Source organism: Actinoallomurus vinaceus (genome assembly GCF_039542055.1).
Lineage (GTDB): Bacteria > Actinomycetota > Actinomycetes > Streptosporangiales > Streptosporangiaceae > Actinoallomurus > Actinoallomurus vinaceus.
In genome coordinates this window covers 520,428-576,039 of sequence record NZ_BAABHK010000006.1, presented here as the reverse complement: position 1 = coordinate 576,039, position 55,612 = coordinate 520,428, and the positions used below count along the sequence as shown (strand labels likewise).

At 71.5% G+C, this 55,612-nt stretch carries 54 protein-coding genes (2 of these 54 only partly in view); 23 read left to right on the top strand and 31 right to left on the bottom strand.

Annotation, left to right across the window (positions count from 1 at the left end):
• The 7 genes from ehuD to ectA form a co-directional block, all read right to left on the bottom strand.
• A protein-coding gene (gene ehuD, locus ABEA24_RS24285) for an ectoine/hydroxyectoine ABC transporter permease subunit EhuD (protein ID WP_345433305.1) crosses the window boundary here: on the bottom strand, positions 1–565 show its 5' portion. The gene continues 89 nt to the left of window position 1, outside the view; 565 of the gene's 654 nt are visible here — the first part of the coding sequence; the start codon lies at positions 563–565; the stop codon falls past the left edge of the window.
• A complete protein-coding gene (ehuC, locus tag ABEA24_RS24280) occupies positions 562–1,275 on the bottom strand; it encodes an ectoine/hydroxyectoine ABC transporter permease subunit EhuC (RefSeq protein ID WP_345433304.1) in 714 nt (237 codons plus the stop codon). The genes ehuD and ehuC overlap by 4 nt, the downstream gene beginning before the upstream one ends.
• 4 nt (positions 1,276–1,279) lie before the next feature.
• Positions 1,280–2,167: an ectoine/hydroxyectoine ABC transporter substrate-binding protein EhuB gene (ehuB, locus tag ABEA24_RS24275; protein ID WP_345433303.1), complete on the bottom strand. Its 888-nt coding sequence runs from the start codon at positions 2,165–2,167 to the stop codon at positions 1,280–1,282.
• Between the two features lie 75 nt (positions 2,168–2,242).
• Complete coding sequence (thpD, locus tag ABEA24_RS24270) at positions 2,243–3,151, bottom strand: ectoine hydroxylase (protein WP_345433302.1); 909 nt, start codon at positions 3,149–3,151, stop codon at positions 2,243–2,245.
• Positions 3,152–3,229: 78 nt separating this feature from the next.
• Positions 3,230–3,622, bottom strand: coding sequence for an ectoine synthase (locus tag ABEA24_RS24265; protein WP_345433301.1), 393 nt, complete (start codon positions 3,620–3,622; stop codon positions 3,230–3,232).
• Between the two features lie 87 nt (positions 3,623–3,709).
• Entirely contained in the window at positions 3,710–4,957 is a 1,248-nt protein-coding gene (ectB, locus tag ABEA24_RS24260) for a diaminobutyrate--2-oxoglutarate transaminase (RefSeq protein WP_345433345.1), read from the bottom strand.
• Between the two features lie 29 nt (positions 4,958–4,986).
• Positions 4,987–5,502, bottom strand: a complete 516-nt coding sequence (ectA, locus tag ABEA24_RS24255; RefSeq protein WP_345433300.1) for a diaminobutyrate acetyltransferase — start codon at positions 5,500–5,502, stop codon at positions 4,987–4,989.
• A 366-nt stretch (positions 5,503–5,868) separates the two neighbouring features.
• Between ectA and ABEA24_RS24250 the strand changes: the two genes are divergently transcribed.
• The gene (locus tag ABEA24_RS24250; protein WP_345433299.1) at positions 5,869–7,443 is read left to right on the top strand and encodes a nitroreductase family deazaflavin-dependent oxidoreductase; all 1,575 of its coding nucleotides are present in this window, start codon (positions 5,869–5,871) and stop codon (positions 7,441–7,443) included.
• A gap of 64 nt (positions 7,444–7,507) precedes the next feature.
• Here the strand turns inward: ABEA24_RS24250 and lon are convergent, their stop codons facing one another.
• Together lon and ABEA24_RS24240 are read right to left on the bottom strand one after the other, a co-directional pair.
• Entirely contained in the window at positions 7,508–9,907 is a 2,400-nt protein-coding gene (gene lon, locus ABEA24_RS24245) for an endopeptidase La (RefSeq protein ID WP_345433298.1), read from the bottom strand.
• Positions 9,908–10,087: 180 nt separating this feature from the next.
• Positions 10,088–10,447 carry a hypothetical protein gene (locus tag ABEA24_RS24240; RefSeq protein WP_345433297.1) on the bottom strand — a complete coding sequence of 120 codons (360 nt, stop codon included), beginning with the start codon at positions 10,445–10,447 and terminating at the stop codon, positions 10,088–10,090.
• 68 nt (positions 10,448–10,515) lie between these two features.
• Here ABEA24_RS24240 and ABEA24_RS24235 point away from each other — a divergent pair, with 68 nt between their 5' ends.
• Positions 10,516–11,496, top strand: a complete 981-nt coding sequence (locus ABEA24_RS24235) for a Clp protease N-terminal domain-containing protein (protein ID WP_345433296.1) — start codon at positions 10,516–10,518, stop codon at positions 11,494–11,496.
• Positions 11,497–11,585: 89 nt separating this feature from the next.
• Here the strand turns inward: ABEA24_RS24235 and ABEA24_RS24230 are convergent, their stop codons facing one another.
• Together ABEA24_RS24230 and ABEA24_RS24225 are read right to left on the bottom strand one after the other, a co-directional pair.
• Positions 11,586–12,575, bottom strand: coding sequence for a HEAT repeat domain-containing protein (locus tag ABEA24_RS24230; protein ID WP_345433343.1), 990 nt, complete (start codon positions 12,573–12,575; stop codon positions 11,586–11,588).
• 21 nt (positions 12,576–12,596) lie between these two features.
• Entirely contained in the window at positions 12,597–13,271 is a 675-nt protein-coding gene (locus ABEA24_RS24225) for a HEAT repeat domain-containing protein (protein WP_345433342.1), read from the bottom strand.
• 149 nt (positions 13,272–13,420) lie between these two features.
• On the opposite strand from ABEA24_RS24225, the gene ABEA24_RS24220 reads away from it, so the two are divergent.
• Positions 13,421–13,876, top strand: a complete 456-nt coding sequence (locus ABEA24_RS24220) for a nuclear transport factor 2 family protein (RefSeq protein WP_345433295.1) — start codon at positions 13,421–13,423, stop codon at positions 13,874–13,876.
• A complete protein-coding gene (locus tag ABEA24_RS24215; RefSeq protein ID WP_345433293.1) occupies positions 13,836–14,072 on the top strand; it encodes a hypothetical protein in 237 nt (78 codons plus the stop codon). The genes ABEA24_RS24220 and ABEA24_RS24215 overlap by 41 nt, the downstream gene beginning before the upstream one ends.
• Before the next feature lie 41 nt (positions 14,073–14,113).
• On the opposite strand, the gene ABEA24_RS24210 is transcribed toward ABEA24_RS24215, so the two are convergent.
• The gene (locus ABEA24_RS24210) at positions 14,114–14,749 is read right to left on the bottom strand and encodes a DUF4097 family beta strand repeat-containing protein (RefSeq protein ID WP_345433341.1); all 636 of its coding nucleotides are present in this window, start codon (positions 14,747–14,749) and stop codon (positions 14,114–14,116) included.
• 525 nt (positions 14,750–15,274) lie between these two features.
• On the opposite strand from ABEA24_RS24210, the gene ABEA24_RS24205 reads away from it, so the two are divergent.
• The 3 genes from ABEA24_RS24205 to ABEA24_RS24195 all read left to right on the top strand — a co-directional run bounded on the left by ABEA24_RS24205 (position 15,275) and on the right by ABEA24_RS24195 (position 18,150).
• Complete coding sequence (locus tag ABEA24_RS24205; RefSeq protein WP_345433292.1) at positions 15,275–15,559, top strand: hypothetical protein; 285 nt, start codon at positions 15,275–15,277, stop codon at positions 15,557–15,559.
• 164 nt (positions 15,560–15,723) lie between these two features.
• Positions 15,724–17,310 (top strand): murein biosynthesis integral membrane protein MurJ, encoded by a 1,587-nt coding sequence (gene murJ / locus ABEA24_RS24200; protein WP_345433291.1) that lies wholly within the window; start codon positions 15,724–15,726, stop codon positions 17,308–17,310.
• Between the two features lie 42 nt (positions 17,311–17,352).
• Positions 17,353–18,150 carry a class I SAM-dependent methyltransferase gene (locus ABEA24_RS24195; protein ID WP_345433289.1) on the top strand — a complete coding sequence of 266 codons (798 nt, stop codon included), beginning with the start codon at positions 17,353–17,355 and terminating at the stop codon, positions 18,148–18,150.
• Here the strand turns inward: ABEA24_RS24195 and ABEA24_RS24190 are convergent.
• Positions 18,145–19,734, bottom strand: a complete 1,590-nt coding sequence (locus ABEA24_RS24190) for a nitrilase-related carbon-nitrogen hydrolase (RefSeq protein WP_345433288.1) — start codon at positions 19,732–19,734, stop codon at positions 18,145–18,147. The genes ABEA24_RS24195 and ABEA24_RS24190 overlap by 6 nt on opposite strands.
• A gap of 203 nt (positions 19,735–19,937) precedes the next feature.
• Here ABEA24_RS24190 and ABEA24_RS24185 point away from each other — a divergent pair, with 203 nt between their 5' ends.
• Genes ABEA24_RS24185 through ABEA24_RS24175 form a run of 3 tightly spaced genes read left to right on the top strand, consistent with a single transcriptional unit; the run spans position 19,938 to position 22,383 of the window.
• A complete protein-coding gene (locus ABEA24_RS24185; protein ID WP_345433287.1) occupies positions 19,938–21,134 on the top strand; it encodes a sensor histidine kinase in 1,197 nt (398 codons plus the stop codon).
• Positions 21,131–21,832 carry a response regulator gene (locus ABEA24_RS24180; RefSeq protein WP_345433286.1) on the top strand — a complete coding sequence of 234 codons (702 nt, stop codon included), beginning with the start codon at positions 21,131–21,133 and terminating at the stop codon, positions 21,830–21,832. Before ABEA24_RS24185 ends, ABEA24_RS24180 begins: the two co-directional genes overlap by 4 nt.
• A 44-nt stretch (positions 21,833–21,876) precedes the next feature.
• On the top strand, positions 21,877–22,383 hold the full coding sequence (locus tag ABEA24_RS24175; protein WP_345433285.1) for a GNAT family N-acetyltransferase: 507 nt from the start codon (positions 21,877–21,879) through the stop codon (positions 22,381–22,383).
• 3 nt (positions 22,384–22,386) lie between these two features.
• Here ABEA24_RS24175 and ABEA24_RS24170 read toward each other — a convergent pair whose 3' ends face one another.
• From ABEA24_RS24170 to ABEA24_RS24160, 3 genes are all read right to left on the bottom strand, one after another.
• Positions 22,387–22,914, bottom strand: a complete 528-nt coding sequence (locus ABEA24_RS24170; RefSeq protein ID WP_345433284.1) for an oxidoreductase — start codon at positions 22,912–22,914, stop codon at positions 22,387–22,389.
• On the bottom strand, positions 22,911–23,927 hold the full coding sequence (locus tag ABEA24_RS24165; RefSeq protein WP_345433283.1) for a class I SAM-dependent methyltransferase: 1,017 nt from the start codon (positions 23,925–23,927) through the stop codon (positions 22,911–22,913). Before ABEA24_RS24165 ends, ABEA24_RS24170 begins: the two co-directional genes overlap by 4 nt.
• A 128-nt stretch (positions 23,928–24,055) precedes the next feature.
• The gene (locus tag ABEA24_RS24160) at positions 24,056–25,030 is read right to left on the bottom strand and encodes a helix-turn-helix domain-containing protein (RefSeq protein WP_345433282.1); all 975 of its coding nucleotides are present in this window, start codon (positions 25,028–25,030) and stop codon (positions 24,056–24,058) included.
• 148 nt (positions 25,031–25,178) lie between these two features.
• On the opposite strand from ABEA24_RS24160, the gene ABEA24_RS24155 reads away from it, so the two are divergent.
• A complete protein-coding gene (locus ABEA24_RS24155) occupies positions 25,179–28,967 on the top strand; it encodes a S8 family serine peptidase (protein WP_345433281.1) in 3,789 nt (1,262 codons plus the stop codon).
• A 72-nt stretch (positions 28,968–29,039) separates the two neighbouring features.
• Here the strand turns inward: ABEA24_RS24155 and ABEA24_RS24150 are convergent, their stop codons facing one another.
• Positions 29,040–29,795, bottom strand: a complete 756-nt coding sequence (locus ABEA24_RS24150; RefSeq protein ID WP_345433280.1) for an SDR family NAD(P)-dependent oxidoreductase — start codon at positions 29,793–29,795, stop codon at positions 29,040–29,042.
• Between the two features lie 17 nt (positions 29,796–29,812).
• Entirely contained in the window at positions 29,813–31,090 is a 1,278-nt protein-coding gene (locus ABEA24_RS24145; protein WP_345433279.1) for an MFS transporter, read from the bottom strand.
• Positions 31,091–31,268: 178 nt separating this feature from the next.
• On the opposite strand from ABEA24_RS24145, the gene ABEA24_RS24140 reads away from it, so the two are divergent.
• Complete coding sequence (locus tag ABEA24_RS24140) at positions 31,269–32,369, top strand: threonine aldolase family protein (protein ID WP_345433278.1); 1,101 nt, start codon at positions 31,269–31,271, stop codon at positions 32,367–32,369.
• A 498-nt stretch (positions 32,370–32,867) separates the two neighbouring features.
• On the opposite strand, the gene ABEA24_RS24135 is transcribed toward ABEA24_RS24140, so the two are convergent.
• The 4 genes from ABEA24_RS24135 to ABEA24_RS24120 all read right to left on the bottom strand — a co-directional run bounded on the left by ABEA24_RS24135 (position 32,868) and on the right by ABEA24_RS24120 (position 35,878).
• Positions 32,868–33,791, bottom strand: a complete 924-nt coding sequence (locus ABEA24_RS24135; RefSeq protein WP_345433277.1) for a bifunctional helix-turn-helix transcriptional regulator/GNAT family N-acetyltransferase — start codon at positions 33,789–33,791, stop codon at positions 32,868–32,870.
• Positions 33,792–33,867: 76 nt separating this feature from the next.
• Positions 33,868–34,191, bottom strand: coding sequence for a DUF3817 domain-containing protein (locus ABEA24_RS24130; protein ID WP_345433276.1), 324 nt, complete (start codon positions 34,189–34,191; stop codon positions 33,868–33,870).
• Between the two features lie 40 nt (positions 34,192–34,231).
• Entirely contained in the window at positions 34,232–34,585 is a 354-nt protein-coding gene (locus ABEA24_RS24125) for a hypothetical protein (protein WP_345433275.1), read from the bottom strand.
• Positions 34,586–34,651: 66 nt separating this feature from the next.
• Positions 34,652–35,878, bottom strand: coding sequence for a citrate/2-methylcitrate synthase (locus ABEA24_RS24120; protein ID WP_345433274.1), 1,227 nt, complete (start codon positions 35,876–35,878; stop codon positions 34,652–34,654).
• A 122-nt stretch (positions 35,879–36,000) separates the two neighbouring features.
• Here ABEA24_RS24120 and ABEA24_RS24115 point away from each other — a divergent pair, with 122 nt between their 5' ends.
• Positions 36,001–36,537 (top strand): methylated-DNA--[protein]-cysteine S-methyltransferase, encoded by a 537-nt coding sequence (locus tag ABEA24_RS24115; RefSeq protein ID WP_345433273.1) that lies wholly within the window; start codon positions 36,001–36,003, stop codon positions 36,535–36,537.
• Between the two features lie 72 nt (positions 36,538–36,609).
• Here ABEA24_RS24115 and ABEA24_RS24110 read toward each other — a convergent pair whose 3' ends face one another.
• Positions 36,610–37,548, bottom strand: coding sequence for an oxidoreductase (locus ABEA24_RS24110; RefSeq protein WP_345433272.1), 939 nt, complete (start codon positions 37,546–37,548; stop codon positions 36,610–36,612).
• Positions 37,549–37,635: 87 nt separating this feature from the next.
• Between ABEA24_RS24110 and ABEA24_RS24105 the strand changes: the two genes are divergently transcribed.
• Complete coding sequence (locus ABEA24_RS24105) at positions 37,636–38,223, top strand: hypothetical protein (RefSeq protein ID WP_345433271.1); 588 nt, start codon at positions 37,636–37,638, stop codon at positions 38,221–38,223.
• 94 nt (positions 38,224–38,317) lie between these two features.
• Here ABEA24_RS24105 and ABEA24_RS24100 read toward each other — a convergent pair whose 3' ends face one another.
• Positions 38,318–38,767 carry a TIGR00725 family protein gene (locus ABEA24_RS24100; protein WP_345433270.1) on the bottom strand — a complete coding sequence of 150 codons (450 nt, stop codon included), beginning with the start codon at positions 38,765–38,767 and terminating at the stop codon, positions 38,318–38,320.
• Between the two features lie 11 nt (positions 38,768–38,778).
• Entirely contained in the window at positions 38,779–39,264 is a 486-nt protein-coding gene (locus tag ABEA24_RS24095) for a glutathione peroxidase (RefSeq protein ID WP_345433269.1), read from the bottom strand.
• Between the two features lie 23 nt (positions 39,265–39,287).
• Here ABEA24_RS24095 and ABEA24_RS24090 point away from each other — a divergent pair, with 23 nt between their 5' ends.
• Positions 39,288–40,166, top strand: a complete 879-nt coding sequence (locus ABEA24_RS24090) for a DUF72 domain-containing protein (RefSeq protein WP_345433268.1) — start codon at positions 39,288–39,290, stop codon at positions 40,164–40,166.
• Between the two features lie 7 nt (positions 40,167–40,173).
• Here ABEA24_RS24090 and ABEA24_RS24085 read toward each other — a convergent pair whose 3' ends face one another.
• Complete coding sequence (locus tag ABEA24_RS24085; protein ID WP_345433267.1) at positions 40,174–40,332, bottom strand: hypothetical protein; 159 nt, start codon at positions 40,330–40,332, stop codon at positions 40,174–40,176.
• A 177-nt stretch (positions 40,333–40,509) separates the two neighbouring features.
• A complete protein-coding gene (locus tag ABEA24_RS24080; protein ID WP_345433266.1) occupies positions 40,510–41,550 on the bottom strand; it encodes an LCP family protein in 1,041 nt (346 codons plus the stop codon).
• 126 nt (positions 41,551–41,676) lie between these two features.
• Between ABEA24_RS24080 and ABEA24_RS24075 the strand changes: the two genes are divergently transcribed.
• From ABEA24_RS24075 to ABEA24_RS24060, 4 genes are all read left to right on the top strand, one after another.
• A complete protein-coding gene (locus ABEA24_RS24075) occupies positions 41,677–42,189 on the top strand; it encodes a SigE family RNA polymerase sigma factor (RefSeq protein ID WP_345433265.1) in 513 nt (170 codons plus the stop codon).
• A complete protein-coding gene (locus ABEA24_RS24070) occupies positions 42,186–43,559 on the top strand; it encodes a hypothetical protein (protein WP_345433264.1) in 1,374 nt (457 codons plus the stop codon). Before ABEA24_RS24075 ends, ABEA24_RS24070 begins: the two co-directional genes overlap by 4 nt.
• Positions 43,560–43,757: 198 nt before the next feature.
• A complete protein-coding gene (locus ABEA24_RS24065) occupies positions 43,758–44,114 on the top strand; it encodes an MCP four helix bundle domain-containing protein (RefSeq protein WP_345433263.1) in 357 nt (118 codons plus the stop codon).
• Between the two features lie 292 nt (positions 44,115–44,406).
• The gene (locus ABEA24_RS24060) at positions 44,407–47,541 is read left to right on the top strand and encodes an amidohydrolase family protein (protein ID WP_345433262.1); all 3,135 of its coding nucleotides are present in this window, start codon (positions 44,407–44,409) and stop codon (positions 47,539–47,541) included.
• A gap of 340 nt (positions 47,542–47,881) precedes the next feature.
• Here ABEA24_RS24060 and ABEA24_RS24055 read toward each other — a convergent pair whose 3' ends face one another.
• Positions 47,882–51,409, bottom strand: coding sequence for an AAA family ATPase (locus tag ABEA24_RS24055; protein WP_345433261.1), 3,528 nt, complete (start codon positions 51,407–51,409; stop codon positions 47,882–47,884).
• 239 nt (positions 51,410–51,648) lie between these two features.
• Positions 51,649–51,939 carry a type II toxin-antitoxin system Phd/YefM family antitoxin gene (locus ABEA24_RS24050; protein ID WP_345433260.1) on the bottom strand — a complete coding sequence of 97 codons (291 nt, stop codon included), beginning with the start codon at positions 51,937–51,939 and terminating at the stop codon, positions 51,649–51,651.
• A 127-nt stretch (positions 51,940–52,066) separates the two neighbouring features.
• On the opposite strand from ABEA24_RS24050, the gene ABEA24_RS24045 reads away from it, so the two are divergent.
• The 3 genes from ABEA24_RS24045 (at position 52,067) to ABEA24_RS24035 (ending at position 54,627) form a co-directional block, all read left to right on the top strand.
• On the top strand, positions 52,067–52,684 hold the full coding sequence (locus ABEA24_RS24045) for a ClpP family protease (protein WP_345433259.1): 618 nt from the start codon (positions 52,067–52,069) through the stop codon (positions 52,682–52,684).
• Positions 52,685–52,728: 44 nt separating this feature from the next.
• Positions 52,729–53,331: an ATP-dependent Clp protease proteolytic subunit gene (locus ABEA24_RS24040; protein WP_345433340.1), complete on the top strand. Its 603-nt coding sequence runs from the start codon at positions 52,729–52,731 to the stop codon at positions 53,329–53,331.
• Between the two features lie 240 nt (positions 53,332–53,571).
• Positions 53,572–54,627, top strand: a complete 1,056-nt coding sequence (locus ABEA24_RS24035) for an alpha/beta hydrolase (RefSeq protein ID WP_345433258.1) — start codon at positions 53,572–53,574, stop codon at positions 54,625–54,627.
• A 31-nt stretch (positions 54,628–54,658) separates the two neighbouring features.
• On the opposite strand, the gene ABEA24_RS24030 is transcribed toward ABEA24_RS24035, so the two are convergent.
• The gene (locus tag ABEA24_RS24030) at positions 54,659–54,886 is read right to left on the bottom strand and encodes a hypothetical protein (RefSeq protein ID WP_345433257.1); all 228 of its coding nucleotides are present in this window, start codon (positions 54,884–54,886) and stop codon (positions 54,659–54,661) included.
• Position 54,887: 1 nt separating this feature from the next.
• On the opposite strand from ABEA24_RS24030, the gene ABEA24_RS24025 reads away from it, so the two are divergent.
• The gene (locus ABEA24_RS24025; RefSeq protein ID WP_345433256.1) at positions 54,888–55,298 is read left to right on the top strand and encodes a hypothetical protein; all 411 of its coding nucleotides are present in this window, start codon (positions 54,888–54,890) and stop codon (positions 55,296–55,298) included.
• A 206-nt stretch (positions 55,299–55,504) separates the two neighbouring features.
• On the opposite strand, the gene ABEA24_RS24020 is transcribed toward ABEA24_RS24025, so the two are convergent.
• Positions 55,505–55,612: the 3' portion of a PucR family transcriptional regulator gene (locus ABEA24_RS24020; RefSeq protein ID WP_345433255.1), read on the bottom strand. The gene runs 1,353 nt beyond the window's last position; only the last 108 of its 1,461 coding nucleotides appear in the window; the start codon falls outside the window, past its right edge; it ends in the stop codon at positions 55,505–55,507.

Here is a 55,612-nt window from a genome sequence, read left to right as displayed (position 1 = left end):
TCGGCTCCAGGTAGCGGAAGTAGTGGGTCCCGACGGCGTACGCCGCGCCGAGCATCTCCGGCACCGTGATCGCCAGCAGCAGAGGCGAGTCCTTGAACATGGCGATCAGGTAGTTGCCCAGGGTCGGGATGACCCTGGGGATCGCCTGGGGCAGCACGACGCCGAACCACACGCGGTGACGGGGCAGGTTCAGCGCGGTGCTCGCCTCCCACTGGCCTCGGGGCACGTCGTCGATCCCCGCGCGGTACACCTCGGAGGTGTAGGTGGAGTAGTGCAGGCCCAGCCCGATGACGCCGGTGACGAACGCGCTGAACCGCACTCCGGCGCTCGGCAGGACGTAGAAGAGGAAGAACAGCTGCACGAGCAGCGGCGTGCTGCGCACGAACTCCACGATCCACCGGACGACCTGACCCACGACCAGGCCGCCCGAACGCCGCAGCACGGCCCAGACCAGGCCGAGGACCAGCGCGACCACGTAGGCCAGAAGCGTGGCCTCGACGGTGACGCGCAGCCCTTTCAGCAGGTCGGGCAGGATCTTGCCGGCGAAGTTCCAGTCCCAGATCATTGGAGGCCCGCCCCCGTTCCGGTCGCGATCGGGGCCGTTGCCATGGCCTTCCGCTGCGGCCGGCGGCCGAGCATCCGGGCGGTACGCCGCTCCAGATAGCGGACGAACAACTGGAGGACCTGCGCGATCACGAAGTACATCACCAGGACGGCCACGAACGCCGCGGCCGTCTGACCGGTCGCGGCGCGCAGCTGCTGGGCCCGGAAGGTGAGGTCCGCGATCGAGATCAGCGACACCACGGCCGTCGCCTTGAGCAGCTCGATCAGCAGGTTCCCGAAGGGCGGCAGCATCAGCGCGACCGCCTGCGGCAGGATGACCCGGCGAACCCGCTGGTACGTCGGCATGTTCAGCGCGACCGTCGCCTCGTACTGCGCGGTGGGCACCGCCCTGATGGCGCCGCGCACGACCTCCGCACCGTACGCGCCGTAGTTGAGCGAGAGGGCGAGCACGCCCGCCACCATGGGCTGGAACCGGAACCCGACCAGCGGCAGCGCGTAGAACAGCCAGTACATCAGGACGAGCGTGGCCGAGCCGCGGAAGAACTCCACGTACACCCGGGCGATCGCCCGGGCCACTCGGCCGCCCACGGCGCCGATGACCCCGAAGGCCATGGCGAGCACGAGCGCGACCACGGCGCTGTACAGGGTGAGCTGCACGGTGATCCAGGCGCCCCTGAGCAGGAGCGGGTAGGCGTGCAGGATCTGCGACACCGGATCAGCCCTTGCAGAGTTCGGCGGCCGTGTGCGCCCCCGGCAGCTCGGCCTTGCCGAACCCGAACGGCTGGATGATGCCCAGCAGGCGGCCGCTCTGCTTCAGCTCGGCGAGCTTGCCGTTGAACGCGGAGAGCAGGTCGCTGTCCGCCTTGCGGAACGCGAACGCGCCGGCGCCGTACTGCGGCTTGCCGCCGATCTGCGGGATGAATGACGGGGTGACCTCGTACGGCGCGCCCGCGTGCTTCTTCAGCGTGTCGACGAGGGAGATCCGGGTGAGCGCGATCGCGTCGATCCGGCCGGCCTTGAGCCCTTCGTAGGCGCTCGGCTGGTCGGCGAACGTCTTGATGTTGTCCTTCTTCACCCCGAGCTTCGTGGCGTAGTCGCCTTCGACGGCACCGGTGAGCACGCCCAGTTTGACGTTCTTCTTGGCCGCGTCCTCGAAGCGCTGGATCCCCTTGGGGTTGCCCTTGGGCACCATGAACCCGGTCGTGGCGATGTAGTCCGGGTCGGCGAAGGCGACCTGCGCGCACCGCTCCGGCGTGACGAACATCCCCGCGGCGATGACGTCGAAGCGGCGGGCCTGCAGCCCGCCGATGAGGCCGCCGAAGTCGAGCTGGACGCCCTTGACGTCGGGGATGCCGAGCTCCTTGAAAACCACCCGGGCCAGTTCGGGGGCCTCGCCGGTCAGTTTCCCGCTCGTGTCGGTGTAGCCGTAGGGCGACTCGTTCGCGAAGCCGACCTGGATGTAGCCCTGCTGCTTGGCACGGGCCAGGGTGCCGCCGCCCGAGCGTTCCTTGGCCGGGTCGGTGGTGGAGCAGGCGGCCGCGAGGGGGGCGGCGCCGGCGAGCAGGGCGGCGCTGCGGAGGAAGTCGCGTCGTGTTGAGGTCATGGGGGCTCTCCAGTGTCCAGTGCCCACCACGGCCGCCGGGGTGCTCCCCGGCGGCCGCGATGGGCGGGGGTCCTGCTACGCGCCGACCGGCGTGAAGTCGCGGGCGGCGATGAACTCGGGACGTCGCGAGGGAGCGGCGAACGGCTCCTCGCAGGTGTTCTCCACGCTGTTGAACACGATGAAGATGTTCGAGCGGGGGAAGGGGGTGATGTTGCCGTTCGATCCGTGCATGCAGTTGCAGTCGAACATCGTCGCCGACCCGGCCGGGCCGGTGAACAGCTCGATGCCGTGCTTGTCGGCGAGGATCGACAGGCTGTCGGGGTCGGGGGTGCCGACCTCCTGGCCGCGCAGCGACTCCTTGTAGTGGTCCGCGGGCGTCTCTCCCACACAGGACACGAAGGTCTTGTGCGAGCCCGGCATGATCATCAAGCCGCCGTTGTGGACGAAGTTCTCCGTCAGCGCGATCGAGATGCTGACGGCGCGCATCCGGGGCATGCCGTCCTCGGCGTGCCACGTCTCGAAGTCGGAGTGCCAGTAGAAGTCCTTGCCCTTGAAACCGGGCTTGTAGTTCACCCGGCTCTGGTGGACGTACACGTCCGACCCGAGGAGCTGGCGGGCGCGGCCGACGACGCGCGGGTCCGTGACGAGCTCCGCGAACACGTCACTGACCTTGTGCACCTCGAAGATCGACCGGATCTCGTCGGACCCGCGCTCGGTGATCGTCCGGTCGTCGCGCAGGACGGCCTCGTCGGCGGCGAGCCGCCGCAGCTCCGCGCGGTAGCGCTCGACCTCCTCCGGGGCGAGCAGCTCGTCGACGGTCAGGAAGCCGTCGGCGTCGTACGCGACCAGGGTCTCCTGGTCGATCGGGCCGTCGACGTTCCCGTGGACGACCGGGTCGGTTCGGTAGAGCAGGGCCGGCTCGCCAGCGCGGCGAGTGGGGTACAGGTCGTTCGGGCCGGGGGTGGGGCAGGCGTGCTCGGTCATCGCTCGCATTCCAATCGTGCCGTGGTCCGGGGGTCGGGGTGGAAGAGGGCGTCTCCGCCGTTCCGGATCACCGGTGGCTCACGTCTCTTCGGTTATCAGCGGGTAGACGCCGTTCTCGTCGTGCACCTCTCGGCCGGTGACCGGAGGGTTGAAGACACAGACGGTGCGCAGATCCGTGTGGGCGCGGACGACGTGGTGCTCGTGCCCGTCGAGGAGGTACATGGTCCCGGGCTCGAGCCGGTGCTTCTCACCGGTCTCCTCGTTGACGAGCTCGCCCTGGCCGCCGATGCAGTAGACCGCCTCGATGTGGTTCGCGTACCACATCCGGGTCTCGGTGCCGGCGTACAGGACGGTGTCGTGCAGCGAGAAACCGACCTTCTCCTTCGCCAGGACGAGCCGGCGGCTGCGCCAGGTCGGCGCCTCGACGTCGCGTTCGGTCCCGGTGATCTCATCGAGCGTGCGCACGATCATTGGACCGCTCCTTCCGGTGGCTTGCGGGTGAATCGGGGGGTGGCTGAGCCGATCGGGGTGGTGGCCCAGACGGTCGGGGGTGGTGGCTCAGACGAGGACCGCGTCGACCGAGTCGGTCAGGATCTGCAGGCCTTCGGCGAGTTCGGCGGCGGTCGTGGTGAGGGGCGGCAGCAGCTTCGCGACCTCGTCCTCCGGGCCGGAGGTCTCCATCAGCAGGCCGCGGTCGAACGCCGCGCGGCACACGGCCGGGGCGTGCGCCGGTTCGGCGAAGGCGATCCCCTGGGCCATGCCACGCCCGCGAAGCCCGGTGACCTGCTCCGGGTGGGCCGCCGCGATGCCCCGGAGCTCCCCTTCGATCTGGTCGCGCTTGGCGAGCGTCTGCTTCTCCATGCCCTCGTCGGTCCAGAAGTCCATCGCCGCGGCGGCGGTGACGAAGGCCGGTCCCGGCCCGCGGAAGGTGCCGTTGTGCTCGCCCGGCTCCCACACGTCGAGTTCCGGCCGAAGCAGGGTGACGGCGAACGGCAGACCGTACCCGCTGAGCGACTTCGACAGACACACGATGTCCGGGACGATGCCGGCGTCCTCGAAGCTGAAGAACGGTCCGGTTCGGCCGCAGCCCATCTGCACGTCGTCGACGATGAGCAGGATGTCCTGCCGCTTGCACAGGTCGGCGAGTCCACGGAGCCATTCCGGACTGGCCACGTTGAGCCCGCCCTCGCCCTGCACGGTCTCGACAATGACGGCCGCGGGCGTGTCCAGGCCGCTTCCGCTGTCGCCCAGCAGGCGCTCGAAGAAGAGGAAGTCGGGGGTCCGCCCGTCGAGGTAGTTGTCGAACGGCATGCGGACGGCGTGGTTCAGCGGGATGCCGGCCCCGCTGCGCTTCATCGAGTTTCCGGTGACCGCCAGCGCCCCGAGCGACATGCCGTGGAAGGCGTTGGTGAAGCTGACGATCGTCTCGCGGCCGGTGTACTTGCGGGCCAGCTTCAGCGCCGCCTCGACGGCGTTGGTGCCCGCCGGCCCGGGAAACTGGATCTTGTAGTCGAGGCCGCGCGGGGCGAGGATCACCTCCTGGAACGTTTCAAGGAAGTCGCGCTTGGCGACCGTGTGCATGTCCAGGCCGTGCACGATGTTGTCGTCGGTCAGATAGGCGATGAGCCGTTCTTTGAGCACCGGATTGTTGTGGCCGTAATTGAGGGTCCCCGCACCGGCGAAGAAATCGAGGAAGGCACGGCCGTTCTCGTCGTACAAGTGGCTGCCGGACGCCTTCTGGAAGACCGTCGGCCATCCCCGGCAGTAGCTCCGGACCTCTGACTCGAGGGACTCGAACACGTTCATGCGGTTTCTCACCCGTCTCCTGGTGGGATTCAGCTGTCGAGCGGCCCGATTCGGTACAGCACTTCGGGGTCGTGGTCGCCGGGGAACAGGTCCGCGCTCAAGAGAGGCGTCCGCCGCAGCGAGGCGCCGCGTGCACGGGCGAACGACGCGAACAGCCGGTCCGACGCCGTGTTACCCGGCGTCACCGTCGCCTCGACGAACCGTGCCCCGCTGTCCGCCAGGTGGTCGAGCATCCGGCGCGCCAGCCCGCGTCCCCGCCAGTCGGCGTCCACCGCGACCTGCCAGACGAACAGCGTCCCGGGGTCCTCGGGCCGGGAGAACCCGGTGATGAAGCCGCAGACCTCGTCCTCGGCGCGGGCCACGACCGAGGTCGCCGCGAAGTCCCGGCACCACAACACATAGCTGTAGGGGGAATTGAGATCGAGGGTTCCGGAGTCGCGGGCGACGCGCCACAGGTGCCGACCGTCTTCCAGACGCGGCGGTCCGAATCCGATGTCGACGACGGAGGCGCGAGGGGGCGGCCTGCGGACTTGTTCTGGCGACATGGATTACGAACCTAGCGAAACGGTGACCGTGGGTTGTTCCGAGATCACGAGGCGCATGTTTGGCGAACTCGAGGCCGGGTACTAATGCGCAGTTTCTGACATCCGATATCGGGGCGACGGGCCGATCAACCCAGATCAGGGCCTGATATCAGCGGCCTGACCAGTGAGAACACGCCGAACCAGGGCGGGCCCGCAATCGAACCCGAGCCGGACAGGCCATCACTCCGAGCGATCGCTTCGTCGCGACGAAGGGCGTGCCGATCGGCGTCCACTATGTGATGTACTTCACACATTTATCGGCCATCCGAGGTGCCTCAACGAACGTCGACGAGACCGAAGTCTCCCACCAAGCGCTAGTTTGACATCATGCGCGTTCTCGTTACCGGTGGGTCGGGATTCGTCGGCTCGTACGCCATCCGTGCCCTGCTCGCGGCCGGTCATCAGGTACGGGCGCTGGTGCGCGATCCCGGCCGGGCGGCCAAGGTCCTGGGCGCGATCGGAGTGGAGGCCGAGGCCGTGGAGATGTACCCCGGCGACATGCTCGACGAAGAGGCCGTCGACCAGGCCCTCGACGGGTGCGACGCCGTCGTGCACGCCGCCGCCGCGCTCGGCGTCACCGACGCCCGTACGGACGTCCTGGAGGTCAACGTCGCCGGCACACGGACCGTGGTCGGCGGCGCGGTCGCCCGAGGCCTCGACCCGGTGATCCACGTGTCCACCATCGCGGTGTTCGTTCCGCCGGCGGGACCGGTGATCCGGGCGGACGACCCGCTGGCGCGCCCACGGACCGACTACGGCCGGTCCAAGGTCGCGGCCGAACGCTACGTGCGCGGCCTGCAGGACGACGGCGCGCCCGTCACGATCTTCTACCCCGGCGGGGTGATCGGACCCCGGCAGCCGCGCCTGGACGCGATGATGGAGGGCCTGGCCGGCGCCCTCGGCCTGGCCTGGCCGATGCCGCGCGGCGGCGTGTCGCTCATCGACGTCCGCGACCTCGCGGAGGCGCTGACCGGCGCGGTCGCCCCCGGACGCGGGCCGCGGCGGTACACCCTCGGCGGGCACTACCTGACCTGGCCGGAGCTGGCCGACCGATGCGACGCGCTCACCGGCGTACGCTGCCGGCGGATCGTCGTCCCCGGAGGGCTCATGCTCGCGCTCGGCTCGCTGCTCGACGCCGCCAAGCGCGTTCGCCCCTTCGCCTACCCGTTGACTCGGGACGCCGCGGAGTTCATGGTCACGCTTGTGCCCTCCGACGACGGCCCGGCCGTCGACGCGCTCGGGCTCACCCTCCGGCCGGTGGAGGAGAGCCTGACGGACGCCCTGCGCTGGCTCGCCGCGGCCGGGCACCTCTCCCCCGCCCGGGCCGGCCGCCTGGCCACCGGCCCGGACCCGGATCATGAAGCCCCGGCCGGCACTCCGAGTGCCGCAGGCAGAAAGGCAGGACCCGTCATGCCACGAAGCAGGCTGCAGGCCATGGTCACCGCGCCGGTCGCACGGATGGCCGGATCCGCATGGTTCGCAAGGGTCGGGCCGAAGGTGGTGCCGCCACTGGACCGCGCGGTGCACCGGCTTTCCGGCGGCCGCTTCCTCATGGGGCAGTACGTCGTACCGACCCTCCTTCTGACCGCCGTCGGGCACCGCAGCGGCCAGCCCCGCCAGACGCCGCTGGCCTGCCTGCCCGAAGCGGACGGCTCCTTCCTGGTGGTCGGCAGCAACTTCGGGCGTGAGAACCACCCCGCGTGGACGACCAACCTCCTGAACCGGCCGGAGGCGGAGGTCAGCTACCGGGGCCGTACGATCCCGGTCACCGCGCGGCTGCTGGAGGGCACCGAGCGCGCCGAGGTCTGGCCACGATTGCTCAAGACATGGCCGACGTACGACAGATACGTCGAGCGGTCAGGACGAGAGCTGCGGGTCTTCCGCCTCAGTCCGCGGGGCTGAGACCCGCAAGACGAACGGCGTTCCTAGAGAGGGGCGCCGTTCGCGTTCTTTCGGTCCAGACCGGTCAGGCGGCCACGGTGTCGCGGGTCGTGGCCGGCTCCAGCGCCAGTTCGAGGACGTCCCGGACGTCGCTGACCGGGTGGACGGTCAGCTGCTCCAGGACCTCGGCCGGCACGTCGTCCAGATCCGGCTCGTTGCGCTTCGGGATGATCACCGTGGTGATCCCCGCCCGGTGCGCCGCGAGCAGCTTCTGCTTGACCCCGCCGATGGGCAGGACCCGTCCGGTCAGCGACACCTCGCCGGTCATCGCCACGTCCGCGCGGACCAGCCGCCCGGACAGCAGCGAGGCGAGCGCCGTCGTCATCGTGACGCCCGCGCTGGGCCCGTCCTTGGGCACGGCCCCGGCCGGGACGTGGACGTGCACGCCGCGGTCCTTCAGGTCGCCGACGGGCAGCTCCAGCTCCGCGCCGCGCGACCGCAGGTACGACAGCGCGATCCGCGCCGACTCCTTCATCACGTCGCCGAGCTGGCCGGTCAGGGTGACCCCCGTGTCGCCGGTCTCCTTGTCGGCCAGCGACGCCTCGATGTAGAGCACGTCGCCGCCGGTCCCGGTGACCGCGAGGCCGGTCGCCACGCCCGGCACCGCGGTGCGCCGATCGGACTCGTTCAGCGAGGTCTCCGGCGTGAAGCGCGGACGGCCGAGGTAGTCGCGCAGGTCGTCGGCGCCGACCGCCACCGGCAGCGTCTTCTCCTCCAGCGCGACCTTCGCCGCGACCTTGCGCAGGACCCGGGCGATCGCCCGCTCCAGGCTCCGTACGCCCGCCTCCCGCGTGTACTCGGCGGCGAGCAGCCGCAGCGCGTCGTCGTCCACGGCCACCTCGTCGACGGTCAGACCCGCCTTGTCGAGCTGGCGGCGCAGCAGGTGGTCGCGCGCGATCGTGACCTTCTCGTCCTCGGTGTAGCCGTCGAGGGAGACGAGCTCCATGCGGTCCAGCAGCGGGCCGGGGATGGTCTCCAGCGCGTTCGCCGTGGCGAGGAACACCACGTCGGACAGGTCGAGCTCGACCTCCAGGTAGTGGTCCCGGAACGTGTGGTTCTGCGCCGGGTCCAGCACCTCCAGCAGCGCCGCCGTCGGGTCGCCGCGGTAGTCCGCGCCGACCTTGTCGATCTCGTCGAGCAGCACGACCGGGTTCATCGTGCCGGCCTCGCGGATCGCCCGGACGATACGGCCGGGCAGCGCGCCGACGTACGTCCGCCGGTGCCCGCGGATCTCCGCCTCGTCGCGGACGCCGCCGAGCGCGACGCGGACGAACTTCCGGTCCATCGCGCGCGCCACCGATTCGCCCAGGGACGTCTTGCCGACACCGGGCGGGCCGACGAGCGCCAGGACCGCACCGGACCGCCGGCCGCCGATCACGCCGAGACCGCGGTCCTCACGCCGCTTGCGCACGGCGAGGTACTCCACGATCCGCTCCTTGACGTCGTCGAGCCCCGTGTGGTCCTCGTCGAGGATCCGCCGGGCGCCCGTGATGTCGTAGGAGTCCTCGGTCCGCTCGTTCCAGGGAATGTCCAGGACCGTGTCCAGCCAGGTGCGGATCCAGCCGCCCTCCGGCGACTGGTCGGAGGTCCGCTCGAGCTTGTCGACCTCCTTCAGGGCCGCCTCCCGGACCTTCTCCGGCAGGTCGGCCGCCTCCACGCGGGCCCGGTAGTCCTCCTCTTCGGAGGACGGGTCACCGTTGAGCTCGTTCAGCTCCTTGCGGATCGCGGCGAGCTGCTGGCGGAGCAGGAACTCCTTCTGCTGCTTCTCCACGCCCTCCTCGACGTCCTTGCGGATCGTCTCGGCGACGTCCAGCTCCGCGAGGTGCTCCCGGGTCCAGCCGATCGCGAGCTCGAGGCGCTCGGTCACGTCGGCGGTCTCCAGGATGCGCACCTTCTGCTCGGCGCTGAGGTACGAGGCGTAGCCTGCCCGGTCGGCCATCACCGACGGATCCTCGATCTGCTGGATCATGTCGACGACCTGCCAGGCGCCGCGCTTCTCCAGCACCCCGACGACGAGGGCCTTGTACTCCTTGGCCAGTTCCTCCGCGCGGGAGCCGAGACCGGTGTCCTCGACCTCGGTCCCCTCGACCCACAGGGCCGCGCCGGGACCGGTCGTCCCGGAACCGATGCGGACACGGGCGACACCGCGGACGACGGCGCCGGGCCCGCCGCCGGGCAGCGTGCCCACCTGCTCTACGACGGCAAGGGTGCCGACGGCCGCGTACTTGCCGTTCAGCCGGGGCACCAGCAGCACCCGCGGCTTGTCCTCCGACCGGATGCCAGGCCCCCGGGAGACGGCGGTCGCGCGCGCGGCGTCGATCGCCGCCCGCACGTCGTTCTCCGACAGGTCGAGCGGCACGACCATCGCGGGCAGTACGACCTCGTCGTCGAGCGGCAGCACCGGCAGGGTGACGATCTTGCTCATCAGGCCTCCAAAGCTTGAGTCACCCACACTCAAGAAAGAAGAGCCCTGATTAATTTCCGAACGCCCGTTCGCCGACAGCGATCAGCGGGGTCTGTCCTGTCCGGGCGAACCTTGCGAGTTCCGGACTCAGGTTGCGAGGGGCACCGTTCCGGGCCGATGGCACGGCGCTGCTCTCGCCGGTCACTTCCGCTCCAGCGCGGCCAGCCGCAGCTCAAGCTGGTCAACCCGGTGCCGTAGCAGGGTGACCTGGGCTTCCAGGCTGACTTCCCGTTCCGCCCTCCGCTGAATGCGCGGTGACGCGGCGGCGCGCTCGATCACCGCATCCAACGGGACCAGGCGCTGCGGCCCGTTCGGGCCGTCCACCAGCCGGGACTGGATCTCGCCATTGCGGTACCAGGACCGCAGGGCCGAGCGGGAAACGCCGGTCTCGGCTTCCGCCTTGGCCAGCGTGACCCAGGGTGTCTCGTCCAGCTGCTCGAACAGCTCCAGCTCGTTCTGCCAGCGCGCGAGCCGGTCCTCCCAGTCCGACGGTGTCTCCATCACACCCTCCCTTCAGCATGGTGACCATATCAATAGCAGTGTATTGACATGGTTGAGAGCATGGAAGCATGCCATTCGAAAGATTCACGGTGGAAGCCCGCAAGGTGGTCGTCACGGCTCAGGAGGAGGCGAGGCTGCTCAAGCACAACTACATCGGCACGGAGCACATCCTGTTGGGGCTGTTCGACGTGCCGGACAGCACGGCGGCGAAAGTTCTGCACCAGCTCGGATACGACAAGGAGACGGCGCAGGTCGATATCGCCGCGGTGGTCAAGCCCGGCACGGACGAGCTGAGCGGCCATATCCCGTTCACGCCGAACGCGAAGAAGACGCTGGACCTCGCCCTGCGCGAGGCGCTGCGGCTGCACCACACGTACGTCGGTACGGAACACATCCTGCTCGCCCTGGTCAGGGAACGTGAGGGCGTCGGCGCGAAGGTGCTCGCCGAGCGGATCAATCCGATCAGCAAGATCCGTGCTGCGGTGCTGGCGTCATTGGAGGGATCGCAGGACGTCGCGGCCGGCCCATGGCCGGCCGGCACACCTGCCACCGAGGACACCGTGTCCACCGCCACCGCGCTGGCCGGTGGCGCACCGGTCGGCAGCCATCACCTGCTTGAGGCGATGCTGCGGGCGGAGAACAGCATGGCGGCCAGGGTGCTGCGCGAACTCGGGGTCGCCCCGGACGCGGTCGCCGCCAAAATCGACGAACTGGATCCGGAGACGACCACCGACGCGAACCCGGAGGAGGCCGCCGCGCGCAAGATGGAAATCCGGCTGGTCGACGATGAGGTGCACCTGATCCTGCGGGACCCGGCAACGGTCACGATCGCCAAGAAGGTCACCGAGCTGTCCAACGGCCCGATCCAGGGCGTCGGGCCGGTCGCCGGCATGTTCGTCCCGCTCTGGCGGTCGACCAACCAGCTGCTGCTGCAGATCCAGCGCGTGCTGGAACCGGAACCCGAAGAAGAGGGCGGATCCGCCGCGAGCAACGTGGCCAAGGTCGTACGCACGATGCTCGCGCCTCGGCTCCGCCGGCGAACCGGCTGATCAGCGGGCCGGAAACGCAGAGTCTGGTTGCGGGCGGCGGCCAGGCGGCCTTCGAAAGTGTTGGCGCCCTCGCCGCCGTCCCCGGCCCACTATCGTGCGTTCCGTAGCTTGAGGATGTATGTCGCGGTAAGCGCAACGGCACGGTCCTCGTCATGTGACAGATCTGCGAGGGCACGTGACGTCGTGATCCCGGGGATATCCGCGAGCACCTCTGTCAGCCGTCGACGTGCAGACGATTCAATGGTGCCCTGGGCGAGGCAGTCGACGAGCCTGGTGGCGATCTGATCCGCCAACGCGGGATCACCCGCCAGCGCGCTCAGTGCATCGGCCGCATCGGCGTCGTTCGTCTCCTCGACGATCATGTCGATGAGCGTCGGGACCGCGTCGGCCACTCCACGCGCCCCGAGCGCCAGAGCCGCACACCTGCGGACCACGATGTCGGAGTTCGTGAGGGCGTCCTGCAGCAGTGCGGTCGCCTCACCGTTCGGAATCTCGGCGATGGACTGGACGGCGCGTTTCCGCACCTCGGCTACTGGTGAGCCGAGGCCCTCCGCCAGCAGCGCCAATCCGTCATCGCCCGACTGCGCGAGGGCCCATCGAAGGGCTCCGGCGACGTTCGGGTCCGTCTCGCTCAACACCGCCTCGACCAGAGCTTCCACTGGCAGCGAAACCTCTTCGACTGAGGACAAGGCCGCGCGCTGGCGCTTCCCAGCACTCTCCGACCCCAAGGCCTGGAGGAGTGCGACGATCTGGAGGACGTCCTCCCAGTCGGCGGGTGCCGCGGCACCGATCCGACGGAGTCGCGTGAGCAGCTCCGTCTCACCCGCAATGCGTTCTCGCGTCTGGCGGATGAGGTCGTCGACGAGCTCCGAGGGCTTGAAGCCGGGATCATCCAGCGCGCACCCGACTTCACGCAGCGACAGCCCCAATGACCGCAGGCTCTCGATATGGAAGATTCGCCGGATGTCCTCGCTGGAGTACTCCCGATAGCCGGCCCCGGTACGACCCGTTGGCCGCACCAGGCCGAGCGACTCGTAATGCCTCAGCATGCGGGCGCTGACCCCGGACCGTCGTGCCACATCACCGATCAACACTGCCTGTCACCCCTCCTGGCTGGTCGTGCCGAGGGCCACGAGGCGCTTCGCCTCCTCGATCGCGAACTCGAATCCGGCATCCGGGTTGCGCAACAGCCGTTCCGTGGCGATCGCGTGCTGACGCACGCGCGGGTCGAGATCCGTCATCGCGGCGCGCAGGGTCGGCATGATCACCTCACCGAGCGCGATCAGCGCCCGGCTAAGGCTCAACTGCGTCTCACGCTCGCCGCGGCCGAGCTGTGTCGCCAACGCTCCGGCCAACTCGGGTTCTTCACCTTCGGGCACGAGTACGACCGCTGCTCGCCACGCGCTCCGCGCCACCTCGTCGTCGGCGTCGGTCAGAAGCGCCCGTGTGATCGCCGGCCACGCCTGCCGATCCCCGATCTTGGACAGCGTGTGCAACGCCTGGCTTCGTGCCTGCGCACGCTCCGAGCGGAGTTCATCGATGAGCTTCGGGACCGTCATCGATGATGAGTGGCGGGTGAGTGCCCACGTAAGCATCTCACGCACGAAGAATTCAGGCTCGATCGCGCATCGTTCGATCAACTTGTCGACGAACCTCGGGTCCGAGGTCGTGCCGACCGCCATCGCTGCCTGCAGCCGCACCGACGAGCTGCTGTTCTCCAGCCCTTGGAGAACGGCAGCTCGCATCGTGTTCGTGTCCTCTTGCGGCATGGTCATCGGGACCACCTCCTCGGCTGCAGTGAAGACCTTGTCACTGTGTCAAGGTCAAGCGCACGCCGTGAGATGGCCCAGTACCCTCTGCCCACCGAGTCAAGGTTCGACCGGAACGGACGACTCGATCATTCTGCTCGCCTTGGAGGCCGACCATGCCCGCCGATCCCCCGTCGAGTCACCGGGCCATCGAGAACCTGATCGCACGCTACGCCGAACTCGTGGACGACGGGGACTTCGCCGGGCTGGACAGCCTGCTCGCCGACGCGACCTTCGTGGGAAGCTCGGCGCGGGTAAGCGGCCGCGGCGAGATCGAGAAACTGTTCCGGGACACGCTGATCGTCTACGACGACGGCACCCCGCGGACCCAGCACGTCACCACCAACCTCGCCATCGAGGTCGACGAAGAGACCGGCACCGCGACCGCGCGATCGTACGTCACCGTGTTGCAAGCGCTGCCTGATCTGCCGCTGCGGCCCATCGCCGCCGGCCGATATCAGGACCGCTTCGAGCGCCGCGACGGCCGGTGGCGATTCGTAGAGCGCCGTGTCCGGATCAACCTCGTCGGCGATGTCAGTCGCCATCTCCGCCAGGCAGCCCCACCGGCGTAGCGCTTCCGACAACTTCGTCCCCGACGGGATCGTCGACCGGTTGCGCCTGCTCGGCGCGGCGTCCGCGCATGTGGACCGGCCGGCCGAGCTCGCTGAGCTCGGCCGGCCGGTCCGATTCGCGCTCTGCCTGACGCACGACCGGGAGGAGTCCGCTTTCAAGGTGTACGGGTCCACGGCGCTCGGCCTTCTCTACTGAGCCGGCTCGGCCGTGTATCGCCGCGCCATAGAGGCTGCGGGTCACAGGCTGCGGGCGGTGATGTCGCCGTTGGAGGTGGTGGCGCGGATGTCCAGGTCGGCGGTGCCGTCGTTCTTCAGGGCGTTGTGGACGCGGCCGTGGCTGGTGCCGGCGTCCAGGGCGGCCGAGACGCCGGCGGCGGCGGTGACCGAGATGTCGCCGGACTGGGTGACCAGCGTGAGGGTGCCGCCCGTGGCCTCGGCGATCCGGATGTCACCCCGTGCGGTGCTGATCTGGCTGGGGCCGCCGAGGCGGCCGACCTCGACGTCGCCGTCGGTCGCGGTGAGGCGGAGGTTCGCGGCCTCGTCGATCTTGATCTGGCGGTACGCGCCGTCGAAGGCGACATCGCCGAGCCGTCCCACCGCCCGCAGCTCGGTACTGGCCGCCTTGGCCTCGACCCGGGACCCGGTCGGCAGCTGGATGGTCACCTCGACGGCCCCCGACGGGCCGAAGTACTCGTTCTTCGCCGAGGCCTGGATCCGCAGGACACCGTCGCCGTAGGTGACCGTGGTCTGCTCCGCCGCCTTCACATCACGGCCCTTGGAGGCGTTGGCGGGCAGGACCTCGACCGTGGTGTCGGCCCGGTCGCCGGCGAGGAAGGTGACGCGCCCCGCGGGGATGTCCAGGACGGCGGCGATCGGGGCGGGGGTGTCGAACTTCCACGGGTCAGCCCACCCGACAGGCGTCGGAACAAGATCGCGAAGCGCTGAAAGAAAAGTCGCTCATCCGGCCACTACATACCGAGGGTGATCGTCACGGGAACGCGGGCGACTCCATCGGCCATGCGAGGTGCCATGACCGTCCGGGAACCCGATCGCCCCTATCGGGAGATAAGTGCTGACACACCACCGGCGTCACGGGAGGGTCTCATGACCGGAGCGGGGTCGACCATGCGAGGCCAGAGCGGCCACCCCACGGCGGGGAGCCGCTGGCACGCCGGACGAGCAGGGCGAGCGATCCTCACGGCCGTCTCGGCGACCGTGGCGGCCCTCTGGGCCAGGACGTCGGGCTTCCCCGCATGGGTGGCTGACCCACACGGCGATGTCTGGATCGTCCGCCGATGTTGGACGGCCTGGCGGCCGCGGTACCGGGCCCGCGCACTGCCGGCGGTCCGAGCCTCCCGGGCGGCCGGCGCTCCCAGCCGACGGCGGGCCGCCTCCGCCATGGCGTTCTCCGCCGTCCGGTTCGGCCGGTCCCTCCTGCTGAGCGCGGTGTTCCTCGGCGAATGGACGCTGTGCCTCCTGCTGTCCCCGCTGTCGCTCGGAGTGCGCGTGCTCGCACATCGCGGGTGGCCGGTGTACGTGGAGCGGCTCGGCAGGTCGCCTCGTGTCTGGAAGGCGTACCTGCCGGATGCGCGCTCGGCCGCGCAGGCCGTCGCCGACGCGTTGGAGGACGTGCGCAACGTCGGCGAGCCCGATCGCCTGTGGCGGCACGTGCGGCACCCGTAACAGGAGATCCGCCGGCGATCCGGCGCTGACGGACGGGAGATCCGCCGGCGGCCCGGCGCTGACGGTTGGGGATGCGCCGGTGATCCGGCGCGCAGTGGCATGCCGCCGCAGGTCGATGGCACCGGCGTCGGTCCTTGCCGCTTCAAGGAATCAGGAGGATTTCGGTGACGACAGAGCAGCCGCGGCTCATGCGGGCCGGCCAGGCGATGGCGATCGCCACGATGGTCTCTCGGGCGACGGGATTCGTCCGGACACTCGCACTGGTCATGGCGCTCGGGCTGGGCACCCGGCTCCTCGACGTCTACACGATCGCGAACGTCACGCCGAACGTCATCTACGAGCTGGTCCTCGGCGGGGCGCTGGCCAGCGTCGTCGTGCCGCTGCTGGTCCGTGCCGCCGCCGACGACGGCGACGGTGACCTGTTCGCCCAGCGATTGCTGTCATTGGTCGTCTACGGTCTCGCGGCGGTCGTGATGGCGACCATCGTGGCCGCGCCGTACATCGTCGACTTCTACGCTCCGGGCTTCAACGCGGCCCAGCGGCATGTGGCGATCGTCTTCACCCGCTACTTCATGCCGCAGATCCTGTTCTACGGGGTGAGCGCCACACTGGCCGCGGTGCTGAACGCCCGGAACCGGTTCGCCTCGCCGATGTGGGCACCGGTGGCCAACAATCTGATCGTCATCGCCACCGCGCTGGCCTTTCTGCTGCTCGGGGGCGACGGACGGCTGGACTCGCTGACGCAGGAACAAACGTTGCTGCTGTCGATCGGCACCAGCGCCGGAGTCGCGGCCCAGATGGTCATCCTCGCGGTGGCGAGCCGGGGGGCCGGATTCCCGCTGCGACTGCGTGCCGATCTCCGCGGCATCGGCGTCCGCCGGATCGCCGCGATGGCCGGCTGGACCCTGCTGTCCGTGGTCGCCGCCCAGGCATCCTTCACACTGGTCACCCGCCTGACCTCCAAGGCCGGCCCGGGCGCGGTCAGCGTCTACACCAACGCCTACACGCTGTTCCAGCTTCCGTACGCCGTCATCGCGGTGACCGTGATCACGGGGATTCTGCCCAGGATGAGCAGGGCGGCGGCGGAGAACCGGCTTACCGACGTGATCTCCGATCTGTCGCGAAGCCTGCGACTGACCGCCGCGATGCTCGCGCCGGTCGCCGCGGGGCTCATCGTCCTGGGGCCGCGCCTGACCACGCTGCTCTTCGACCATGGGAACGCCTCGCCGGCCGCGGCCCGCCTGACGGGCTCGGTCCTGGCCGCCTACGGGCTCGCGCTGGTGCCGTTCGCCGGCTACCAGATCGCGCTGCGCGTCTTCTACGCCCTCGGCGACACCCGTACTCCGGCGTTGGCGAGCGTCGGGGTGTCCATGGGCTTCGCCGCCACCTCCACGGTCGCGGCGCGGTTCTTCCACGGCCCGGACCTGGTCATCGCGCTGGCCGCCTGCAACACCCTGACCTACGCCGCCGGCTTCGCGCTGACCGTTCACGTGCTCCGCCGCAAGATCGGCCGGATCGACGGGCACCGCATCCTGAACACCCTCACCCGGATCCTGGCCGCCGCCTCGGTCGCCGGAGTCGCCGCCGCCGTCACCGTCCACGCCCTCGCCCCCGCCGGAACCGCCGGTTCGCTCCTCGCCATCGTCACGGTCTCCGCGATGCTGGCCGGTCTGTTCACGCTCGGCGCACGGGTGCTCCGCATCAGCGAGCTCAACGCACTGACCGCGGCGCTACGGCGCACGAGCCACTGACCGGCACGAATCCTGGGCGTACGGTGCTGTCAGGTTGTGGACATGCCTTCGGACCGCCGGCTGCGGACCACCTTCGACAGCGCGGCCTCGCACTATCAGCAGGCACGACCGGACTACCCGGCCGAGCTGTACTCCGACCTGCTCTCGCTCACGGGGATCGAACCGCCCGCGCGGCTCCTCGAAGTCGGGTGCGGACCGGGGAAGGCCACGCTGCCGCTGGCGGACAGGGGTTTTCGGATCACGGCGGTCGAGCTCGGCGGCGCGCTGGCGGCGGAGGCACGGCACCGGCTCGCCGAGTTTCCCGGCGTCTCCGTGATCACCTCGTCGTTCGAGGACTGGAGTCCGCCGGCGGGCGCCCTTTTCGACCTCGTCTACGCGGCCACCGCCTGGAAGTGGGTGGACCCGGAGGTCAGGTGCGCGAAGGCGGCCGCACTCCTCCCCCAGGGCGGCCATCTGGCCGTGTGGAACGCCGAGCACGCCTTCCCCGCGGACTTCGACCCGTTCTTCACCGAGATCCAGCAGGTCTACGACGAGCTCGGCGAAGGCGACGGCTCCCCGTGGCCGCCGCCCCGGCCCGAGGATCAGCCCGACCCCATCGCCGCCGAGTTCGAGGCGTCCGGGCACTTCACCGTCGCCGGGACACGGCGGTACGTGTGGGCCCGGCGCTACACCGCGGAGCAGTACATCGCGCTGCTGGACACCTTCTCCGGCCACATCGCCATGGAGCCGGCCAGACGCGACCACCTCTACCGCGAGGTACGCCGCCGGATCGCCGCCCGCGCGGACGGACGGCTCACCCGCCACTGGTCGTCCGTCCTCACCGTCGGCCGGCGCCTATGACGCGCGGGAGCGTGACGCCGCATCTTCGGTCACGACGCCCCGATCCGCGGTGACCGGGAGCGGGCCGCCCGCGGTCGGGGCGGGCCGGTCGTCTCGTACGGGACGGACGACGCCGATGATCACCAGGGCGCCGACGGTGATGAGACAGAGCCAGGCGAAGCTGTCGCCGATCAGGTCGTAGACCGTGGTGCCACCGTGCGTCGGCACGTACGCCACGGTCGTCTGCTGAGCGGTCGCGAAGTAGTCCGTGGTGGCCAGGACGCGTCCCTGCCGGTCGAAGGTGGCGGACACGCCCTCCGAGTCCTGGCGCACGAGCGCGTACCCGCCTTCGACGGCGCGCAGCGCGGCCTTCTCGGTGTGCGCGCTTCCGTACTGCCGCCAGTCGTGGGAGGGCACGAGCATGATGTCCGCGCGCACCCGCATCAGGTCGGGAAAGTCGGCGTCGTAGCAGATGACGTTCGCGATCCGGCCGTACGGGGTGTCGACGACCGGCACGCGCCCGTCGCCGGGGGTGAACGGCTCCGAGCCGGGGATCGGATGGGCCTTCTGGTAGGTCCACAGAACCTTTCCGTCGGGACCGATGAGGACCGTCTCGTCGCGCCCGTAGGCCGGCGCGGTCGTGCTGTACACGCCCAGGCCGATCTCCAGATAGATCCTCGACCTTCGGGCCTCGTCCTGCGCCGCCGCGATGGCGGAGTGCTCATCGGCCTCGAGCGTCTTGACCGCCTCTTCGGGCCAGATCACGATCTTGGCTCCGGCCTGGGCCTCCCGGCGTGTGGCGGTGAGCAGGTCGTCCTGCACGGCCCTCATGGCGGGCTCGACCGCGGAGGGAGGCGCGGCGGCGATCTCGCGCCGTCCACCGGGAATCCGCCCGATCGCCGCCTGCTGGGCCTCGGTCACGTCCCGGCCGGGGCTGACGCCGGCGATCCGGACCGTCGCGCTCCCCGCGGGGGAGAAGGCGAGCCGGGCTCCGCCGCCGAGGATGACGATGGACAGCACGGTCCCGTACACGATGCCGCTGCGGGCCGACCGCCACGACGGGCTCTCCCAGAAGCGGTTGACGGCACTGGCGGACCAGGCGATCAGGAATCCGATCCCGTACGACCCGGTGATCGATGTGACCTGAAGCAGTGGCAGGTCGCCGTACTGGGTGACCGTCAGGGAGCCGTAGGCCGTGCCGAACGGTGACACCAGCGTGATGAGGAATTCCGATCCGGCGACCGCCGCCGGAAATGTCAGTATCGACATCCAGGGGCGCAATCGGCCCACGAGCAGCCGGTCGAGAAGGAACGGCAGCATCTGCAGTGTGCCGAGCCCGATCGCTCCCGCGATGATGACGGGGTTGAACCCCATATCGGATTCGAATATCCAGAAGACCGCCGCGGCGACGTTCACCAGCAGGATCCATACCGCGCCCGACCAGGCACGGCCGGTGCGGACGAAACGCAGCAGCAGGACCGGGAAGATCCAGGCGGCGAGGGGGATGTCCCAACGGCCACCGACCGCGAACAGCATCGCCGCGGCGCCGAGGGCCAGCAGCGAATATCGCACCCATGCCGGCGCCGGACGCCGTTCGTCGTCCATTTTCTCATCGGTCCTTTCGGGGCGGGAATCATCCGCGGGATGACGTCGGTTCGGAGAATTCGTGGAACGCATTCGAACCTAGAAGAGCCGGTACGCGCCCCGCGTCGTCCGTATCGCCGATCTCTCGGCGGTCCGCGCAACTTTCGATGCGGCCCCGGGAACGAGGACGTCATCGCGCCGATCGCCTACCGTTGCCGTCGGACATGACGACTCACGTGACGGCCGGTCTGCGCGGTGCGCGCGCCTGGATCACCGGCAGACCATGGCTGACCGACATCGCGCTCGGCGGCGGGCTCACCGTGTTCGACGTGGTGACGCTGCTGGGCAGGACACCGACGCCGAGCGCGGCCGGACTGGCGCTCTGGGGGCTGCAGACCGTTCCGCTGTTCTGGCGGCGACGCCGCCCCCGCCTGGTGCTGGCGGCGATGACCGTGGGCTTCGTCCTCTTCGCGGTGATCGACCCGGTGCCGGGAAAGACGCCGGGGCCCTACTTCCTGATCTTCGCCGTGTTCGCACTGGCCCGGTGCGCCCCGGCGACGGTGAGCGTGCCGGGGACGCTGCTGTCCCTCGCCGCCGCGGTGACGGCGGACCTGCTCAGCGGCCGATCCGGGCCGCTCCGGCTCGACTCACTCGAACCGACCACCGCGACGGCCTTCGTCGCGTTCCTGTCCGTCGCCTGGCTCCTCGGATACGGGGCACGACGGATCGACCTCGGCACCCGCCGGCTCCGGGACCTCAACGACCGGCTCCGCGCGCAGCAGGAGATCAACGCGCGTCAGGCCGTCGTCACCGAACGGGCCCGCATCGCCCGCGACCTCCACGACGTCGTCGCGCACCACGTCAGCGCGATCGCCGTGCAGGCGCGCTCCGCCGAGGACGTGCTGCAGGACGATCCGCGGCTCGCGCTGCAGGGCGTGACGCGCATCGCCGAGACCGCCGACGTCGCCCTCGTCGAGATGCGCCGCATCCTCGGCCTGCTCGCCGCCCAGCGTGAGGATCCCGGCCCCGAGCCCTCCCTTCGGCACGTCGACCGGCTCTTCGATGCGACGGAGGCGACGGGCTGCCGCGTTGCCGCGACGCTCGGGCCGTCGATCGACGCGGTTCCGTCCGCCGTCCAGGTCTCGGCCTACCGGATCCTGCAGGAGGCGCTGACGAACGTGATCAAGCACGCCGGGCCCACCGACGTCCAGGTCGCCCTGCGCGCCGCCGACGCCGCGCTGACCGTCGAGGTGGAGAACGGGCCGGCCGCCGCGGTCCACCGGCCCGTACCCGGCTCCGGCCGAGGGCTGATGGGCGTCCGCGAACGCGTCCTGGCCTTCGGCGGCGCCCTGGAGGCCGGTCCGCGACCGGACGGCGGATGGCGGGTCCACGCCACGCTCCCATTCCAGGGGGCCCGATGACGATCCGGGTGCTCCTCGCCGACGACCAGGAGATGGTCCGGGCGGCGCTCCGTGCCGTCATCGACCGCCGCGAGGACCTGTGCGTCGTCGGTGAGGCCGCCGACGGCGGGCAGGCCGTCGACGCGGCGTTCCGCCTGCGGCCCGACGTCGTGGTGATGGACGTCCGCATGCCCGGCATGACCGGCGTCGAGGCCACCCGCCGGATCCTCACCGGATGGCCGCCCCCCGACCCGCCGCCCCGCGTCCTCGTGCTCACCACCTTCGACCTGGACGAGTACGTGCACTCGGCGCTGCGCGCCGGCGCGTACGGCTTCCTGCTGAAGAACAGCCCGCCCGACCAGCTCGCGCACGCGATCCGCGTCGTCGCCGGCGGCGAGGCCATGCTCGCCCCGAGCGTCACCCAGCGGCTCATCACGACGTTCGCCGGGTTGCCCCTCGGCCTCCTCCCCGGCGCGCCGGCGTCCGCACCGGGGAATCGCGGGCTCATCGACTCGCTCACCGAACGCGAGCTGGAGGTCCTCATCCTCGTCGCGCGGGGGCTGTCCAACCTGCAGATCGCCGACGCGCTCGGGCTGACACAGGCCAACGTGAAGAGCCGCGTCAACCGCATCCTCACCCGCCTCGGCCTGGACAACCGCGTCCAGGCCGCGATCCTCGCGTACGAGGCGGGTCTGCTCCCGCCGCGCGAGGAGACGTAAGTGCCCAGTATTACAAAAAGGCCCGGTGCGGCGAGGATGGCGTCATGGCCGATCTCGCGAAGCAGCACCGGCCGGCCGTACGGCCGGTGGCATCGGATGACCTCGCCTGGCTGCGGGAGGTGTTCACCGAGCGCTGGGGAGGCGTGATCTCGGTGAGCCGCGGCGTCGCCCATGACACGACCGCGCTTCCCGCCTTCGTGGCCCTCCTCGACGGGGACCGTGCGGGGGTGGCCACGTACCGGGTGGACGGGCGGGAGTGTGAGCTCGTCACGCTCGACTCCGTACGGGAGGGCGTCGGCGTCGGCACCGCGCTCGTCGACGCGGTGGCCGGGGTCGCCCGCGCGGCGGGGGCGGTCCGGCTGTGGCTCGTGACGACCAACGACAACCTGCGGGCGCTGCGCTTCTACCAGCGGTACGGGTTCGACCTCGTCGCCGTGCACCGGGACGCCGTCGCCCGGTCTCGCGCGGTGAAGCCGTCGATCCCCGAGGTCGGCCTGGACGGCATCCCGATCCGTCATGAGCTGGAGCTCGAACTCCCGCTCCACCGCTGAGCGTCAGAGCGGCTCGCGGTACCAGCGGCGGTGCACCCACGGCTCCACCAGGAGGACACCGACGGCCGCCGTGACGGCCGCCGCCCAGATGAGCCAGTCCCGGGAGCCGAGGCCGGCGGCCGCCACGGCCGCCGCCACCACGGCGGGGCGGGCGAGGGTGAGCGGCCCGAGCCCGACCAGGATCATGAACGTGCTCTCGCGGAGAGGCAGCAGCCAGTAGGCGACGAGCGAGAGGATCACGACCGCGGCAAAGGGCGCCAGCACGGCGAGCATCCTCGTCCCGGCCTCGACCAGGTCCCGATACCGGTGTCCCTCCCCCGCCGCTCCGGTCAACGACACGACGGCGGTGACGGCGAGGCCTGGCACCGACACGGCGGCGCCCCGCCGGGCCGCCGCCAGGGCGTAGTCCCGTTTGCGGATCCGCGCGTTACGGCCCGTCGCCGCGCGGAATCCGGCGAAGGCCCCGTCGACGACGGCCAGGCCGGCCAGCAGTACGGGGACCGTGACGGCCGGGGCCGGTAGCCACGTCACCGGCCGGCCCCTTCCGGACCACCGTCGGCGCCATCCCGTACGCGACCGGCCGCCTCCCGTACGCGACCGGCCGCCTCCCGTACGCCACCGGCCCCCTCCCGTACGCCGTCGGCCCCGACGAGGCCGCGGGCCCGCCGGCCGAGCGCCCGCCGCACGTCTTCGACCAGCTCGGGCCGTATCCCGACGACGGGCCGCATCGAGGCGCAGAAGGGGTTCGTATGCCGGATCGGCTCGAACAGGAAGACGCGCATCCCGGTCGTCTGCGACGCGGCGTCCAGGAGCACCGGGTCCCCGTGCGCCCGTTTCGCCGAGGCGACCCCGTCGTGCCGGCCCAGCGGCTCGCGCATCCGGGCGCGATGGAACACCCGTGCTCCGAGCGGAGCCAGGCGGGTCGCCGCGATGTCGTAGTGCACGAACCCGGCGGTGCCCGGCCGGTCCTGGGCCTGGAAGAACCCGGCCAGCGACTCGGCGGGGAAGTGATGCAGGATTCCGCTGGAGATGTAGAGCGTCGCCGGCTCGGTGAGGTCGAAGGCGTCACCGCGGACGAACCGGCAGGTCAGCCCCTCGTCCTTGGCGAGCCTCGCGGCCTCGGCGACGAGGACGGGGTTGAAGTCGACCCCGACGAGCTCGACGTCGCCGCCGAGTTCGCCCGACGCGGCCAGGGCCCGCGTGACGTACCCGATGCCGCACCCGACGTCGACGATCCGCAGCGGCGAGGCTCCGGCCCGGCGCGCGGCGGCGACCAGCGGCGCCAGCAGTTCGGCGAACCGCCGCGCCATGTGCAGCTCCTCTCCGAGCCGCTGCAGCTCGGTGTGGACCCGCACGAACAACCGGTCCACCGCAGCGGGCTCCAGGAGCTCCCCCGAGGCGGGCATCCGCTCGACGATCCGTACGGCGCGCCGATGGCCCGCCTCGCGCAGCCGCGCGATGACCTCGCGCTTGACGATCGGCGCACGTTCCCCGGTCACCGGGTCCCATGCGCCGATCAGGTCGGAGATCTCCAGGACGGGCATGCCCAGACCATAGCCCGCGGGAGGTCCGTCGGGTCCGGCGCCGGCGCCCCCGTCGAGGACGAGGTCGTGGCCGACCCTCAAGCCCGGCTTCACGTGCTCCCGCCGCGCGAGGAGACGTAGCGCCCCCGTCAAGCGGGGCCGAGCCAGCCGTACCGGTGGGCGTGCCAGCCCAGCTGGATGCGGGTGCTGACCTCGGCCAGGTCCATGAGGCGCCGGACCGTGCGCTGGACCGAGCGGTGGCCGACGCCGAGATGCATGGCGATCGCCTGGTCGGTCATCCCGGTCAGCAGCAGGGAAAGGACCAGGCGTTCCTCATCGGACAGCGGGGAGTCGGCGGGCATGACGGCCAGGCCGAGCGACAACGGCACCGACTGCGACCAGATCAACTCGTAGAAGCCGAGCAGCGCCTCCAGCAGGGTGCTGCGGTGCACCAGCATGGTGCCGGGCGGTCCGGTCTCGGCGTACACCGTGGACAGCACGGCCAGTTCACGGTCGACGATGATGAGCTTCATCGGAACCCGGTCGTGCACCCGCCACTCGTCCTCGGCGTGCGCGTGGGTGCGCGCGGACTCCAACGCACCCGGTGTCTCGAAGATCCTGCGGTCATAGACGGTGCGGTTCGCACCGGACACCCGCACCTGGATCTGCGCGTCCTCGTCGTCCACGGTGATGGCCACGAACGGTGGTGCGACCAGCGCGAGCATCTCCCGTCGGGCACCCCGCAGCATGCCGGTCACCCGCTGCCGCACCGCGTCCGGTTCCTTGATCACCTCCACCACCTCGGTCACGGCACGCAGCGCGGAACCCTGCCGGTACGCCGTGACGAGTTCGGCCAGCCCGGCCTCGGCCCGGACCAGGGCCTCGCGCTGCTGGTTCAGTAGCGCCTGCCCGGCGATGGTGGGCGGAGCCGCGACGTAGCGGACGGGATCGGCGCCGGCAGAGGTCACCAGGCCCCGGCGTGCCAACGCGGCCAGCGCGGCGGTCACCTCGGGGACGGGGCGATCAAGCTCCGCCGCGATCGTGGCCGCGGTCGCCGACGGAACGGTGATCAGGTAGCGGTAGGCGGCGTCCTCGTCGGCGGTACCGCCAAGATCGGTCAACACGCGGCAACCCACCCGTCACCAGGATGAAAGGTGCTGCCGTGGCGCGTTTGCGCCTCGGCGCAAACATCCGCACGACACGCCGATCATGCTACCGACCCCGGTGTAACGCTTGCGCTTGCTTGAACCCCCCTCATCGGAGGTCCCCCCAGTGCGACGGAGACTCCTGAGCGCCGCAACCGCCACCGCGGTCGCCGCGGCGCTGCTCGGCATCCCATCCATCGGCCCGGCGGCCGCGGGGCCGGCCAAGTCGAGTGCCGTGGACAAAGCCGCCCATGGCCCCACGATCACGTTGCTGACCGGCGACACAGTACGGCTGGACAAGGCCCCGGACGGTACCCAGACCGCCACCGTGGTCAAGGATGTCGGCCCGCAGGGCGACATCGTCTTCCAGCAGATGAACGGCGGCCTGTACGCGCTGAACGGCCAGGTCGTCCGGCTCATCGGCCAGGGCAGGCTCGACCGTGAGCTGTTCGACCTGACCCGCCTGGCCAAGGACGGGTACGACGACGCGCACACCGATCAGCTGCCCGTCATCACGACCTATCGGCCAGGCCACGTCGCGGCCAAGGCGGCGCCGCGCTGGATGGCGAAACAGCGTGCGCTGCCGAGCGTACGAGCCCAGGCCCAGGCGGTGCGCAAGGCCGACGCCGCCACGGCGCTGGCCGACCTGACCCGGTCGGGCAGCGATGTGCAGAAGGTCTGGCTGGACGGCAAGGCCCACGCCTCGCTGGACGTCAGCGTCCCCGCCGTCGGCGCCCCCGCCGCCTGGGCCGCCGGCTACACCGGCAAGGGTGTGAAGGTCGCCGTCCTGGACACGGGCATCGACGCCGCGCATCCGGACTTCGCCGGCCGGATCGTGGCCCGGCGCAGCTTCGTCCCGGGTGACGCCGACGACGTACACGACAAGTACGGTCACGGCACGCACGTGACGTCGATTCTGGCCGGCACGGGCGCGGCGTCGGGCGGCAAGTACCGCGGCGTGGCGCCGGACGCGGACCTGGTGATCGGCAAGGTCCTCGACGACCAGGGATCCGGCACCGACTCGGAGATCATCGCGGGTATGGAATGGGCGGCCGGCCAGGGCGCCAAGGTCGTCAGCATGAGCATCGGCAGCATCCCCACCGACGGCACCGACCCGCTGGCTCAGGCGGTGAACCGGATCTCCGACGCCAGCGGGACGCTGTTCGTGATCGCCGCCGGCAACAACGGCCAGTCCGAGGCGACGCTGGTCGACTCGCCGGGAAGCGCGGACCGGGCGCTGACCGTCGGGTCGGTGGACAAGCGCGGCACGCATGACCTGTCCTACTTCAGCAGCGCCGGACCGCGGATCGGCGACAGAGCCGTCAAACCGGAGATCACCGCGCCGGGCTCCGACATCGTCGCCGCCCGGGCCACCGGCGGCATCATCGGCGATCCGGTCGACGCGCACTACACGCAGATGTCCGGCACCTCGATGGCGACCCCGCACGTGGCCGGCGGCGCCGTGCTGCTGGCCCAGGAGCACCCGGACTGGACCCGTGACCAGTTGAAGGACGCGCTGGTCAGCGCGGCGGACCCGGGCAACCTCCCGAACACCCCGGTGACCTGGCAGGGCGGTGGCATGCTCGACCTCAAGCAGTCCACCGCGGGCGGTCTGGTCGCCACCGGCACGCTCAACATCGGCATGATCGCGCCGCCGTATCCGGCGACGGCCACCGGCACGGTCACCTTCCGCAACCCGGGCGGCACGGCGGTGCACGCCGGCCTCGGGCTCGACCTGTTCGGCATGGACAAGAAGCTGATGAAGGCCACGGCCTTCGATCCGGGCGACAAGGTGACCGTTTCGCCGTCCGCCGTGGACGTGCCGGCGGGCGGCACCGCGACCGCCACCGTCACCGTACGTCTGGCCGACCTCGCCGTCGGCTCGTACTACGGCTACCTGCGGGCCGGCGTCGAGGGCGGGGACGCGGTGCGGACCACGATCGGTTTCACCAAGGACCCGCAGCGGGCCAGGCTGACCGTGCGCGGCATCGACCGTAACGGCGTGCCCGAGACCACCACCAGCTACTCCTGGGTCAACCTGATGGACCTGGAGACCGGGCAGGTCTGGCCCGGCTGGTTCGAGAACGGCGTGGCCAACTTCGACCTGCTCGGCCCCGACCCCCGGATCCCGGTCGGCAGGTACGCGGTGCTGGGCAACATCGCCGGGTTCCCCGTCGATCCGCCGTACTGGCACACGTCGGAGACCGTCGGCGGTGACCCGGAGCTGAACCTCACCAAGGACACCACGATCAACATCGACGCGCGCCTGGGCAAGCCGGTCCGGTTCAAGACGCACCTGCCGGCCGAGCAGCCGGGTGACCAGGCGTTGACGATGGAGTGGAGACGGGTGGTCGGACCCGACGGCTACCAACTGGGCATGTTGCGCCAGTCCATCGGCGCCAGGGCGGAGCTGTACGTGATCCCCGGTGGCGGCGACACCACGACGGGGACGTTCACCATGGACATCGGGGCCACACTCGTGGCGCCGACGCTGACCATGGCCGCGCACGGTCACGGCGCACCCCGCGTCCTCCATGCCCGGTACGCCCACGAAGGCGACCGCTGCACCGACTACCTGCCGTGCGTGGCGCCGTTCCGCTCGCCCGGCGCCTATGCGGTGGTCGACGCCGGCAACGGAACACCCGACGAACTGGCCACCGCGAAGGTGAACGGCCGGGTCGCGCTCGTGCACGAGGTTGCACCGGACCTCAACAATCTGCCGAGCGTCGACAAGGTCACCGCGAACGCCGCCGCCGCCGGCGCGGCCGGAGTACTGATCGCGATCGGCGACGCCGGCCCGGCCTGGCGTACCGCGGTCGACCACACGGCGACCCCGGTGGCGGTGCTCACCCGCGTCGAGGGCGAGCAGCTCACCAAGGCCGTCAAGACCGGTCCGGTCACCATCACCACGGGCGGTCAGGCGATCAGCCCGTACATGTACAACCTGAGCGAGCACCTGACCAAGCGGTTGCCGGACGACCCGACGTTCGCGGCCAACCCCAAGACCCTGGCCACCGTCACGGCCCGGTACCACGGCGACACCCCCGGCCGGATCTACAGCGTCATCGGACGCGCCGGGGGCGTCACCACACGGGTCAAGGCACCGTACGTCCGTACCGAGTACGTCTCGCCGGGCGATCAAGGCCGGTATCCCTGGCTCAGTTACCTCCACAATTTCTGGACCGACGAGAGCAGCCTCTTCCCTGTGACCCTCGTGGCCGGGCGGCACGTGACCGCCGACTACGGGACGGGCCCGATCGCCCCCGGCCGGGGCAGCAGCATGAACGCGTCGTGGAGCGGCCCGGAGTACGGCGGCTTCATCGGTTTCAGCAACCTGAGCCTCTTCCCGATCGGAACGGGTCAGCGGTATCTGCACCAGTACGGGAACGAGCCGCTCCACCTCCGCATCCTGCACAACGGCCAGGTGGTGTGCGACCAGACGAATTCCCGGTCGTGCCCCATCTCCACCGCCGACCCCGGCCGCTACCGGCTGGAGCTGGACGCCACCAACGTCCAGCGCGACACCTCCACGTCCACCCATACCGTCTGGGAGGTCAATGCCGCGTTCGGCAACGGGAGCGCACCCCTGCCCATGTTGTCCTTCGGGTACGACGTCCCGCTGGATCTGCTGAACTCGGTGGCCGGCGGCTCCAGGTACACCGCGAGGATCAACACCGCCTATCAGGCCGCATACACCGCCGGTCGCGGGCCGTTCACCGTGCAGGCCTGGGTCAGCCATGACGGCGGCAGGACCTGGACCGGCCTGGGCAGCCGCACCACCGACAAGGCCGGCGATGCCAGGTTCGGCATCAGGACCCCGAAGGGGGCCAAGGCGGTGACGCTGCGGGTCAAGGCCACCGACGCCGACGGCAACTCGGTGGACCAGACGATCAACGACGCCTGGCACGTCCGCTGAACCGACGGAACGACCTGAGGGGGGCCGGCAGGCCCCCCTCAGCCCTGTGCCGAAAGGCTCGAACCCTTCGGGTCAGGCGCTGGCGCCCCCGTCGATGACCAGGTCGTGGCCGACCGTGAAGCCCGCTTCCGGCGAGGCGAGCCAGAGCACCGCGGCGGCGGCCTCGGCGAGGGTCCCGGCCCGGCCGATCGGCAGCGCGTCCTTGAGCCGTTCGGCGCGGTCGGCCTCGGCCTCGCCGGGCCGCAGGGACATGGACGTCTCGACGGGCCCGGGGCTGATGGCGTTGATGCGGATGCCCTCCCCGATGTACTCCCTGGCCGCGGCGCGGGTCAGCGCGCTCACCGCCGCCTTCGTGGCCGCGTACGCGCCGAGGTACGGGATTCGCAGGTGCGCGCCGATGTTGGACGCGGTGTTGACGATGACGCCGCCGCCGTTGGCGCGCATGTGGGCGATCTCGTGTCGCATGCAGAGGAAGACGCCGGTCAGGTTGACGGCGAGCTGGTGGTCCCAGGCGGCCTCGTCCAGGTCGGCGAGCGGGCCGGGCGCGAGGACGCCCGCGTTGTTGAAGGCGATGTGCAGGCCGCCGTGGCGTTCGACGGTGGTCGCGACGAGCCGGGCGACGTCCTCGGAGGAGGAGACGTCGGCCGGCACCGCGCTCGCCCGGCCGCCTTCGGCCTCGATCAGCGTCACGGCCTGGTCGAGCGGCTCGGCCTGACGCCCGGCGACCACCACGGTCGCGCCCTCCCGGGCGAACGCGAGCGCGGTCGCCCGGCCGATTCCGGAGCCTCCGCCGGTGACGAGGGCCACCTTGCCGGTGAAACGAGACATTCCGTGTTCTCCTTTGCTTACTCGGTACGGCGCGGGAGCGCCGCGTAGACCGCGGTGGTCAGAAGGGCGACGGCGGCGACGCGCAGCGCGTACGCGTAGCCGCTCGCCGGGTCGGGCGAGTGGGCGGTGGCCAGGGAGACGAGCACCGCCAGGCCGATGGGCGGGCCGATCTCCATCGCCGTGTTCACCAGGCCGCCCGCCAGGCCGGTCTGGTCCTCGCGCACGCCGTGCATCGCGGCGAGCAGGGCGGCGGAGAACGTCGTCCCGGCGCCGAAGGGGAAGACGAGCAGCCCGGCGTACGGCACGTCGAGGAGGCTGAGCAGGACGAGACCGGCGGCGGACGTGGCCAGTCCCAGCGCCAGGACGCGGCGGGCCCCGAGGGAGGAGACGAGCCGCCCGGCGATGGGGCCGGAGGCGAGGAGGGCCGGCGCGGGCAGCAGGAAGACGGCCGACGTCCGCAGCGGCGACAGGCCGCGTACCTGCTGCAGATGGAGGGAGAGCATGAAGAACGCCGTGGCCATGGACGCCGCGCAGAGCGTGACGGCGAGCACCGGCAGCAGGCGTCCGCGCAGGAACGGCAACGGCAGCAGCGGGGCCGGTGCCCGCCGCTCGACCAGGGCGAACAGCGCGAGGAGCAGGACGCCGGCCAGGGCGGCGCGGCCGGAGCGCTCCAGCCCGTAGATCAGCGCGGCCAGGCCGGTGGTCGCCAGCACGGCACCGGGCCAGTCGACGCGCCTCTCGGCCGGGGGACGATCGGCGGGGAACAGTCTCCACGCCGCGCTCGCCGCGATGGCCGAGACCGCCACCGGTGCGACGAACACCCACCGCCAGGAGACCCAGCCGATCACCACGCCGGACAGCACCGTTCCCGCGGTGGCGCCGGCGCTACTCAGCACGCCCCAGACCGCCATGGCCCGCGCTCGCCGCCGGGGCTCGGGGATGACCGCGCCCACCAGGGCCAATGCCGCAGGCGCCGTCAGTGCCGCGCCGACGCCCTGGGCGAACCGGGCGAGCAGCAGCAGGCCGGCCCAGGGCGCCAGACCGGCGGCGGCCGAGGCGACACCGAACACCGCCGTGCCGGCGACGAAGATCCTCCTGCGCCCCCAGGCGTCGGCCAGCCGTCCGCCCAGGAGCAACAGGCCGCCGAAGGCCAGGCCGTAGGCGGACATGACCAGCACCATCCCGGCGTCGTCCATCCGCAGGTCCCGCCGGATGGCGGGCAGCGCCACGGTGATCACGGTGATCGTCGCGATCAGCGTGACCTGCACGGCTCCGAGCAGCGCGAAGGCGATCACAGGTCTATTAAGACCAATCGTTCTTGTTTCAGGCCGCGCGGTGCCCGACGTTGTCCTCGTGGTCACGGCCGAACCCTAGTCATTTCTAGATCAATCGGTCAAATATCTGGGGGCGGTGCCTGATCGGCGCCGGGAAATCGGATGGCGCGCCGTGCGGGCACCGTGGAACGATCCTCCGATGCCCGAGAACACGCGAGATCGCCGCCTGGCCGCGCTGCGAGCCTGCGACCGGATCCTCTCCGGGGTACGGCCCGCGACCATGCGGGAGCGACTCGCCGACCTGGAGGCGGCCGGGGATCTGGACGCGCTGCCCGACTTCTACGGCGACGGCCCGGTGACCACATTGGAGGAGCGCGTCGCCGAGATCCTGGGCACCGAGGCCGCCGTCTTCTTCCCCACCGGAACGATGGCCCAGCAGGTGGCGCTGCGGTACGGCGCCGACCGTACCGGGAACCCGACGGTCGCCCTCCATCCGCTCGGCCACCAGGAGCTGCACGAACGCCACGCGTACTCGTGGTTGAGCGGGCTGCGCGCCGTCTGGCCGACGGCCGAGCCCCGCAACCCCACGGCAGAGGAGATCACCGCGCTCGCCGAGCCGGCGAGCACCGTCGTGATCGAGCTCCCGCTCCGCGACGCCGGGTTCGTCCTGCCCACCTGGGACGAGCTGGCCGCCCTGGCGGCGGCCGCGCGCGGCGCCGGCGCGCGCGTGCACTTCGACGGCGCTCGGATCTGGGAGTCCGCGCCGTACCTCGGGCACTCCTTCGAAGAGATCGCCGGGCTGGCCGACAGCACGTACGTCTCGTTCTACAAGACGCTGGGCGGCCTCAGCGGAGCGGCGCTCGCGGGCACCGGGGAGCTCGCCTCGTACGCTCGCGCCTGGCGGCATCGCTTCGGCGGCCAGGTGTTCCAGCAGTGGCCCGCCGCCCTCACCGCGATCTCCGGCCTCGACCGCGAGCTGCCGCGCATCCCGGAGTACGTACGGCATGCGCGGACGGTCGCCGCCGCCCTGGCCGCACTGCCCGGCGCGCGAGTGTTCCCGGAGCCGCCGCACGTCCACCGGTTCCGCCTGTGGCTGCCCCATCCGGCCCGGGCGCTGAACGACGCGGCGCTGGTGCTGGCCGAGGAGGAGAAGGTGTGGTTCGCCTCCGGGTGGCAGGACACGGAGATCCCCGGGGTCGCCATGGCCGAGATCACCGCTGCGGCCCCGGCCCTCGACTGGACGGCGGCGGACGTCACCGAGATCGGCGGACGTCTCATCGAACGCGCCGCCGGCTACTGAGGACCACCGCCCTCGGGCCGCTCGCCACCGAGGGTGACGAGGTGACGTGATCTTTGCCGGTCGGCCCCGGCGCAGATTTCTCGCTTGACCTCGGTTTACGCCCTCATGGATGACGGGTACTCACAGTAACGAGATCGCAACGCCACGTGATGGGATCGCTGGGGATACTCCGGGCCCCGCCCATCGTCTGCGATTCGAGGAGGGCCGGCATGACCGTACGACACCGGCGGGTGTTTTCCCCCCACCCGTGCAGGGCGAGAGCGTACGGCACCCGGCCCTCCAAGTCCTCCGGCGTGGATGCCGTACGCCCCCACGGCGTCCGCGTCGAACCGGCCGGGCCGGCGGTGTTCCCGAGTTTCGCCGCCGGCCCGGCACCCCATCCGCCGACACGGCACGCGCGAAAGGAGCATGGATGACCTGACGCCTGAAACCCTCTCGACTCGAAACGGTCCCACTGGCCCGCGGCGAACCATACGACGCCGCGGGCCAGTGCCGTGGTCACAGTTTCATGCGCCAGGTCTGCTCTTTCGTCTCCGGCCCAAAGCCGTCGTACGGCTCCTCCGCGGCCAGTTCGAACCCGGCGCGCTCGTAGAGGCGGCGGGCGTCCGTCAGGGTGTCCTGGGTCCACAGGACGATCTCGTCGTACCCCGACCGGCGGGCGAACCTGACGCACTCCTCGACGAGCCGGCCTCCCACGCCGTGACCGCGCGCGGACGGCTCGACCAGGAGCAGGCGAAGCCGCGCGACCCGCTCGCTCTCCCGTACGCAGAAGATGGTTCCGACCGGCTCGCCGTCGATCTCCGCGATCCACGCGTTGTCGCCGGGTCCGTGGTGCTCGCCGTACTCGGCGACGATGCGGGCGACGAGCACCTCGAAGGACGTGTTGAAGCCGTACTCCGCGGCGTACAGGGCGCCGTGCCGCTGGATCACCCAGCCGAGGTCGCCGGGGCCGAGCGGCCGCAGCACGTACGACGCGGGCCGCGGGCGCTCCCCCAGCAGTCCCTCGATCACGCCCATCGCGCCCAGCAGCCGGCGCTGGTCCTCTTCGGTGAGCCCGGACAGTTTCTGGTCGATCTGGGCCGCCGACCGGGCGTCCAGGTCCTGGAACGCCTCGCGGCCGCGCTCGGTGAGCCGGGCCATCTGCCGCCGGGCGTCGTCCTCGGCGCGTCCGCGGACGATGAGCCCGTCGGTCTCGAAGCGGGACAGCATGCGGCTGAGGTAGCCGGCGTCCAGGTCGAGCGACCGGCGCAGGTCGGCGACCTCGCAGGCGTCCCGGCGGGCGAGCTCGAAGATCACCCTGGCCTCGGTGAGGGAGTACGGCGTCTGGAGCAGACCCTCGTTCAGCACGCCGATGACGGAGGTGTAGAAGCGATTGAACGCGCGGACGGCGGCGACGCGGTCCGACGGCACGACAGTATTCATTGACCACCTCAACGATTAAGTTGACGCAGTCAAAGATAACCCCGCAGAGTCGTACGGTCCAAACGTGATCGAAAGATCAGACCCCGGCGGCGTCCGTGCGCCGCGCCGGGGCGGTCTGCTCGCGCAGCTCGGCCACGACCCGCCGCTCGATGTAGAAGGTCAGGAACGGAATGATCCCGGCCAGCACGACCAGCACCATCTTGCTCAGCGGCCAGCGGACCCGGCGGTAGAGGTCGAAGGTGGTCAGCAGGTAGAGCGGGTAGCACACCATGCCGTGCGGGATGCCGACGGCGGTGGACAGCACGCCGTTGTGCGCGAACAGCTTCAGCGGCACCGCGACGAAGCACAGCACGATCAGCAGCACGCCGGTCACGTACGCCATGACGCGATAGCGGGTCACCGCTCCTTGCACGGGTCGTCCCTCCGTGAAGCCCGCGCCGTCAGGGGCGCGACGCCTCGTCGTTCAGCCGGGCGAGGCGGCGGTTGTAGGCCACCAGCTCCTCGTCCTCCTCGTCGTCGATGTCATCGAGCCGGGGCGACGGCGCGGCGTTCGGCGGGGTGACCGTGCCCGGGTCGGCGTTCGTCTCGCCGCGCAGCTCGTCCCGCACCATCCGCACCCACATCGCGACCACGAAGATCGCGAACATCGGCCATTCGATGACGTACGCCCAGCTCTGCAGGTTGCCGCCCTGGGCACGCGCCAGCTGCCACCAGCCGGCCAGCATGAACACGCCGATCAGCACGATGGCGATCAGGTGGAGTCCGAGCCAGCCGGGCCGAAAGAACCGTCGCACGCATCGAGCGTACCCGCCCCCATGCCAAGGCCTGCCCCGGGTCCACCCCAGCGGGATCATCCGTGGTCATACGTCACGGGGCCGGCCCGTGTAGATGGCGCGCGGGCGCAGCGGCGTGCCCCGGGCGTACTCCTCCAGGGCGTGCGCGAGCCAACCGGCCGTACGGGCGACAGCGAAGATCGCCTCTCCCGCTCCCCGTCCCATCCCGGTCACGGCGCCGAGCGTCGCGAGCGCGAAGTCGACGTTCACCCCGGGGAGCCCGCGGCCGCGCGCCTCCGCCAGCACCGTCTCGGCGACGGCGAGCCGCTCGTGGTCCGGCGCGGCGGCCCGGACCAGGTCGAGCAGGCATCCGGCGCGGCCGTCCCGGACCCGGTAGACACGATGCCCGAAGCCCGGGACGCCTTCGCCTCGGCGCAGGCGCTCGCCGATGACCCGCGCGGCCCGCTCGGGCGCGGGGATCTCGGCGAGGAACGCCTCCGCGCCGAGCGAGGCGCCACCGTGCAGGCCGCCTCCCGCCGCCCCGAGCCCGGCGGTCACGACGGCGTACGGGTCGGCGCGCACGGACGCGGCGATGCGGGCGGCGAGGGTGGACGAGGCCAGTTCGTGGTCGGCCAGCAGCACGAGGGCGGCGTTGAGCGCGCGCACCGTCGCGGGCCGTGGTTCCTGAGGAGTGAGACGCGTCCACAGGCGCGCCGCGATCGACGCCCCGCCCGGTGGATCGGCATCGCCACCGGCGGCGGGCAGCGACTCCACCATTCCGGCGATGAGCCGTCGCCCCAGGGCGACGACGGCGGGGGCGTCGAGGACGAGGCGCACCGGGTCGGCCGCGGCCAGAGCCGTCGTGATCACCTGCAGCCGGTCCAGCGGCAGGGTCTCTCCCGGCAGGCCGGACTGGGCCGCCCGCGCGACCGCGACCGCCTGCGGACTCGGCCGCCACGCGTCGCCGCCCGCCGACGAGGGCTCACCGGCCCACAGCCACTCGGCGACGGCCTCGAAGTCGTGCGAACCGGCGAGGTCAAGGGCGTCGCGCCCCCGGTAGTACGGGCGGTCGTCGCCCAGCGCGGTGACCCGCGACTCGATGACCAGCTCACTCGCGCCGGGCGGTCGCCGCGGCCGTCCTCTGCGGGCCAGTTCCTCGATCTCGGCCGGGTCGAAGAGGCTGCGCCGCCCGTCCGGCGAGCGCCGCCGCCTGAGCACGCCACGGCTGACATAGGCGTACAAGGTGGCCGGCTTGACCCCGAGCCGTTCCGCCGCCCGGGCCGCGTCGATCCACTCACCCGCCGTCTCCGTCACGACCGCCACCGTAGTTGACGAAGCATCAACATTGATCGGGTCCCGGCGCCGGTGGCCCGCCGAACGACCACGATGTCGGATTCTCGCGAGCGTCGGCCCCTGGGGATTGGTAGGAAGAAAGGGTGGACGTCGCGATCGGAACGCTGGAGACGCCGCTGGGGCGGCTGGCCTTCGCCTGCACCGCCGAAGGCCTGAGCGGGCTGTCCTTCCGGGACACGCCCCGCGAGCGGGCCCGGCTGAGGGCCGGACTCCCCCTGGTCGACGCCCCGGAGCGCACGGAGCCGGTGCGCGACCAGCTGGCCGCCTACTTCACGGACGAACTACGGGCCTTCGACCTGCCGATCGACTGGCGCCACACGTCCGGTGCCCAGCGCGAGGTCCTGGAGAAGCTGTACGCCGGCGTGCCTTACGGCGAGACGGTGACGTACGGAGGCCTGGCCGACCTCAGCGGCACGGGAGTGCCGGCACGGGCCATCGGCTCGATCATGGGATCCAACCCGATCCCGATCGTCGTGCCCTGCCACCGCGTGGTGGCCACCGACGGTCTCGGCGGCTACAGCGGCGGCTCCGGCGTCGAGGTCAAACGCTGGCTCCTCACGATGGAAGGCGCCATCCCCGCGACCCTCGACTGGGACCCGGACGCCGGGCCGCACTCATAGGACATGGAAAGCGATAACTCGATTACTCAGAGGTGAAGTTCGGTCGCCCCTTCCTGGTGACGGCCCGGCCGGTCAGTCCTGGCGCAGGGCGTCGTAGGTGACGCCGGTGCGCTGCTCGGAGACCTCCCAGAGGCGGCGGCCGAGTTCGGGATCGCCCGCCTTGCGCAGCGTCGGTACGCGGCGCGGGGCTCCTCGGCTCTGACCCGGCCCGCGTGGGCCGTAGCACTGCCCGCCGCGCACCTCCGTGGCGGTCGCCGCGTACAGCGTGGGCTGCGCGCCGCCGGTGTCGGACTGGGCGAAGAGCGTGTTGGCCACGCCATTGAGGACCTCGCCGATCCGGCTGCCGCTCATGCGGGGCCCGGCCTGTTGCAGGTTGGTCGCGGCGTACCCGGGGTGGGCGGCGGCGCTGATCAGCCGGCCGTTCGCCCGGCGGTCGAGCTCCTTGGCGAAGACGAGATTGGCGAGCTTGGACTGGCAGTAGGCCGTCCATTTCCCGTACCGGCGCTCGCCGTCGAGGTCGTCGAAGTCGAGGCGTCCGAGCCAGTGCATCATGCTCGTCACGGTGACGACCCGCGCGCCGGGGCGGTCGAGCAGGGCGGGCAGCAGCAGACCGGTGAGGGCGAAGTGCCCCAGGTGGTTGGTGCCGAACTGCAACTCGAACCCGTCGGGGGTGGTCCGCCGCGGCAGTGCCATCACCCCGGCGTTGTTGACGAGCAGGTCGAGCCCTGTCGTGCCGTGCTCCTCGGCGAAGGCCCGCACCGAGGCCAGGTCCGCCAGGTCGAGGGAGCCGAGGACGACGTCGCACTCGGGCACGGCCGTCCGGATCCGGTCCAGGGCGGCGCGACCGCGTTCGGCGCTCCGGCAGGCGAGGACCACGGTGGCGCCGTGCCGGGCCAGTTCGAGCGCGGTGCACAGGCCGATGCCGCTGTTGGCGCCGGTGACGACGGCTCGTCTCCCGGCGAGGTCGGGGATCTCATCGGTGGTCCACTTGGCCATGTCCGCCACCTCCACTGGCGGACCATACTAGAACGCGCTTCGGTTTCGGCGGACCGGAACGGCGTCCGTTTGACGAGGGCCGCCTCGGTCGATAATCGGATCATGCCGTCGCAGGTCATCGTCCCGCATCGGTCCGGTCCGCTCGTCGACGCGCCGGCGGCGGACGACCGCCGTGTACCGGCCGGAGAACCGGAGAAGGGGATCGGGGTCCCCGAGGTGGTGCTCGCCGCGGGCGGCGCCGCCCTGCTCGCCGTGGTCGTCCTCGCCCGCCTGCCCGCCTGGCTGACCGTCGTGGCGGTCGCCTGTCTGGCGCTCGGCCTGGCGCTGCCCGCGCAGGCGGCGGTGCTGCGCGGGGCGCGCCGTCGCGCTCTCCGGCGGCACACGAAGGCGCTTCACCGCGGTGTGCTGCTCGACGTGTCCCATCCTGCGGTTCGCCGTCTCGTCACCGCGTACGGGCGGCTGCGCCGCACCGCCGGACCCGGGATCGCGCTGGACGCCGGTCATCTCGCGCTGGTGGAGGTGGCCACCCTCCTGCACGGCCGCCCGCCGGGGACCGACGAGGTCGACTACGTCGCCCGCCGCGCGGAGGCGGTCTCCGCGCTGGCCGACCGGCTCGCGAACGGGCCGGTGCCGACCGTCGAGCTCGCCGGCCCGGACTCGGTCGCGCGGATCGAGGCGCTCCTGGCCTGACACGGCCGGTCCAGCGCCCGCCAGGCGCCGCCGCCCGTCCAGCGCTTCAGAGGCCACAGATCCGCCGGTCGGACGGCGCCCGTGCTCCGGAGAACTACCCGCCCGCCAGGCGGACGGCCTCCTCCGGTGTCTCGGCACGCCGGATCCCGGGCAGTGGCTCGCCGTGTTCGTCGAGCACCTGCCAGCCGCCGAGCTGCACGACGGGAACATCGCCGCGGCGCATGGCCAGGGCCAGCTCCGACAGCGTCCCCCACGAACCGCCGATGACGATGACGGCGTCGGCGGAGGCGACGAGGACGGCGTTGCGCGCCTCGCCCATGCCCGTGGCGATGGCCGCGCTCAGCCCCGGAGCGGCGCCCTCACGGTCGGCCCGGGACAGGACGCCGACCACCATGCCGCCGGCGGAGCGGGCGCCCTCGGCGACCGCCGCCATGACCCCGGAGTATCCGCCGCACAGCACGACCGCGCCGCGCGCGGCCAGCAGCCTGCCGACCTCATACGCCGCGTCGCGCTCCGCGTCGGTGCAGTCGCTGGGACCGCACACCGCCACCTGGATCAGGGCAGGTTGCTCTCGATCGCCCCGACGAGCTCGTCGGTGTCCGGCTCGGTGCGCGGGTCGAACCGAGCCACGACCGCGCCGTCCGGGCCGATCAGGAACTTCTCGAAGTTCCACCGGATGTCGCCGGTGTAGCCGGCGGCGTCCGGGACGCCGACCAGCTCGGCGTACAGCGGATGCCGGTCGTCGCCGTTGACGTCGACCTTCTCGGTGAGCGGGAAGTCGACGCCGTACGTCGTCGAGCAGAACTCGGCGATCTCCTCCGACGTGCCGGGCTCCTGGCCCGCGAACTGGTTGCACGGCACGCCCAGCACGGTGAAGCCGCGGTCGGCGTAGGTCTCCTGCAGCCGCTGCAGTCCCTCGTACTGCGGGGTGAGGCCGCACTTGGAGGCGACGTTCACGAGGAGCACGGTCCTGCCGCGGTACTGGCCGAGGTCGGCGGGCCCGCCCTGAAGGCGCTGGATGTCCACATCATAGATCGACACGATCGGAATCCTAGTCTGGGTCTATGGGCGAGATCCTGGTGGGCACCGCGTCGTGGACGGACAAGACGCTGCTCGAGACGGACTGGTACCCGCCGGAGGTCAAGACCGCCGAGGAGCGCCTGAAGTACTACGCGTCGCGATTTCCGCTGGTCGAGGTCGACTCGACGTACTACGCGCCGCCCGCCGAGCGGACCGTCGGCTACTGGCGCGACCGTACGCCGCCGGGCTTCACGTTCAACGTCAAGGCCTTCTCCCTGCTCACCCGGCACCCCACCCGGCCGGCCGCGCTGTACAAGGAGCTGCGGGAGCGGGTGCCGGACAAGAAGACCCTGTATCTGCGGGACGTCCCCGACGACGTCGCGGATGAGGTCTGGCAGCGGTTCCTCGAGTCGCTGTGGCCGTTGCAGGAGGCGGGCCGGCTGGGCGCCCTGCTGTTCCAGTTCCCGCAGTGGTTCCCGATCGGGCGGGCGAACAAGGAGTACATCCTGCAGGTCAAGCGACGGTGCGAGCCGATGCGCGTCTGCGTGGAGTTCCGGAACCACACCTGGATGAGCGAGGACAATCGCGAGGAGACCCTGGACTTCCTACTCAGGTACGACGTGCCGTACGTGAGCGTGGACATGCCGCAGGGGCATCCGAGTTCGATCCCGCCTGTACTGACCGCGACGTCCGGCCTGGCGGTCGTGCGGTTCCACGGCCACTCCGACAAGTGGACCAGCAAGAACATCTACGAGCGGTTCGGCTACCTGTACGGGGAGCGGGAGCTGAGGGAGTGGGCGCCCCGGCTACGGAGGCTCGCCGAGGACGCCGACACGACACACGTTCTGATGAACAACTGCTATCGGGACTACGCACAGCGCAACGCGGCCCGGTTGGCCGCGCTGCTCGCCCCGTCCGAGTGAGCGGACACTATTTGTTCGGCAGGTCACTGACGAAGGTCGACAGCGAGTTCGCCGCGCCACTGACGCCGGTCAGTGCCCCGTGCACGACGTTGGCCGCGTTGTGCGGACGGCTGATCAGGTAGAACGCCAGGAACGCCAGTCCCCCCCACTTCAGGGTCTTCTTCATCGCGAGTCACTCCCCGTATCGAATGAGATACATGGAGTAACTTCCCAGTTATGGGGGCGGACAGCAGGGACTCCCCGCAAAGCGGTGACCTGAAACGGCAAAAGTTTCCGAGGGGACTGCCGCGACGGGAGGTGAACCGGGAGCCCGGGGCCGCTACGGCCCGGGCTCCCGGCGCGCTCAGCGGGTGCCGAAGCTCCTCGGCACCGGCTGGTCCTCGCGCAGGTCGCGGAAGAGCGTCCCGGCGCGCTGGGTGTCCCAGGTGATGTACTCCCCGACGCCGGGCGCCGAGCCGGTGCCGCCGACGGGGACCGTCGTGGTCAGGCCGTCGCCGCTGGTGATGCCGCGCATCGCCCAGGCGAAGTCCACCAGGTTGTACAGGTGGTCGTCCTGGTCGACCGCGAAGTTGTCGGTGGAGCGCAGCGCGAACGGGATGATCCGGAAGGGGTTCAGCAGCACGCCGGGGCTGGTGGCCTTGTGCACCAGCGCGGCGAGGAACTTGCGCTGGTTCTCGACCCGCTGCAGGTCGGCGCGGGCGAAGGCGCGGCTGCGGACGAAGCCGAGGGCCTGGCCGCCCTTGAGCGTCTGGCAGCCCGGCTTGAGGTCGATGCCCGCCTTGTGGTCCTTCATCTCCTCGGGGATGCACATCTTCACGCCGCCGACCGCGTCGGTCATGCCGACGAACCCGGCGAAGCCGATCTCCGCGTAGTGGTCAATGTGGATCTTCGTCGCCTGCTCGACGGTGCGGACGAGCAGCTTCGGGCCGCCGAAGGCGAACGCGGCGTTCAGCTTGTTCGACCCGTGGCCGGGGATCGGCACGTACGAGTCGCGGGGCAGGCTCACCAGCGTCTGGCCGTGGTCGCCGATGTGCAGCAGCATCATCGTGTCGGTCCGGCGACCCGCGGCCTTGCCGGTCTTGAACTCGCTGCGCTGCGACGACGACAGGCCCTCGCGGCTGTCGGAGCCGACGATCAGCCAGTTCGTGCCCGGAGTGTCCCCCGGCCGCCCGGCGTAGTCCTCGAAGACGTCGATGCGGTGCAGCCGCGAGTCGAGGTAGAAGTAGCCGCCCACGAGCAGCAGGAGGAGGACGAGGAAGGCGATCAGCAGGCGCCGCCCCCAGCGGGCCCGCCGCCGCGGCGGCACCACGTCTTGGTCGTACGATCCCGGCGCGTCGGCGTACGGTGGCGCGCCGACCCGTCCGTGCTCCGGCCGATTACTCATGGTCACCCACCGTAGAGGGAAGAAACCACTACTCGCGTCACCTTCCCGGATGATTCACCCAATCCGGATCATCATTCTTCGGAGTGCGGTTCAACCTTTGCGCGTCCTCATCGTGTCGGAGGTGGTGTGAACGCGGAAGCCGAAGAGCAGTTCCGGGAGTTCGTCACCGCACGGTGGCACGCCCTCCTGCGGACGGCGTACCTGCTGACGGGCGACCACGGGCAGGCCGAGGACCTGGTGCAGACGGCACTGGTCCGGGCGCATCGCCACTGGACGCGCATCCGGCGGTCGGACGCCCCCGAGGTCTACGTGCGGCGGATCCTGGTCAACCTCAACAACAGCCGATGGCGGCGCAAGAGGGTCGCCGAGCAGGTGACGGACGTCCTGCCGGAGCCTCCCTCTGCCGATCCACACGCCGCCTACGACGTACGGGACGAGCTGTGGTCGGCGGTCCTGACCCTGCCGCCGCGGATGCGCTCCATCCTCGTCCTGCGCTACTTCGAGGACCTGCCGGAGGCGGAGGTGGCCCGCGTCCTGGACTGCTCGCTCGGCACCGTGAAGAGCCAGACCTCGCGCGGCCTGGACCGGCTGCGCGTCGCGTTGAAACGCGAACCCGAGACCGCGCGGAGGGACCGATGAGCCCGAACCTGGAAGACGAACTGCGGGCGACCTTCTCGGCCCGGGCCGAGAGCGTCCCCACCGCCCCCGACCCCTACCCGGCCACCGCGCGCCGCATCGCCCGCGCCCGCCGGCGCCGCCGGGCCTCCGTCGCCGGGGCACTGGCGGTCACCGCGGTCCTGGCGGTCGGCGTGCCCGCCGGGCTGCACGGCCTGGCCGTCCGCGACGGGTCGCTCTCGGCACGGCACGGCGGCGCGCTGAGCTGGCCGCTACGCGGCTCGCTCGCCCACGATCGGGCGTTCCTGGGGGCCTTGCGCGAGGAGGCGCTGCGCCGCGACCACTCAGGCGATATGGCGTACGTCCTCTACGCACACGACGACGGACGGCACCGTGTCGCCGTGGTCGTCACCGTTCGCGGACGGTCGGCGCGGGGTTCCGTGTGGCTCGGCGCCTCGGGTGACGGACCACGCGCCATGAAGGACAACAGCCTCTTCGGGGACGACAGCCTGCCCCTCGATCCCGAGCCGATCGTCTGGTTCGCCGGCGGCACCGGCCCGCTTCTGGTCCTCGGCCCGCCGACGATGACCGATGTCAAGGTGTCGCCGGCCATCGCCCACCGCGAAGACGGCACCCCGTATCGCGAGGTGCGCACGGTCCGGGCCGACCAGGGCGCTGTGCTGACCGACGTCCCCGGGGCACGGCTGGGACAGCTCAGCGTCAAGTTCCGCATCGGCGCCCGGTACAGCGAGGCGCAGGACGTGCCCTACACCCTGTCGCGGAACAACTCCCCCGCTTACTGGCCCGCCGTCGGCAAGGCCGTCGCCCAGGCGGCCGGGCACGTCGACGCCGAGCAGGCCCGCGGGCTCCTGGACGGCACGGCCGGCTACTTCGGGCTGACCGGCGACCAGCTGACCTACCGTTTCTGGTGGGGGGACCGGCTGCCCGGCGGCGTCGACGCCCTCGTCGCGACCATCCGTGTCCCCTCCGAACCCGAGATCCGGGTCATCCAGGACACCTACCGTTTCAAGGACGGCACCACCGACCAGGAGAGGTACGCGGTGCGGGTGCGCGACGCCGCCGACGCTCAGCGCCCGATCGGCTGGACCCCGGCCGTCGACAAGCCCTTGCCGGAGGACCAGAAGCCAACGCTCGGCGCGGTGTACGTCCCGAACGGCGCAGGGGTCCGCGTGGAGCTGTGGAACCACGGGACGATGATGATGGCCGCGCGGGCGGGGGCCACCGGCCTGGCGACGTTCTCGCCCCGGCTTTCCACGGAGGAGCTGCACGGCTGCGAGTACCACGTGGTCGACGGCGCGGGCAAGATCGTGGCCCGCGGCGGCTTCGGCCAGCCGGACCTGGACTTCACACTCGGCCGGAATGTTCCCTGGTGACCGGTCCTGGGTGCCCGGCGGCCTCGCCCACGGAGGAGTAGGGGTGTCCGTTCCGGGACGGCGGGACTGCCCGTCCGTTCCGGGACGGCACCCTCGCCGGCCCAGAGCGGGGGCCTTCGCCCGATCGGACCTCGCAGGCGGTCCGCAGACCGGCCGATCCCCGACGCTGAGCAGCGGGCGTGCTCACCGTCCTGCGGGATGGCGGACCTGACCGGGACCGGCCCGGTCCGCCGGATCCGGCGGACCGGCGGCCGGGGCGGCGGCGGGTCATGGTCGAATAGGGGCATGGTGGAAGAGCTGGAGACGCTGTCGTCCAAGGAGCTGCACGACCGGGCCATCGAGCGCGCGGTGCGCCATCTCGACGTCGGGTTCCTGTGGCGGCTGCTGAGGGCGATCCCCGCGGCCGAGGCGGTCGCGGGTCACCCGGACCAGGCGGAGGCCGACGTCTCCCATCTGTCGTCGATGCTCAACGAGCTGGTCCACGCGGGTGGCGGTGACGTCGCCGACGCCCTGCGTCCCCTCTACATCGACTACCTGAGCCGCACCGATTCCTGAGGCGATCCCGTCCCGCGCCTCAAGCGATCCCGTCTTGCGCCTTGGAGCCCGCGCGGACTCTTAGGCGATCCCGTCCCGCCTCTCAGGCGATCCGTCCTGCGCCGATCCGGCGCCTGACGGCTGCCTTGACCGAATCCGGACAAGGCCGCTGCGCATGATCGTCTGTCCGATTAGCGTCCCTGAGGACCTTGGGTGCGCGATCACGGCGGAGCGGCCTCGGCATCCGGCGCTCTGACGTCGCGCGTCCGCGACGCCGATTCGGGCAGGCGGCCTGCTCGGGATGGGAGCGCCCATGACGGGCATCGGACGGCGAGAGCTCTTGGCGGGTGCGGCCGGCGCCGCGGCGGTCGCGGGGGCGGGGATCGGCGTGGCGGCTCCGGCCGAGGGCGCCACCGCGTCCCGTGCGCCCGGAACGGAGCCGACGGGCCGTGCGGTACGGCTGCGGGAGGGCACGGACCTGGCCGCCCAGGTGTCGCCCGACGGACGGCTCATCGCGATCGACCTCGTCGGCGTGCTGTGGACCCTGCCGGCGTCCGGCGGGCCCGCGCGCCGGCTGACCAGCGACCTGTTCGACATCGCGCAGCCCGAGTGGTCGCCGGACGGGCGGCGGCTCACCTTCCATTCCTACCGCGAGGGCGTCTTCGACCTCTGGGTGATGGACGCCGACGGATCGAACCCCCACCGGCTGACCGAGGGGCCGTACGACCACCGGGAGCCGCGGTTCTCCCCCGACGGCGCCCGGATCGCCTTCTCCTCGGACCTGTCCGGGAGCTACGGCATCCACGTGCTGCGGCTCGACACGGGGGCCGTCGGCCCGGTGACCGACTCGGCGGAGGAGGAGTACGAGCCGGCCTGGTCGCCGGACGGCACCCGCATCGCGTTCGTCGTCGCGAACACCCGCATCGACGTCGTCGAGGTGGCGACCGGCGCGCGCAGTACGGCCGTGACGGTGCCGACGGGCCAGGTGATCCACGGCCCGGCCTGGACGCCCGACGGCAAGGACGTCGTCTACACCCTCGTCGCGGACGGCCGCAGCGAGCTGTGGCGGTCGGGCCGGGCGCTGGTGACCGGCGAGGAGGTCTTCCCGTTCCGGGTGTCGTGGCCGTCGGCGAAGGAGTTCGTCTACACGGCGGACGGCCGGATCCGCCGCCGGTCGCTCGACGGCGGGCGGCCGCGCGACATCGGCTTCACGGCGCCGGTCACGGTCGTCGCCCCGTCGTACCGCAGGCGCCGGCGCGACTTCGACTCCACGACGGCGAAGCCCGCCGTGGGCATCGGCAGCCCGGTGCTGTCGCCCGACGGCGGGCAGGTCGCGTTCCGGGCGCTCAACGACATCTACACGATGCGGATCGGGCAGGCGCCGCGGCCGCTCACCCGCGACCACTGGTGGAAGTGCGACCCCGCCTGGTCCCCCGACGGCCGCTACCTGTCCTACTCGACGGACCGCGGCGGCAAGCTCGACATCTGGATCCGGGACCTGCACACCGGGCAGGACCGCCGGCTCACGAACCTGCCGGGCGCGGCGGCGGTCTCCGGAACGTGGTCCCGCGACGGATCGCACCTGGCGTTCCTCGACCAGACCGGGGCGCTCTACACCGTCGCGGTGGCGTCCGGGGACGTCCAGCGCGTCTACGCGGCGACGTTCGAGCCCGGCCGCCCGACCTGGTCCGCCGACGGGAACGTCATCGCCCTGGCGGCGATCAAGCCGTACTCGGCGCGGTACCGCGAGGGCCTGAGCAAGATCCTCCTCGTCGACCGCCGTACCGGGGCCGGCACCTACGTCGACCCGCTGCCCGGGCGCTCGATCCAGACGCGCGGCGACGACGGGCCGGTGTGGTCTCCCGACGGCACCAAGATGGCGTTCGTCGTGGCCAGCGTGCTGTGGGTGGTCGACGTCCACCCCGACGGCACGCCGTCGGGCGCGCCCCGGCAGGTGACCGACGAGGTCACCGACGCCGTCAGCTGGAGCGGCGACTCCTCCGAGCTGCTGTTCCTGAACAACGGCCGCCTGCGCGTCGTGTCCGCCGACGGCCGCCGCACCCGTACGGTCCCGGCACCGCTGACCTGGACGAACACGCAGTCACGGGGCCGCACGGTCGTACGCGCGGGGCGGATGTGGGACGGCACCGCGCGGCAGCTGCGCCACGACGTGGACATCGTGGTCGAGGGCCACCGCATCGTCGCCGTCGAGCCACGCGGGCACGGCCACGGCGACCGGATCCTCGACGCCGGGGACTCCGTGGTCGTCCCCGGGCTGGTCGACATGCACAACCACCGGGAGATGCAGGGCTACGCCTACGGCGACCGCCAGGGCCGGCTCTGGCTCTCGCTGGGCGTCACGACGACCCGTTCGCCGGGCAGTCCGGCGTACCACATGGTCGAGGCGCGCGAGTCGTTCCAGTCCGGCGCTCGCGTCGCGCCCCGGTACTTCGCCACCGGGGAGGCGGTCGACGGGCCGCGCATCTTCTACAACTTCATGCGCCCGACCTTCGACGCCCGCCAGCTCGAACTCGAACTCGAACGCGCGGGCGCGCTCGACTACGACCTCATGAAGGCGTACGTACGGCTGCCCACCGAATGGCAGCGGACGGTGATCGAGTGGGCGCACCGGCACGGCGTGCCCGCCACCTCGCACTACCACTACCCGGCCTTCGCCTTCGGCGGCGACGGCATGGAGCACATCGGCGCCACGAACCGGTTCGGCTACTCACGGACGGTGACCGCGCTCGGCACCGGATACGCCGACGTCATCGACATCTTCAACGCCTCCGGCGCGGCCCGTACGCCGACGCTGTTCCTGGCCGCGTCGCTCTTCCGGGACGACACCTCGCTCGTCACCGACCGGCGGGTGACGACGCTCTACCCGGCGTGGGAGTACGCCGCCCTGCAGACGGCGGTGACGACGGCCAAGACCACCGACCAGACCGTCAACCTGCAGAACCTCGCCCGCCAGGTCGCGCAGGTCGCCGCCATGATCCGGGGTGGCGGACGGGTCATCACCGGCACGGACTCCCCCATCGCCACCACGGCCGTCAGTACCCACATGAACCTCCGGGCCATGGTGAAGTACGGCCTCACCCCGTACGAGGCGCTGACCACCGCGACGCGGGTGGCCGGCGAGGTCCTCGGGGAACCCCTCGGGCAGATCAAGCCGGGGATGTACGCCGACCTCGCCTTCCTGGGCGGCGACCCCCTGACGGACATCGCGCGGGCCGCCGACGTCCGGCAGGTCATGGTCAACGGGGAGGCGCACACCGTGGACGAACTGCTCGCCCCGTTCGTCGCCGCCCAGCGAGCCGCCGCGACGGCCGCGCCCGTCGGGCGGATGCTGCCGCCCGTCCCGGAGCATCCCTCCAACCGGCGGTACTGGTGGCACGACCCGCACTATCTGGAGGAGAGCAAGCGGTCCTGCTGCGAGGACTCCTAAGAGCCCGCGCGGAATGGGCGCCGGATCAGGGAGCGGCGTCCTGGCGAGTGCCTCGCAAGGCGGAGGAGGGAGTCGGCCCGGGTTTGGCCGTCGACTCCTCCCGGGGTCCCCGCGAAAACGCGCCGCCCGGCGGAGCCGTCCCGGCGCGTTTTCGTGGGGTGGGGGCGACAACGCCGCGAGGTGCCGCCAGGGCGCCGCGAGCCAGGCAGTCCATTCCGCGCGGGCTCTGAGTCAGCGGCAGGGCCCGGCCCGCAGGCCGGACCCTGCCGTCAAGCCCGGCCCGGGCAGTGCCCGAGACGGTCGTCGCGGTCGGCGGACAGGCCCTACGCCGGGACCTCGGTCACAGGTAGTGGCCGAGGCGCTCGTCGCGGTCGGCGGGGGCGTCGCTCTCCGGGAGGTCCTCCAGGCGGAGCAGCCGGATCTCGTCGCGGTCCGTGACCTCCTGGCCGGTGATGCGCTGCGCCTGCAGGGCGATCGCCCGGTCGAGGAGGTTGCGCATGAGCCGGGCGTTGCCGAACGACTCTCCGCGGGCCGCCGCGCGCAGCCGACGGCGTACGGCGTCGAGCACGCCCTCGGCGACCTGGAAGCCCGCGTCGGCCGCCATCACCTCGAAGATGGCGACGAGCTCGTCGTCGGTGTAGTCGGGGAACCGCAGGACGGTCGGGAACCGTGAGGCCAGGCCCGGGTTGAACTCCAGGAACCGCAGCATCGGCCCTTCGTACCCGGCGACGATGACGACGAGGTCGGCGCGGTGCTCCTCCATCAGCTTGAGCAGCTCGGCGATCGCCTCGTGGCCGTAGTCGCGGCCCGAGTCGGCGGGCGTCAGGGCGTACGCCTCGTCGATGAACAGCACGCCGCCAAGGGCCCGCTCCACCGCCGCGCGGACCTTCGGCGCGGTCTGCCCGACGTACTCGCCGACGAGGTCGGGGCGGGACACCTCGACCAGATGCCCGGACGACAGGAGTCCCAGCTTGGCGTACACGGCGGCGAGGAGGCGGGCCATCGTGGTCTTGGCCGTTCCGGGATTGCCGGTGAAGACCATGTGCCGGGTGGGCGAGGCGATGGGGATGCCGGCGTCGCGGCGGAGCTGCTCGGCCTTGGCCTCCGCGACGAGCAGGCGCACCTCCTGCTTGACGGCGTCCAGGCCGATGAGCCGTTCGATCTCGGCGAGCGGGTCGCCGGGCAGGTCGATGTGGCCGCCGGCGGCCAGCGTGCCGGGGATGTCCTCGGCGAAGATCTCGTCGAGGGACTCGTCGTCGGTGAGCACCCCGTCGTCGAGGACGCGCCGCGACTGCATGGCGACGGCGCGGTCCAGCAGGTTGATCATCAGGCGGGCGTTCCCGGCGGCGCGGTCGCGGGCCCCGGCGTGGACGAGGTCGCGGACCTTGTCGAGCACGCCCTCACGCAGCGCGAAGCCCGCGTCGGTGGCCTTCGCCTGGAAGATCTCGATGAGCTCGTCCTCGGTGAGGTCGGGGAACCGCAGCTGCTTGGGGAAGAACGCCGCCAGCTCCGAGTCGCTCTTGAGCAGGCCGTTCATCGCGCCGTCGGGGCCGCACAGGACGACGATGAGGTCGTCCGGGTGGGACTGCACGCACGCGAGGAGGACGTCGATCGCCTCGCGGTTGCGCGGTGACTCGCCCGGCATGAGGTTGTGCGCGTCGTTGATGGCCAGCACGCCGCCGTGCGCGCGCTCGACCGCGCGGCGGACGCGGGGGCCGCTCTCGCTGACGTACTCGCCGACGAGGTCGGAGCGGTCGACCTCGACGAGGTGTCCCGAGGACAGCACGCCGAGGTCGGCGTAGATCCGGCCGAGGATCCGCGCCACCTTGGACTTGCCGGTGCCGGAGTTGCCGGTGAAGACCAGGTGCCGTGGCCGGCCGGCGACCGGCATGCCCGCCTCGCGGCGCATCCGGGCCGCCTCCGCCTCGGCGACGAGCAGGCGCACCTCGTTCTTCACCGACTTCAGGCCGACGCACGCGTCGAGCTCGGCCATCGGGTCGGCGTCGGCAGCGCCGCCGGGGATGACCCGCTGCGGCAGGTCCGCGACGGCGACCTCCGTCTCCCCGCGTGCGGTGACCGCGGCCACGCACTGCTCGGCGAGGTACTCCACGAGGCGCGCGCCGCGGAGGTTCAGCAGCGGCGGGGTGCGGGAGAGCAGGAGCCCGGCGGTGGCCGCCGTCTCCCGGGCGGCGGTCAGGCCGCGCCGGGCGACGGCGCGCCGGAACAGCTCCGTGTAGTCGTCCTCGCCGAACTCACGCGTGCGGGCGACCCGGAAGTGCTGGTGCAGCGCCGGGTTGGCGTCGAAGATCCGCCCGTCGCCGCCCGTACGGCACGCCGCGACGACGTGCAGCTTCTGGTGGCGTTCGAGGACGCGGCGCAGCTCCTCGGCGAACGCGGCACCGCAGTGCTCCAGGGCGAGGATGCGGTCCAGTCCCTCGATGACGAGCAGCCGTCCCTCGAGGCACTCGCGGACGCGGGCGAGGAGGTAGAGGATCGTGTCGCTGACGTGGAGGTTGGCGAACACCTGGTCGGAGACCCAGACGGCCTCGCGGACGTCCCCGCGCTCGGTGAGGGTCTGCTCGATCAGGCGGACGGCCGTGCCCTTCCCCGTCGCCTCCGGCCCGCTGAGCAGGACGCGGACCGGCCGCGGGGACGTGCCGGTGCGCAGGACGTCGGCGAGCGCGGTGACCAGCTCGGGCTGGCCGACGAGGTCGGCGCCGGCCTCCTCCGTCACCTGGGCGGCGCGTGCCTCCTCCGCGGGCGGCGTGCCGGCGAACGCGGCGGTGAGCGGGTTGACGATCGTACGGGCGCGGAACAGGCGGCGCAGGTCCGTCTGGAACCCGCGGACCGGCAGCCGGCTCTTGGGGCTCACCGCGCTGTCGGGCAGCCCCTGCGCGCACCCGGTGATCCGCAGTGCCATGTCCAGCCAGGCGCGGCAGGCGTCCGCCTCTCCCGCGACGACGCCACGGGCCAGCCAGGAACGCACCTCCGCCTGCCACGACTCGGCGCGGAAGCCCTCGCGCAGCTGCTGGAACCGCTCCTGCACGCTCTCGTAGCGCTCGATCCCGACGGCGAAGGCGAGGTCGGCGGGCGCGGCGGCCGCGTCGGCCTGCAGCAGCAGCCGGGCCAGCGCGGTGACGAGGGGATCCCCGCCGGGAGCCGCCGCGAGCAGGCGCTCATGCGCGGCGATCCAGCCCGAGCACGCCCACGCGAGGTACGCCGTGGGGCCCGCCAGCTCGGGCAGCACGGACAGGGCGTCGTCCGACAGGTCGGACGCCCACACCCGCTCCAGGTCGCCGTGCGGCGTCGTCAGGTCGCGGGCCCGCAGCTCCGGGTCCTCCGCGTGCCGGTCGAAGATCGCGATCAGGGCCCGGCCGCGCTCCTCCAGCGGCGTGATGCCGGCGAACACGTCGAGGGACTCGCGGGCGAGGGCGAACATCGTCTCCCGCAGCTCGACGTCGTCGCCGGCGTTCTCCACCAGCCACAGGCCGGGCGGCCGCAACCGGCCGCCCTGGCTGAACCAGGCGATCGGATCGCGCACCGGCGGCTCGGGCTTGGCCAGGAACTGCGCCAGCAGCTCGTAGTCGACGTCGCCGCGCGAACCCGCGCGGATCGCCGACGCGCCGAGCAGGAAGGTCAGCAGCGACCACAGCTCCGCACCCGCCGCGGAGGTGTTCTGGGCGTAGAAGTCGCTGAGCCCGCCGGTCAGCGCTCTGGCGCGCTCGTCGGCGTCGAACGCGCGGGCGCGCTCGCGGACCTCGTCGTACAACCCGTCGGGCACACGCCAGGGGCCGTGCGCGTACACGTCGAGGACCGGCTCATCGGTCAGCAGCAGTTCGAGGTGTTCCGGTAGGCGTGGGGGGCTCACGACGTAGACCTTACGACCCGCCGGAGGGGGGTCGCAGCCATCGACAGGCCCTGCCGGGTCGGCGTTCTCCCCCGAAACGGCTCCTGCCAGGTCGATGTCACCGGCGGGCGCCGCCGGGCGGCCCCTGCCGTGTCGACGTTCTCCGGGCCGGGCGGACGGGCCGGGTCAACGCTTCCAACCGGGCTCGGACGAACGCGCCCGGTCAGTACTTCCAGCCGGGCTCCGGCGGACGGGCCGGGTCAGCGTTTCCAGCCGGGGCGGCCCGGGCCCGGGTCGCGGTGCTCGGCCGCGATGCGCAGCGGACCGGCCGGGTGCTTGGGCTGCTCCGGGTCCTGCTCGGCGGGCAACGGCAGGGTGAAGCCGATCTCCGCGGGCCGGCGCTCGAGCGCCTCGAGGTCCTCGACCGGGACCAGCGCCGCGAGCGGCCTGCCGTGCCGGGTCAGGACGATCCGCTCGCCGGTGTACCCGACACGGTTGACGAGCTCCGCGAGTTCGGCCCGGGCCTGCGTCACTGGGACCTCTCGTGTCATACAGCGATTCTATCATTCTGTACGTTCTTGCTATTCTGTACAGAATTCGCCGGGGCGTGGGCGGAAGCGCGCCGGTACGTGGACACGGCCACGCGTGGCGGACACGCGTGGCAACGAGGAGGCGCAGATGGACTTTCCGACTCTCGAACCGCGCGCCCGGGTCACCGAGCTGCCCAAGGACCTCCACTCCGAGCAGCTCTTCCAGCGGTTGCTCGGGCAGCGCATCGTCTTCATCGGCTCGGAGATCGACGACGACCTGGCCAACCGCGTGTGCTCCCAGCTCCTGCTCCTCGCGGCCGAGGACGCGGAGCGCGACATCAAGATCCTCATCAACTCGCCGGGCGGGTCGATGGACGCGATGTTCGCCATGTACGACGTGATGAAGTACCTGCCGAACGACGTCTCGACGGTCGCCCTCGGCATGGCCGCCTCGGCCGGGCAGTTCCTGCTCACCGCGGGCGCCCGCGGCAAGCGCTACGCCCTGCGCAATACGCGGATCATGATGCACCAGCCGTCCGGCGGTATCCGGGGCACGGCCTCGGACGTCCGCATCCAGGCCGAGCAGAGCGTGCACATGAAGCACCGGTTCCTGCAGCTCATCGCAGAGCACACCGGGCGGCCGTACGAGCAGATCGAGCACGACGCCGACCGCGACCGCTACTTCAGCCCCGAGGAGGCCCGCGACTACGGCCTCATCGACCACGTCGTCACCAGCGCGCTCGAGGCCGGAGGTGTCGCCCCGTGAACAGCCCCATCACCGGCCCCGTGACCGGCCCCTTGATCAGCCCCATGACCGGGCGGTACGTCCTACCGTCCTACGTCGAGCGCACCTCGTACGGGATGAAGGAGAGCAACCCGTACAACAAGCTGTTCGAGGAGCGGATCGTCTTCGTCGGCGCGCCCATCGACGACACCCTCGCCAACGACGTCATCGCGCAGCTGATCGCCCTGGAGGGCATGGACCCGGACCGGGTCATCAGCCTCTACATCAACTCCCCCGGCGGCTCCCTCACCGCCATGACGGCGATCTACGACACGATGCAGTTCATCAAGCCGGAGATCGAGACGACCTGCATCGGGCAGGCCGCCTCGGCCGCCGCCGTACTGCTGGCCGCCGGGGCCACCGGCAAGCGCGCCGCCCTGCCCCACGCGCGCATCCTCATCCACCAGCCGAGCACCGAGGGCGGCTACGGCCAGACCAGCGACATGGAGATCCAGGCCCGGGAGATCATCCGGCTGCGCGAGCAGATGGAGGCCATCCTGGCCCGGCACTCCGGCCGCCCGGTCGAGCAGGTCCGCGCCGACATCGAGCGGGACCGCTACCTCACCGCGGAGGAGGCCCGGGAGTACGGCCTGATCGACGAGATCATCACCAGCCGCAAGCCCGGTTGACCCGCCCGCCGCCGAGCCCTCCCCGATCCGGCGGGGAGGGCGAGGAGGCCACGGGGGCGTTCGGCCCGTCCGCGCGGGAAAGCCGCGCGGGCGTCCGGCTCGTCCGTCCGAGGAGGCCTCGGGGGCGCGCCCGGCGCCCACTACCTACGTACGCCGGACAGGTACGCATGCGGGTAGATCAGGCCTAACCGGGGGCCTGCTCGCGGAGGCACTATCCAATCATCGGTGTGATCCAGATCGATGGTGGTGTTCGAAGTGATCTCCAGCAGGACTCAGGCGGCCCCCGCGGGCGTCACCGGCTCGAGCCGGCCGGCAGTGGCCCTGGCGGGCGCCCTGCGCCTCGGCTTCCGGCCGATCGCCGACCGCCTGCCGGAGCGTTACGCCCTGTCCCTGCTGCGCGCCGCGCTCGACACCGGCGCCCGCCTGCTGCGCCCCGATCCGACCGTGACCATCGTCGAGCTGGACGACCTCGCGGACGAATCGGTCGATCTGCTTCCCGGCGAATGGGTCCTTCCGGCCGAACCCGGGGACGGCGCCATCCTGTACCTGCACGGCGGAGGGTTCGCCTCCGGCTCGCCGAGCACCCACCGCGCGATCACCGGCCGGCTCGCGGCCGACACCGGACTGCCCGTCCTGGTGCCCGAGTACCGCCTCGCCCCCGAGCACCCGTTCCCCGCCGCCTTCGAGGACGGCCTCGACGCGTACCGGTGGCTGCTCGACCAGGGCATTCCGTCCTCCAAGATCGTCGTCGTGGGCGACTCCTCCGGTGGCCACCTGGCAGCGGCCGTCGTCGGCGAGGCGTGCCGCCTCGGCCTGCCGTCCCCGGCCGGCGTCGTGCTGTTCTCGCCGTGGGTGGACCTCACCTGTGAGCTGTCGGCGCTGGGCGACCGGGAATGCCGGGACCCCTTCATCAGCCCCGAACTGGCCCAGCACTTCGGCCGGCTCTACGTCGGCGACGAGGACTGGTCGGACCCGCGCCTGTCCCTGCTCGACCTCGCCGGTCTCGACCTGCCGCCGTTCCTCGTCCAGGTCGGCGGCGTCGAGGCGCTGCGCGCCGACTCCGAACGGCTGGCCGAGGCCCTCACCGAGGCCGGCACGTCCTGCGATCTTCAGGTCTGGCCCGGCCAGATGCACGTCTTCCAGTTCTTCAACCGGATCCTCCCCGAGGCCGGGTCGGCGATGGCCGAGGCCGCCAGGTTCGTGCGCTCCCGCGTCGACGCCGCCGACGAGGCCCTGGAAGAGCTCGCCGAAGCCGTCGACGAGATCTTCGAAGAGGCCCTGGACGAGGCGGCCTGACGACGCAGGCGCGAACCGGACACCCCCTGGGTCAGGCGGGCAGATCCTTCCTCGTCCGCAGCGGTGAGAAGAAGATCGGCACCCACACTGTGGCGAAGAGCGCCGCACCGGCCCACAGCGCCGCCCGTATGCCGACGAACTCCCCCAGCAGGCCGGCCAGGGCCGCCCCGAGCGCCAGCGCGCCGGTCAGCACGAACCGCATGGTGGCGTTCATCCGGCCCAGCAGCCGGTCCGGCGTGACGGCCTGCCGGAAGCTCACCTTGATCACGTTGTCGATGCCGACCTTGAAGGTCGTGACCAGCCACGCCCCGGTCGACGAGCGCGATGAGGACCCCGAACGGCGCGATGGCCAGACCCATCAGCCACAGCACCCGGCCGGGCCCGAAACGGCGGGCGAGCGGGCGGGCGGACAAGGAGCCGAGCAGGACGCCGACGCCGCTCAGCGCGAAGAACAGGCCGATGGCGCCGCCCGGCAGGCCGAGGCGGACGAACTCGACGGGCAGCATGGTCTGGCAGAGCTGGATCGCGAGGTTGGTGCAGGCCCCCGCGAGGGCGACGGACCGCAGCACCGGGTGGCCGGCCACGAAGCGGACGCCCTCGCGAATCTCCTGCCGCAGCGCCGTGGGGCCCGCGTGGCCGGGTCGCGGCTCGGGCCGCCGGATGCGCAGTAGGCACACCGCCGACCACACGTACGTGGCCGCGTCGACCCCGATCGCGACCGGCGCGGAGACCAGGGCGACCAGGAAGCGGTCAGCTCCTACCGAACCGGCCGATACGTCCTCTACACCCGTACCTCCGCGGGCGAGACCCTCCTCGCCGCAGCCCGCTCGCCAGAATGACCACCGTGATCGCCGGCGCCCGTACTGAGCCCGGGGCGTCAGTCGCGGAGGCGGACTCTGCAGGCGAGGTGGAGGGCGAAGGCGGTGTCCGGGTCGGACAGGTCGGCGCCGAGCCTTTCGGTGATCTTCTTGATCCGGTAGTTGAC

Excerpts from the sequence above, each read along its gene's own strand:
- ehuB (WP_345433303.1), bottom strand. The coding sequence starts at position 2,167 with ATGACCTCAACACGACGCGACTTCCTCCGCAGCGCCGCCCTGCTCGCC.
- ABEA24_RS24225 (WP_345433342.1), bottom strand. The coding sequence starts at position 13,271 with ATGACCATGCCGCAAGAGGACACGAACACGATGCGAGCTGCCGTTCTC.
- ABEA24_RS24060 (WP_345433262.1), top strand. The coding sequence starts at position 44,407 with ATGACGGGCATCGGACGGCGAGAGCTCTTGGCGGGTGCGGCCGGCGCC.
- ABEA24_RS24045 (WP_345433259.1), top strand. The coding sequence starts at position 52,067 with ATGGACTTTCCGACTCTCGAACCGCGCGCCCGGGTCACCGAGCTGCCC.
- ABEA24_RS24035 (WP_345433258.1), top strand. The coding sequence starts at position 53,572 with ATGGTGGTGTTCGAAGTGATCTCCAGCAGGACTCAGGCGGCCCCCGCG.
- ABEA24_RS24135 (WP_345433277.1), bottom strand. The coding sequence starts at position 33,791 with ATGAATACTGTCGTGCCGTCGGACCGCGTCGCCGCCGTCCGCGCGTTC.
- ABEA24_RS24165 (WP_345433283.1), bottom strand. The coding sequence starts at position 23,927 with ATGCCCGTCCTGGAGATCTCCGACCTGATCGGCGCATGGGACCCGGTG.
- thpD (WP_345433302.1), bottom strand. The coding sequence starts at position 3,151 with ATGACCGAGCACGCCTGCCCCACCCCCGGCCCGAACGACCTGTACCCC.
- ABEA24_RS24065 (WP_345433263.1), top strand. The coding sequence starts at position 43,758 with ATGGCGGACCTGACCGGGACCGGCCCGGTCCGCCGGATCCGGCGGACC.
- ABEA24_RS24220 (WP_345433295.1), top strand. The coding sequence starts at position 13,421 with ATGCCCGCCGATCCCCCGTCGAGTCACCGGGCCATCGAGAACCTGATC.
- ABEA24_RS24195 (WP_345433289.1), top strand. The coding sequence starts at position 17,353 with ATGCCTTCGGACCGCCGGCTGCGGACCACCTTCGACAGCGCGGCCTCG.
- lon (WP_345433298.1), bottom strand. The coding sequence starts at position 9,907 with ATGAGCAAGATCGTCACCCTGCCGGTGCTGCCGCTCGACGACGAGGTC.
- ABEA24_RS24080 (WP_345433266.1), bottom strand. The coding sequence starts at position 41,550 with ATGAGTAATCGGCCGGAGCACGGACGGGTCGGCGCGCCACCGTACGCC.
- ABEA24_RS24090 (WP_345433268.1), top strand. The coding sequence starts at position 39,288 with ATGGGCGAGATCCTGGTGGGCACCGCGTCGTGGACGGACAAGACGCTG.
- ABEA24_RS24205 (WP_345433292.1), top strand. The coding sequence starts at position 15,275 with ATGGCGTTCTCCGCCGTCCGGTTCGGCCGGTCCCTCCTGCTGAGCGCG.
- ectA (WP_345433300.1), bottom strand. The coding sequence starts at position 5,502 with ATGTCGCCAGAACAAGTCCGCAGGCCGCCCCCTCGCGCCTCCGTCGTC.
- ABEA24_RS24050 (WP_345433260.1), bottom strand. The coding sequence starts at position 51,939 with ATGACACGAGAGGTCCCAGTGACGCAGGCCCGGGCCGAACTCGCGGAG.
- ABEA24_RS24085 (WP_345433267.1), bottom strand. The coding sequence starts at position 40,332 with ATGAAGAAGACCCTGAAGTGGGGGGGACTGGCGTTCCTGGCGTTCTAC.
- ABEA24_RS24235 (WP_345433296.1), top strand. The coding sequence starts at position 10,516 with ATGCCATTCGAAAGATTCACGGTGGAAGCCCGCAAGGTGGTCGTCACG.
- ABEA24_RS24175 (WP_345433285.1), top strand. The coding sequence starts at position 21,877 with ATGGCCGATCTCGCGAAGCAGCACCGGCCGGCCGTACGGCCGGTGGCA.
- ABEA24_RS24240 (WP_345433297.1), bottom strand. The coding sequence starts at position 10,447 with ATGGAGACACCGTCGGACTGGGAGGACCGGCTCGCGCGCTGGCAGAAC.
- ABEA24_RS24215 (WP_345433293.1), top strand. The coding sequence starts at position 13,836 with ATGTCAGTCGCCATCTCCGCCAGGCAGCCCCACCGGCGTAGCGCTTCC.
- ABEA24_RS24140 (WP_345433278.1), top strand. The coding sequence starts at position 31,269 with ATGCCCGAGAACACGCGAGATCGCCGCCTGGCCGCGCTGCGAGCCTGC.
- ectB (WP_345433345.1), bottom strand. The coding sequence starts at position 4,957 with ATGAACGTGTTCGAGTCCCTCGAGTCAGAGGTCCGGAGCTACTGCCGG.
- ABEA24_RS24185 (WP_345433287.1), top strand. The coding sequence starts at position 19,938 with ATGACGACTCACGTGACGGCCGGTCTGCGCGGTGCGCGCGCCTGGATC.
- ABEA24_RS24250 (WP_345433299.1), top strand. The coding sequence starts at position 5,869 with ATGCGCGTTCTCGTTACCGGTGGGTCGGGATTCGTCGGCTCGTACGCC.
- ABEA24_RS24190 (WP_345433288.1), bottom strand. The coding sequence starts at position 19,734 with ATGGACGACGAACGGCGTCCGGCGCCGGCATGGGTGCGATATTCGCTG.
- ABEA24_RS24105 (WP_345433271.1), top strand. The coding sequence starts at position 37,636 with ATGCCGTCGCAGGTCATCGTCCCGCATCGGTCCGGTCCGCTCGTCGAC.
- ABEA24_RS24180 (WP_345433286.1), top strand. The coding sequence starts at position 21,131 with ATGACGATCCGGGTGCTCCTCGCCGACGACCAGGAGATGGTCCGGGCG.
- ABEA24_RS24040 (WP_345433340.1), top strand. The coding sequence starts at position 52,729 with ATGACCGGGCGGTACGTCCTACCGTCCTACGTCGAGCGCACCTCGTAC.
- ABEA24_RS24070 (WP_345433264.1), top strand. The coding sequence starts at position 42,186 with ATGAGCCCGAACCTGGAAGACGAACTGCGGGCGACCTTCTCGGCCCGG.
- ABEA24_RS24150 (WP_345433280.1), bottom strand. The coding sequence starts at position 29,795 with ATGTCTCGTTTCACCGGCAAGGTGGCCCTCGTCACCGGCGGAGGCTCC.
- ABEA24_RS24265 (WP_345433301.1), bottom strand. The coding sequence starts at position 3,622 with ATGATCGTGCGCACGCTCGATGAGATCACCGGGACCGAACGCGACGTC.